Annotated in this window: 53 protein-coding genes (2 of these 53 cut by a window edge); 28 read left to right on the top strand and 25 right to left on the bottom strand. The window is 61.4% G+C overall.

Annotated features, from left to right (window positions below; translation table 11 throughout):
• Positions 1–1,150, bottom strand: partial view of an aminotransferase-like domain-containing protein gene (locus ACIGHL_RS12385; protein ID WP_128120722.1) — the 5' portion only. The gene continues 191 nt to the left of window position 1, outside the view; the window shows 1,150 of its 1,341 coding nt (coding positions 1–1,150); the start codon lies at positions 1,148–1,150; its stop codon lies off the left edge, out of view.
• 79 nt (positions 1,151–1,229) lie between these two features.
• Between ACIGHL_RS12385 and ACIGHL_RS12380 the strand changes: the two genes are divergently transcribed.
• Positions 1,230–2,249: a threonine dehydratase gene (locus tag ACIGHL_RS12380; RefSeq protein ID WP_128120721.1), complete on the top strand. Its 1,020-nt coding sequence runs from the start codon at positions 1,230–1,232 to the stop codon at positions 2,247–2,249.
• Between the two features lie 157 nt (positions 2,250–2,406).
• On the opposite strand, the gene ACIGHL_RS12375 is transcribed toward ACIGHL_RS12380, so the two are convergent.
• The 3 genes from ACIGHL_RS12375 to ACIGHL_RS12365 all read right to left on the bottom strand — a co-directional run bounded on the left by ACIGHL_RS12375 (position 2,407) and on the right by ACIGHL_RS12365 (position 7,215).
• The gene (locus ACIGHL_RS12375; protein WP_181690013.1) at positions 2,407–2,934 is read right to left on the bottom strand and encodes a hypothetical protein; all 528 of its coding nucleotides are present in this window, start codon (positions 2,932–2,934) and stop codon (positions 2,407–2,409) included.
• Positions 2,935–3,386: 452 nt separating this feature from the next.
• On the bottom strand, positions 3,387–5,036 hold the full coding sequence (locus ACIGHL_RS12370) for an acyl-CoA dehydrogenase family protein (RefSeq protein ID WP_128120720.1): 1,650 nt from the start codon (positions 5,034–5,036) through the stop codon (positions 3,387–3,389).
• Between the two features lie 238 nt (positions 5,037–5,274).
• On the bottom strand, positions 5,275–7,215 hold the full coding sequence (locus ACIGHL_RS12365) for a sensor histidine kinase (RefSeq protein ID WP_128120719.1): 1,941 nt from the start codon (positions 7,213–7,215) through the stop codon (positions 5,275–5,277).
• Positions 7,216–7,481: 266 nt separating this feature from the next.
• On the opposite strand from ACIGHL_RS12365, the gene ACIGHL_RS12360 reads away from it, so the two are divergent.
• The 10 genes from ACIGHL_RS12360 to lnt all read left to right on the top strand — a co-directional run bounded on the left by ACIGHL_RS12360 (position 7,482) and on the right by lnt (position 17,157).
• Entirely contained in the window at positions 7,482–8,276 is a 795-nt protein-coding gene (locus tag ACIGHL_RS12360) for a hydroxymethylpyrimidine/phosphomethylpyrimidine kinase (protein WP_045424087.1), read from the top strand.
• A 13-nt stretch (positions 8,277–8,289) separates the two neighbouring features.
• On the top strand, positions 8,290–8,928 hold the full coding sequence (thiE, locus tag ACIGHL_RS12355; RefSeq protein ID WP_128120718.1) for a thiamine phosphate synthase: 639 nt from the start codon (positions 8,290–8,292) through the stop codon (positions 8,926–8,928).
• Positions 8,929–8,989: 61 nt separating this feature from the next.
• Positions 8,990–10,273 carry a glutamate-1-semialdehyde 2,1-aminomutase gene (gene hemL, locus ACIGHL_RS12350; protein ID WP_128120717.1) on the top strand — a complete coding sequence of 428 codons (1,284 nt, stop codon included), beginning with the start codon at positions 8,990–8,992 and terminating at the stop codon, positions 10,271–10,273.
• A complete protein-coding gene (locus tag ACIGHL_RS12345) occupies positions 10,270–10,908 on the top strand; it encodes a hypothetical protein (RefSeq protein WP_128120716.1) in 639 nt (212 codons plus the stop codon). Before hemL ends, ACIGHL_RS12345 begins: the two co-directional genes overlap by 4 nt.
• A gap of 123 nt (positions 10,909–11,031) precedes the next feature.
• Entirely contained in the window at positions 11,032–11,556 is a 525-nt protein-coding gene (locus ACIGHL_RS12340; RefSeq protein ID WP_128120715.1) for a tetratricopeptide repeat protein, read from the top strand.
• Between the two features lie 165 nt (positions 11,557–11,721).
• Positions 11,722–13,062, top strand: coding sequence for a tRNA (N6-isopentenyl adenosine(37)-C2)-methylthiotransferase MiaB (miaB, locus tag ACIGHL_RS12335; protein ID WP_128120714.1), 1,341 nt, complete (start codon positions 11,722–11,724; stop codon positions 13,060–13,062).
• A 130-nt stretch (positions 13,063–13,192) separates the two neighbouring features.
• Positions 13,193–14,200 carry a PhoH family protein gene (locus ACIGHL_RS12330; RefSeq protein WP_128120713.1) on the top strand — a complete coding sequence of 336 codons (1,008 nt, stop codon included), beginning with the start codon at positions 13,193–13,195 and terminating at the stop codon, positions 14,198–14,200.
• The gene (gene ybeY, locus ACIGHL_RS12325; protein WP_181690012.1) at positions 14,187–14,660 is read left to right on the top strand and encodes an rRNA maturation RNase YbeY; all 474 of its coding nucleotides are present in this window, start codon (positions 14,187–14,189) and stop codon (positions 14,658–14,660) included. Before ACIGHL_RS12330 ends, ybeY begins: the two co-directional genes overlap by 14 nt.
• A 39-nt stretch (positions 14,661–14,699) precedes the next feature.
• Complete coding sequence (locus ACIGHL_RS12320; RefSeq protein WP_045424070.1) at positions 14,700–15,548, top strand: CorC family transporter; 849 nt, start codon at positions 14,700–14,702, stop codon at positions 15,546–15,548.
• A gap of 97 nt (positions 15,549–15,645) precedes the next feature.
• Positions 15,646–17,157 carry an apolipoprotein N-acyltransferase gene (gene lnt, locus ACIGHL_RS12315; protein WP_128120711.1) on the top strand — a complete coding sequence of 504 codons (1,512 nt, stop codon included), beginning with the start codon at positions 15,646–15,648 and terminating at the stop codon, positions 17,155–17,157.
• A 33-nt stretch (positions 17,158–17,190) separates the two neighbouring features.
• Here lnt and ACIGHL_RS12310 read toward each other — a convergent pair whose 3' ends face one another.
• Positions 17,191–17,964, bottom strand: coding sequence for a YdcF family protein (locus ACIGHL_RS12310; RefSeq protein ID WP_128120710.1), 774 nt, complete (start codon positions 17,962–17,964; stop codon positions 17,191–17,193).
• Between the two features lie 72 nt (positions 17,965–18,036).
• Positions 18,037–18,489: a hypothetical protein gene (locus ACIGHL_RS12305; protein ID WP_181690011.1), complete on the bottom strand. Its 453-nt coding sequence runs from the start codon at positions 18,487–18,489 to the stop codon at positions 18,037–18,039.
• A gap of 255 nt (positions 18,490–18,744) precedes the next feature.
• On the opposite strand from ACIGHL_RS12305, the gene leuS reads away from it, so the two are divergent.
• From leuS to lipA, 6 genes are all read left to right on the top strand, one after another.
• Positions 18,745–21,351, top strand: coding sequence for a leucine--tRNA ligase (gene leuS / locus ACIGHL_RS12300; protein ID WP_128120709.1), 2,607 nt, complete (start codon positions 18,745–18,747; stop codon positions 21,349–21,351).
• A 42-nt stretch (positions 21,352–21,393) separates the two neighbouring features.
• On the top strand, positions 21,394–21,999 hold the full coding sequence (locus tag ACIGHL_RS12295; protein WP_128120708.1) for an LPS-assembly lipoprotein LptE: 606 nt from the start codon (positions 21,394–21,396) through the stop codon (positions 21,997–21,999).
• 40 nt (positions 22,000–22,039) lie between these two features.
• Positions 22,040–23,068, top strand: a complete 1,029-nt coding sequence (holA, locus tag ACIGHL_RS12290) for a DNA polymerase III subunit delta (RefSeq protein ID WP_128120707.1) — start codon at positions 22,040–22,042, stop codon at positions 23,066–23,068.
• Positions 23,069–23,221: 153 nt separating this feature from the next.
• On the top strand, positions 23,222–23,380 hold the full coding sequence (arfA, locus tag ACIGHL_RS12285) for an alternative ribosome rescue factor ArfA (protein ID WP_128120706.1): 159 nt from the start codon (positions 23,222–23,224) through the stop codon (positions 23,378–23,380).
• 60 nt (positions 23,381–23,440) lie between these two features.
• Positions 23,441–24,742, top strand: a complete 1,302-nt coding sequence (locus ACIGHL_RS12280; protein WP_128120705.1) for a lytic murein transglycosylase — start codon at positions 23,441–23,443, stop codon at positions 24,740–24,742.
• A 276-nt stretch (positions 24,743–25,018) separates the two neighbouring features.
• On the top strand, positions 25,019–26,071 hold the full coding sequence (gene lipA / locus ACIGHL_RS12275) for a lipoyl synthase (protein ID WP_045424055.1): 1,053 nt from the start codon (positions 25,019–25,021) through the stop codon (positions 26,069–26,071).
• Between the two features lie 92 nt (positions 26,072–26,163).
• On the opposite strand, the gene lipB is transcribed toward lipA, so the two are convergent.
• The 11 genes from lipB to ACIGHL_RS12220 all read right to left on the bottom strand — a co-directional run bounded on the left by lipB (position 26,164) and on the right by ACIGHL_RS12220 (position 36,291).
• Positions 26,164–26,820, bottom strand: coding sequence for a lipoyl(octanoyl) transferase LipB (gene lipB / locus ACIGHL_RS12270; RefSeq protein ID WP_128120704.1), 657 nt, complete (start codon positions 26,818–26,820; stop codon positions 26,164–26,166).
• 61 nt (positions 26,821–26,881) lie between these two features.
• Complete coding sequence (locus ACIGHL_RS12265) at positions 26,882–27,166, bottom strand: DUF493 domain-containing protein (RefSeq protein WP_045424051.1); 285 nt, start codon at positions 27,164–27,166, stop codon at positions 26,882–26,884.
• Positions 27,167–27,226: 60 nt separating this feature from the next.
• The gene (locus ACIGHL_RS12260; protein ID WP_128120703.1) at positions 27,227–28,384 is read right to left on the bottom strand and encodes a D-alanyl-D-alanine carboxypeptidase family protein; all 1,158 of its coding nucleotides are present in this window, start codon (positions 28,382–28,384) and stop codon (positions 27,227–27,229) included.
• A gap of 74 nt (positions 28,385–28,458) precedes the next feature.
• A complete protein-coding gene (locus ACIGHL_RS12255) occupies positions 28,459–29,442 on the bottom strand; it encodes a septal ring lytic transglycosylase RlpA family protein (RefSeq protein ID WP_128120702.1) in 984 nt (327 codons plus the stop codon).
• Positions 29,439–30,323: a lytic murein transglycosylase B gene (mltB, locus tag ACIGHL_RS12250; protein WP_241509170.1), complete on the bottom strand. Its 885-nt coding sequence runs from the start codon at positions 30,321–30,323 to the stop codon at positions 29,439–29,441. The genes ACIGHL_RS12255 and mltB overlap by 4 nt, the downstream gene beginning before the upstream one ends.
• A gap of 146 nt (positions 30,324–30,469) precedes the next feature.
• Positions 30,470–31,573, bottom strand: coding sequence for a rod shape-determining protein RodA (gene rodA, locus ACIGHL_RS12245; RefSeq protein WP_216707260.1), 1,104 nt, complete (start codon positions 31,571–31,573; stop codon positions 30,470–30,472).
• Positions 31,574–31,611: 38 nt separating this feature from the next.
• A complete protein-coding gene (gene mrdA, locus ACIGHL_RS12240) occupies positions 31,612–33,501 on the bottom strand; it encodes a penicillin-binding protein 2 (protein ID WP_216707139.1) in 1,890 nt (629 codons plus the stop codon).
• Between the two features lie 16 nt (positions 33,502–33,517).
• Positions 33,518–33,985, bottom strand: coding sequence for a 23S rRNA (pseudouridine(1915)-N(3))-methyltransferase RlmH (gene rlmH / locus ACIGHL_RS12235; RefSeq protein WP_216707138.1), 468 nt, complete (start codon positions 33,983–33,985; stop codon positions 33,518–33,520).
• A 7-nt stretch (positions 33,986–33,992) separates the two neighbouring features.
• Complete coding sequence (gene rsfS / locus ACIGHL_RS12230) at positions 33,993–34,352, bottom strand: ribosome silencing factor (protein WP_045424039.1); 360 nt, start codon at positions 34,350–34,352, stop codon at positions 33,993–33,995.
• Positions 34,353–34,366: 14 nt separating this feature from the next.
• Complete coding sequence (gene nadD / locus ACIGHL_RS12225; protein ID WP_216707137.1) at positions 34,367–35,026, bottom strand: nicotinate-nucleotide adenylyltransferase; 660 nt, start codon at positions 35,024–35,026, stop codon at positions 34,367–34,369.
• The gene (locus ACIGHL_RS12220) at positions 35,026–36,291 is read right to left on the bottom strand and encodes a glutamate-5-semialdehyde dehydrogenase (RefSeq protein ID WP_216707259.1); all 1,266 of its coding nucleotides are present in this window, start codon (positions 36,289–36,291) and stop codon (positions 35,026–35,028) included. Before ACIGHL_RS12220 ends, nadD begins: the two co-directional genes overlap by 1 nt.
• Positions 36,292–36,550: 259 nt before the next feature.
• Here ACIGHL_RS12220 and ACIGHL_RS12215 point away from each other — a divergent pair, with 259 nt between their 5' ends.
• Positions 36,551–37,870, top strand: coding sequence for a bifunctional DedA family/phosphatase PAP2 family protein (locus tag ACIGHL_RS12215; protein ID WP_216707136.1), 1,320 nt, complete (start codon positions 36,551–36,553; stop codon positions 37,868–37,870).
• Positions 37,871–37,900: 30 nt separating this feature from the next.
• On the opposite strand, the gene ACIGHL_RS12210 is transcribed toward ACIGHL_RS12215, so the two are convergent.
• The 3 genes from ACIGHL_RS12210 to ACIGHL_RS12200 are packed head-to-tail and all read right to left on the bottom strand — an operon-like array spanning position 37,901 to position 39,579.
• A complete protein-coding gene (locus ACIGHL_RS12210; RefSeq protein ID WP_216707135.1) occupies positions 37,901–38,491 on the bottom strand; it encodes an LON peptidase substrate-binding domain-containing protein in 591 nt (196 codons plus the stop codon).
• Between the two features lie 9 nt (positions 38,492–38,500).
• Positions 38,501–39,211, bottom strand: coding sequence for an LrgB family protein (locus tag ACIGHL_RS12205; protein ID WP_177327055.1), 711 nt, complete (start codon positions 39,209–39,211; stop codon positions 38,501–38,503).
• A 5-nt stretch (positions 39,212–39,216) separates the two neighbouring features.
• Positions 39,217–39,579 (bottom strand): CidA/LrgA family protein, encoded by a 363-nt coding sequence (locus ACIGHL_RS12200; RefSeq protein ID WP_046161765.1) that lies wholly within the window; start codon positions 39,577–39,579, stop codon positions 39,217–39,219.
• A 181-nt stretch (positions 39,580–39,760) separates the two neighbouring features.
• Here ACIGHL_RS12200 and ACIGHL_RS12195 point away from each other — a divergent pair, with 181 nt between their 5' ends.
• From ACIGHL_RS12195 to ACIGHL_RS12185, 3 genes are all read left to right on the top strand, one after another.
• Positions 39,761–40,216, top strand: a complete 456-nt coding sequence (locus ACIGHL_RS12195) for a MaoC family dehydratase (RefSeq protein WP_045424027.1) — start codon at positions 39,761–39,763, stop codon at positions 40,214–40,216.
• A gap of 71 nt (positions 40,217–40,287) precedes the next feature.
• Positions 40,288–41,967 (top strand): C13 family peptidase, encoded by a 1,680-nt coding sequence (locus ACIGHL_RS12190; protein ID WP_446697607.1) that lies wholly within the window; start codon positions 40,288–40,290, stop codon positions 41,965–41,967.
• A gap of 20 nt (positions 41,968–41,987) precedes the next feature.
• Positions 41,988–42,629 carry an oxidoreductase gene (locus ACIGHL_RS12185; protein WP_216707132.1) on the top strand — a complete coding sequence of 214 codons (642 nt, stop codon included), beginning with the start codon at positions 41,988–41,990 and terminating at the stop codon, positions 42,627–42,629.
• Between the two features lie 76 nt (positions 42,630–42,705).
• On the opposite strand, the gene orn is transcribed toward ACIGHL_RS12185, so the two are convergent.
• Complete coding sequence (gene orn / locus ACIGHL_RS12180) at positions 42,706–43,248, bottom strand: oligoribonuclease (RefSeq protein WP_127840206.1); 543 nt, start codon at positions 43,246–43,248, stop codon at positions 42,706–42,708.
• A 55-nt stretch (positions 43,249–43,303) separates the two neighbouring features.
• Positions 43,304–44,086 carry a class I SAM-dependent methyltransferase gene (locus tag ACIGHL_RS12175; RefSeq protein WP_446697606.1) on the bottom strand — a complete coding sequence of 261 codons (783 nt, stop codon included), beginning with the start codon at positions 44,084–44,086 and terminating at the stop codon, positions 43,304–43,306.
• Between the two features lie 126 nt (positions 44,087–44,212).
• Between ACIGHL_RS12175 and rsgA the strand changes: the two genes are divergently transcribed.
• Positions 44,213–45,244, top strand: a complete 1,032-nt coding sequence (rsgA, locus tag ACIGHL_RS12170; protein WP_216707130.1) for a small ribosomal subunit biogenesis GTPase RsgA — start codon at positions 44,213–44,215, stop codon at positions 45,242–45,244.
• Between the two features lie 35 nt (positions 45,245–45,279).
• Here the strand turns inward: rsgA and motB are convergent, their stop codons facing one another.
• Together motB and motA are read right to left on the bottom strand one after the other, a co-directional pair.
• Entirely contained in the window at positions 45,280–46,290 is a 1,011-nt protein-coding gene (gene motB, locus ACIGHL_RS12165; RefSeq protein ID WP_216707129.1) for a flagellar motor protein MotB, read from the bottom strand.
• Positions 46,291–46,298: 8 nt separating this feature from the next.
• Positions 46,299–47,150 (bottom strand): flagellar motor stator protein MotA, encoded by an 852-nt coding sequence (motA, locus tag ACIGHL_RS12160; RefSeq protein WP_216707128.1) that lies wholly within the window; start codon positions 47,148–47,150, stop codon positions 46,299–46,301.
• A 170-nt stretch (positions 47,151–47,320) separates the two neighbouring features.
• On the opposite strand from motA, the gene ACIGHL_RS12155 reads away from it, so the two are divergent.
• The 6 genes from ACIGHL_RS12155 to ACIGHL_RS12130 all read left to right on the top strand — a co-directional run bounded on the left by ACIGHL_RS12155 (position 47,321) and on the right by ACIGHL_RS12130 (position 55,936).
• The gene (locus ACIGHL_RS12155; protein ID WP_216707127.1) at positions 47,321–48,835 is read left to right on the top strand and encodes an HDOD domain-containing protein; all 1,515 of its coding nucleotides are present in this window, start codon (positions 47,321–47,323) and stop codon (positions 48,833–48,835) included.
• A gap of 43 nt (positions 48,836–48,878) precedes the next feature.
• Positions 48,879–49,694 (top strand): rhodanese-like domain-containing protein, encoded by an 816-nt coding sequence (locus tag ACIGHL_RS12150; protein WP_216707126.1) that lies wholly within the window; start codon positions 48,879–48,881, stop codon positions 49,692–49,694.
• 11 nt (positions 49,695–49,705) lie between these two features.
• Positions 49,706–50,608, top strand: a complete 903-nt coding sequence (asd, locus tag ACIGHL_RS12145) for an archaetidylserine decarboxylase (protein ID WP_216707125.1) — start codon at positions 49,706–49,708, stop codon at positions 50,606–50,608.
• Positions 50,609–50,760: 152 nt separating this feature from the next.
• Positions 50,761–52,581: a cyclic-di-GMP receptor FimW-related protein gene (locus ACIGHL_RS12140; protein ID WP_216707124.1), complete on the top strand. Its 1,821-nt coding sequence runs from the start codon at positions 50,761–50,763 to the stop codon at positions 52,579–52,581.
• Between the two features lie 61 nt (positions 52,582–52,642).
• On the top strand, positions 52,643–54,709 hold the full coding sequence (locus tag ACIGHL_RS12135; protein ID WP_216707123.1) for a GGDEF/EAL domain-containing response regulator: 2,067 nt from the start codon (positions 52,643–52,645) through the stop codon (positions 54,707–54,709).
• Between the two features lie 153 nt (positions 54,710–54,862).
• Positions 54,863–55,936, top strand: coding sequence for an NAD(P)-dependent alcohol dehydrogenase (locus ACIGHL_RS12130; RefSeq protein ID WP_216707122.1), 1,074 nt, complete (start codon positions 54,863–54,865; stop codon positions 55,934–55,936).
• 49 nt (positions 55,937–55,985) lie between these two features.
• Here the strand turns inward: ACIGHL_RS12130 and serB are convergent, their stop codons facing one another.
• Positions 55,986–56,583, bottom strand: partial view of a phosphoserine phosphatase SerB gene (serB, locus tag ACIGHL_RS12125; protein ID WP_019340011.1) — the 3' end only. The gene runs 617 nt beyond the window's last position; 598 of the gene's 1,215 nt are visible here — the last part of the coding sequence; its start codon lies beyond the right edge, outside the window; it ends in the stop codon at positions 55,986–55,988.

Genomic DNA, 56,583 nt, shown 5'->3' with positions numbered 1-56,583 from the left:
ATTCCAGCCACAGATGCGGTGAGGCATTTGACGAGGCAGACCCAAGCAGTTTCTGCGCCAGCCGCCAACGCCGGGTCATCTGCTCACGTTGCCAGGCCAGCCGGCGCGCCGCGGTGCCGTCTTCAAGCCATTCGCAGCCGATCTGCAGGCATAGCGTCGACAAGGCCCAACTGGTCGCCTGCCGCTCCGGATCGATACGCGACAACCACTCGTCCGGTCCGGCAATAAAGCCCAGGCGCAACCCAGGCGCGACCGTCTTCGACAGACTGCTGATCAGCAGGGTCCGTTCAGGCAACGTCGCGGCCAAAGGTGGCTCGTCGCCAAGTGCGCCGTAGATATCGTCTTCGATGATCAGCAAGCCTCGCCGTCGCGCTACGGCAGCGACAGCCTCGCGGCGCTGCGTATCCATGCTGACGGCGGTCGGGTTCTGCATGCAGGGCGTCAGGACGGCCACGCGGGCCGAGGTAGCGCGGGCCAGGCGGTCGAGATCGTCCGGCAGAATACCGAACGCGTCCATTGCGACCCCGTGCAGCGGTAGTCGTAACTGACGCCCGGCGGCCTTGATACCGGGGGACGTCAGGGCTTCGACCAGCACCGGCTCGCCTGGCTCGCACAATCCGATCAGCGCAGCGAACACGCCCTGCTGCGCCCCGGCACAAAGCATCACCTGCTGCGGCGGAATTTCAAGCGCCCGACTACGCAGCCAGCCGCTCACCGCCAGCTGGCCACGCTGCAGACTGCGCGCTGAGGGATAACCTTGCAGGCCCGCCAGCTCACCCGTCGCGCACAGGGCCGCCATGCTGCGCTGCATGTCGTCATCGTCGGGGTCGAGAACCGGCAGGTTGGTCGAGAGGTCGACCAGTTCCGGATAGGCCTCCGGGGTCTTCAGCCGGAACAGGCTGGCCTCGCGGCTGCTGGCGAGCACGTAAGTTCCACGCCCTACCTCGCCACCGACGAGATGCCGACGCGCCGCTTCGCGGTAGGCCTGCATTGCCGTGCTGGGATTGAGGCCGAGCGCCCAGGCCAGCCGCCGCTGCGGCGGCAGTCGATCCCCCGACCGCAGCTCGCCACGTGCAATGGCCGATGCAATGGCATCGACCAGCGCCAGGTAGCGCGGTTGGTCATCAGATTCGAGTTTGGGTAACCACATTGTTTGCCATGCAATATAAATATTTACCCATACAATGCCCGCCACCTAGGATCGACGTCAAACCGCCAAGGAGCCGTCGATGTTCGATCTACACCAACTGCGTCAGGCAGCCGAACTGATTCACCAGAGCGTACCGCCAACCCCGCAATACACATGGCCACTGCTGGCCGAACGGCTTGGCTGCCAAGTCTGGGCCAAGCATGAGAATCACACGCCGGCCGGCGCTTTCAAGGTGCGCGGCGGTGTGCTCTATATCAATGAGCTGATCAAGCGTGAACCGCGCTTGCCGGGGCTCGTCACCGCAACCCGTGGCAATCACGGCATCAGCCTGGCGATGGCCGCACGCAACGCGGGTTTACGCTTGCAGATTCTGGTCCCTGAAGGCAACTCGGCGGAGAAGAACGCCGCCATGCGTGCATGCGGCGCTGAGGTCGTCGAGTACGGTCGCGACTTCGATACCGCCCGCCAGCGCGCCGCGGAGCTGGCTGAGGCCAACGGCTGGCATTTTGTCCCCTCACTGCATCCGGACCTGATCAAAGGCGTCGCCACCTATGCGCTGGAATTCCTCGAAGCGGTGCCGGACCTGCGGCGGGTTTATGTGCCCATCGGGCTCGGCTCAGGCATCTGCGGGATGATCCGAACCCGCGACCTGCTGGGCCTGAACATGCAGATCATCGGCGTGGTGTCCAGCGCTGCCGATGCCTATGCACAGAGCTTCGAGCAAGGCCGCATCGTCTGTACGGAAACAGCCAACACCTTTGCCGATGGGATGGCATGCCGCATGCCATCTCCCGACGCTCTGGAGATCATTCGCAAAGGCGCAGCGCGCATCGTGCGCGTCGATGACGCTGAAATCCGCCATGCCATCGTCGCCTTCCACGAAGACACCCATAACCTCGCCGAAGGCGCCGGCGCTGCCGCGCTGGCAGCCGCGATGCAGGAGCGCGAGCGCAACCGTGGCGAGCGCATTGGAGTGGTGCTCAGTGGTGCCAACATCGACCGCGAGGTGTTGGCAAGTATATTTGGAGCGGCGCTTGTTCGTCCGCGGCGCCGCCTGGTCGGCGACCGGCGCTCGCCTGCAAAGGGACAAACGCCTTAATGTCTGAAAACCCTAAAACAGGACTGAGCACCCCTGCGGGCATGCAGGAAGATGTCCTCAAGCACACACTGAACATCCCGATCGCGGTTCATCCCCGCTGGGCGGGGAATACATTGCTGTTTAAACCTAACGAGTCCGCATCAGCTCAAGCCAAATGTTACTGCTGTCGCATGATGATGTCGTAGCGCCGCTGGTATTCCTCGTACGAAAGCGACTTGTCGGCTGCGAGCTCGTCGAGAAGCTGCTTTTTACTGCTTGTTTCGGCGACAGAAGCACTCGCCAGTTGCGGCTGCTTTTGGGCGAGTCCGGCAGTGGTCGCCTTTGGTAACTTATACATCGCGCCGGTCGCCGGATCGACGGCCAGCATTCCGATTAACCCGCCGAACAAGATGTTTCCCCAGTACCAGCCGTCGAGTTCGCTGTTAATCACAGACGAAGCGTCCTCGTAACCGTCCTTGCGATAGCGGACTGTGTACCTTTCACCGTCGAAATAACCAGCGCCCGCATTAAGGACGACTTGCCCTGGTGTCACGCCGGAACTGACGATTAATCCGCTTTCGCTGGATATCTCGTAGCTAGCACCTGCAGGAGCGGACGTCACCGAGACAGGATAGATTGAGTCGCTAACAATGCTCGCGCAGCCCGTTACAGAAACGATGGCTGCAGCCAAGATTAATTTTCTCATTATCACTTCCACGTTGTGTTTTCGACGGCGAAATATAGCAGAACGCCATCACGGAAACCCAGCGTTGGCCCAAGCTGGTAGCTGGGTGGTTCTACCTGGCCGGTTTGATGCTATGCATCGCCTGCCCACGCTGAATTCGCCATATATAAGGCGCACGGCATTTGCCGCATGCAACTGCTGGAGTGCGGACACGCAGCGTAGGGCATGCTGGGCACAAGAGCAGCCGAGGGTCGCGGCGAGGTGCAATCCATAGTCAATGGCAGCGCCAATGCGGTTTGCGTTACCCCTTTTCGCTCCTCAGCCATGAGCCCACCAACGGCCGCTTGGACGGCCGGAAGCTCATAAGTGACAGCAACGCAGAACAATCTCAAGCACAAGGTCCGACGGATAGCCGCAACAGTTTGCTCGGCCGCCATTATTGATTCGCCCGTCTCGTCTCGCGCCGTTGCTGCCTACTCGATGAACGGCGCACTGCGCGCCAGCAGCGCACTGATGTCGAGGCCGCGCGGCAGCGTGCCGAAGGCCCGGCCGTTGCCCGCCAGGCGGCTGGCGATGAACGCGTCCGAGACTTTATCGTTACCCGCTTCAAGCAGCAGCTTGGCCTGCAGCGCGACGGCTACGTCTTCGGTGAGCTGACGCGCGCGGTACTGGATGTCGCCTTTATCGGCGAATGCCGTTTGCAGCCCTTTGATGTGATGTTGCAGACACACATCGCCATGACCGTCGCCCAGCTCGGCGAACAGTACTTCCAGCACACCAGGCTCCTTGGACAGCGCACGCAGGACATCCAGGCACTGCACATTGCCTGAGCCTTCCCAGATGGAGTTCACCGGCGCTTCGCGATAGAGGCGCGGCATGATCGTCTCCTCAACGTAGCCGGCGCCGCCGAGGCATTCGCTGGCTTCGGCGACCATTTCCGGGGCGCGTTTGCAGATCCAGTATTTGCCGATCGCCGTGACCAGCCGGGCGAACTTCTCCTCCTGCTCGTCGAACGGATTGTCCAGCGCGCGCCCCATGCGCATGGTCAGCGCCAGTGCAGCCTCGCTCTCCAGCGCCAGGTCGGCCAGCACGTTCTGCATCAGCGGTTGTTCAATCAAGGCACGACCGCCCACCTGCCGATGCGTGCAATGGTGCATGGCCTGGGTCAGCGCTTGGCGCATCAATGAGCTGGAGCCGATCATGCAATCAAAACGGGTCGAGGAGACCATCTCGATGATGGTGGGCACACCGCGCCCCTCCTCACCGATCATCCAGGCCAGCGCGCCGCGGTATTCGACCTCGCTGGATGCATTCGACCAGTTGCCCAGTTTGTTTTTCAGCCGCTGGACATAGAACTGGTTACGGCTGCCATCGGGCCTATGCCGCGGCAGAAGGAAGCACGACAAGCCTTGTTCGGTCTGCGCCAGGGTCAGGAAGGCATCACACATAGGCGCCGAACAGAACCACTTGTGCCCGACCAGCTCGTACTGCTGGCCTGGACCGCGCGCCCCTACGGCATGTGCACGAGTGGTGTTGGCCCGCACATCGGTGCCGCCCTGTTTTTCGGTCATGGCCATGCCGATGGTGACGCCGCTTTTCTGCTCCATCGGCAGGTTGCGTGGGTCGTATTCCCGGCTGAGGATCTTTGGCAGCCAGACGTCGGCAATCCCAGGCTGCTGTCGCAGGGCGGGAACGCTGGCGTAGGTCATGGTCAACGGGCAGCTGCTGCCGGCCTCGGCCTGATTGTGCAAATACATCAAACCGGCACGCGCCACCTGGGCGCCGGATTGTGGATCGGTCCAGGGCAGTGACGGGATGCCATGAGCAATTGCGGCACTCATCAGCTGGTGATAAGCCGGATGAAACTCCACCAGATCGATGCGGTGTCCGTAGCGGTCATGGCTCTTGAATACCGGCTTGTTCTCGTTGGCCAGAAACCCGGCAGCCATCAGGGGCCCACCGGCCAACGCGCCGTAAGCATCCAGCCGCGACTCGGCCCAGCCGCCCCGGTATCGCCGCACCCAGTCCTGCAGCGGCAGGTCGAGACGGTACAGGTTGGCACCGTCCAATGGCGGGACCTGATTCAGCACCTCGTGGGTTTCGGCGTATTGCAGCAGGCTCATATCGGGTCTCCTCGGCAGATGCGGCAAGGGGCCCGACGGCATGCAACTAGGGATTAGGAATAGTTACCGCTGTCACTGCGATGAATCGCCGGGCCGAGCGGGCACCGGCTGGTGGGCACCCACCAAAGAAGTGAAGCACGCAGGTACGCCGGGCAAAAGTGAGGTTTCGGCCAAAGTCTGCGCGTTGCAATGGCGAAACAGGCCGCAGCCTTAGGCGCGGGCGCTCAGCGTTGCACGTTCAGGTCAGCTCTACCGGTAGTAATACCTGGAAGCGGCTGCCGCGACCCGGCTCGGATTGGCAGGACACCGTTCCGCCCTGCAACTCAACCAGCTGCTTGCACAGAGACAGGCCGATTCCTAGCCCACCGTACTGGCGGGTCATGCTGCCATCGAGCTGGCGGAAGTATTGAAACAGCGAGTCATCGACCGGCGCATCGAACCCCACGCCCGTATCGATCACCGTCACATCGAGCGAGTAACCAGGCGCTGACTCGTATCCTTTGACCGAAAGTGTGATGCCGCCGCGCAGGGTGAACTTGATGGCGTTGTCGAGCAGGTAGCCAAGGCTCTGTTTCAATTTGCCGGGGTCACCAACCAGTATTTCCGGCAGCTGGCCATCGAGCTCGAGATCGAAGCTCAACCCGCGCGTTGCGGCCCGCGCGCCGTATTCCGCATAAAGCTCATCGACCAACATCCGCAAGCTGAACGGCGCGTTGCTCACCCGCAACTTGCCCGCCTGCAGTTCGGTCAAGGCGAGGATGTCATTGACCAGCTGCATCATGTCCCGCGCCGATCTGGTTGCGATGCGCTGGTATTGCTCAAGCTCGCCGCTCAGCTCTAGGGTGCGCATGAGGTCGAGGCTGCCGATCACGCCGTGCATCGGAGTTCGTAATTCGTGGGTGACGTTGGCCAGGAACTGATCCTTGAGACGGTTGCTCTCGGCCAGTTCGCGGTTCATGGCTTCGAGTTTACGCCCGGTCTCCATGAGCACTTGGGCGCGCTCTTCCTTCATCATGTTGATCCGGTCGGCCAAGGCCAACGACAACAGCGCCACCTCGAGCGCCGAGCCGATCTGGCCGGCATACATGGTGATGAACGTGTGCGGCAGGTACCCCAGCACCATCAGCGTGTTGATCTGTCCCCCGATGAGAAAGGCCGACCAGGCGATCAAGAAATAACGCGCAACACGCATCCCTCGATGCCAGGCCACAATGGCGGCGACAAAAATAATCAGAATGAACCAGAGTGCAAGGAAGGTCGCCATCCGCAGCGCCAGCGCGTAACTGGAGGTCAGCGATACGATCATCGTCACCGCCCCCAGCCCCATCAGCAGCATCAGGGTACGGTCGATCCAGGGGCTGTGCTCGCTGGTATGCAAAAAGCTGCGCGCGAACTGACAGCCGAACAGACCCGCCGCACCAATGAGAAATGGCGTCGATGCATTGGCCCACCACGGCCAGTTCGGCCAGAGATACTGAACGCCAAGGCCGTTCACCGATACCTGATATAGGCCGAACGAGGCGATGTAGAGGATGTAATAGAGGTAGCTGCGATCACGGACGCTGAGGTAGATGAACAGGTTGTAGAACAGCATCACCAGCAACACGCCGTAGATGATCGCCAGCACATAGATGTGCCCGGATTGTTCTTCCAGGTAGGCCACTGGCGACCATAGGGTGAGCGGGATCTGAATCGAACCCTGACTCTCCAACCGCAGGTAGATTCGCTGTGGCTGGTTAGGCGCTAGCTGCAGGTCGAACAGATGATTGCGTTGCCTGATCTGGCGCTCATGGAACGGCAACGCGTCGCCGCTCTGTTGCGCAAGGCGATAACCACCGCGACCATCAGGCAGATAGAGGTCGAGATGGTCGAGCGGCGGATACGCCAGCTCCAGCCACCAGCGGCTGTGTTCAGCTGGCGCCTCGGCACGGTAGTTCAGATCGATACGCAGCCAGAACGCCGAGCGTGAGTAACCGGCATTGAGCACATCTTCATCGCTCTCGACGAAGCGCCCCGCGCCATCGAGCTCGACCACCTCAGCGATGGTGGCTTCGCGGCTGGGGTCCTCCAGCACCGCCATGACCTGACCGAGGGGAAGACGCTGGGTATTGCTGTTGAGCTCGACGGCACCCGACATCGCTGGCAGCAGGGCGAGCAGTAAAAGAAGAATATGGTGCATGGGGAGGCAATCCGTCGAGCTGCGCCAGAAGAACCCCCGTTCTCCCGAATACACACAGCCAAAGCTAAGTGCTGGCACTTTAACATGGTTCTGGCGCCACAGAATCGACGCCATGCGCCCACCGGACGGACGTACGCGGCAGCAACCGCGAGCCCGTGCCGGCGCGAGCTGCCCGGGAGGATTGGTGATAAGCTCGCACGCCATGAAAATCCGGCAGCGCCTAGCCTCGGCCGGACCCACCACACCATGACTCGGGGAACCCATCGATGTCCGGCCATTGCTCCCGCCCTGTCGTTCTTTGCCTTTCCGGCCACGACCCGAGTGGCGGTGCTGGGCTACAAGCCGACATCGAAGCGCTTATCGCCCAGGGCTGTCACGCCGCCCCGGCGGTCACTGCACTGACCGTTCAGGACACCGTCAACGTCACCGACTTTCGCGTGCTCGATCGCGAATGGGTGCTGGCTCAGGCTGACGCCGTCATAGCCGACTTGCCAGTGGCCGCGGTCAAACTGGGCATGCTCGGCTCGGTTGAGATGGTCGAGACCGTATTGGAAATCATGCAGAAGCTGCCTGGCATCCCACTGGTTTGTGATCCGGTGCTGCGCGCCGGCGGCGGCGGCGCGCTGGGCAAGGACGAAGTCGGCTACGCCATGCGCGAACGGCTGTTCCCGGTGTCTACTATTGCCACCCCGAACCTGCCTGAAGCACGGATTCTTGCCGAGCTTCCGGAAGGCAGCGCCGATGAATGTGCGGAAAAGCTGTTGCCCTTCATCCGTCACCTGCTGATCACCGGCGGCCATGGCGACGAGACCGAAGTCCACAACCGACTCTACTCACGTGATGGCAGCCGCTACGATTTCAGCTGTCAGCGCCTGCCCGGCAGCTATCACGGGTCCGGCTGCACCCTGGCCAGTGCGTTGTCTGGGAGGCTGGCGCTGGGCGAGGACCTGGCCAGCGCGGTGAAATCCGCCCTCGATTACACCTGGCGCACCCTGCGTGACGCCGAAGCACCAGGCCGTGGCCAATATATTCCACGACGCCTGCCGCTGGATCTGGCCTGACCGGAGCGCTGCCATGAAAGACACCAAACTGCGCGGGCTCTACGCGATCACCGACAGCAAGCTCTTGGCCGACGGGCGGCTGCTGCCCTATGCCGAGGCGGCGCTCAAAGGCGGTGCTCGGCTGCTGCAATACCGCGATAAGTCCGAGGATGACAGACGGCGTCTGCGCGAGGCCGAGGCCTTGCGCGAACTTTGCGATCGTCACGGCGCCCAGTTGATCATCAACGATGATGCCGAGCTTGCCGCCCGCCTGGGCGTCGGCCTGCATCTCGGCCAGGAAGACGGATCGCTCTCAGCGGCTCGTGCCCTGCTCGGCCGCAAGGCCATCATCGGAGCGACCTGTCATGCGCGCCTGGATCTGGCTGAGCAGGCCATCCGTGAGGGCGCCAGCTATATCGCGTTCGGCCGGTTCTTCGACTCCAACACCAAGCCCGGCGCGCCCTCGGCAACGCCTGAACTGCTGGCAGAGGCTCGGCAGCGGTTCAGCCTGCCGATCACCGCGATTGGCGGCGTGACGCTGGATAATGCGCCAGGCCTGATCGCCAAGGGCGCCAGTCTGATCGCCGTCGTCCACGCCTTGTTCGCTGCCGAGTCAGCGAACGAGGTCGAACGCCGCGCGCAGGCCTTCAGCGAACTCTTCGCTATTAATTGAACACGGCACGGCTCCAGTCGCCGTGCTCCTCAAACCTATTCCTGTATCGAGAGAGGTCACTATGTCCCGTTCCGAAACCCTCTTCGCAAGTGCTCAGAATCGAATTCCAGGCGGCGTGAACTCACCGGTACGCGCCTTCCGCAGCGTTGGCGGCACGCCGTTGTTCTTCAAGCACGCCGAAGGCGCCTATGTCACCGACGAAGACGACAAGCGCTACGTGGATTACGTCGGTTCCTGGGGCCCGATGATTCTGGGGCACGGCCATCCTGACGTACTCGACGCGGTCCGCAATCAGCTGCAACACGGATTGTCCTACGGTGCACCGACCGCCATGGAAACCGAAATGGCCGAGCTGGTCTGCAGTCTTGTGCCATCCATGGAAATGATGCGCATGGTCAGCTCCGGCACCGAGGCGACCATGAGTGCGATCCGTCTAGCCCGTGGCTACACCGGACGCGACAGCATCATCAAGTTCGAAGGCTGCTACCACGGCCACTCCGACAGCCTGCTGGTGAAGGCAGGCTCAGGTGCCCTGACCCAAGGGGTTCCCAGTTCTGCGGGCGTACCGGCAGCATTTGCCAAGCACACCCTGACGCTGCCCTTCAACGACCTGGCCGCTGTCGAGCAGATGCTCGCGGAAGTGGGCAGCGAAGTGGCCTGCATCATCGTCGAGCCGGTCGCAGGCAACATGAACTGCGTACCGCCAGCGCCCGGTTATCTACAGGGGCTGCGCGAGCAGTGCGACAAGCACGGCGTGGTGCTTATCTTCGATGAAGTGATGACCGGCTTCCGCGTCGCCCTCGGCGGCGCTCAGGCTCATTACGGCGTCACCCCGGACCTGACCACCTTCGGCAAGATCATTGGCGGCGGCATGCCGGTCGGCTGTTTTGGCGGCAAGCGCGCCATCATGGAGCGCATCGCCCCGTTGGGCCCGGTTTATCAGGCCGGTACTTTGTCAGGCAACCCGTTGGCGATGGCGGCCGGCTTGACGACGCTGAAGCTGATCAGCCGCCCCGGTTTTCATGAAGAGCTCACCGCTTACACCACGCGCATGCTGCAGGGCCTGAAAGAGCGGGCTGAAGCAGCCGGCATCCCGTTCGTCACCACCCAGGTGGGCGGCATGTTCGGTCTGTATTTCAGCGAAGCGGACAACATCGTCACGTTCGAAGACGTAATGTCCAGCGACGCCGAGCGCTTCAAACGCTTCTTCCACTTGATGCTTGAGGGCGGCGTATATCTGGCGCCCAGCGCGTTCGAAGCCGGCTTCACCTCCGTCGCTCATGGCGACAAGGAGCTGCAGATCACCTTCGATGCCGCCGAGCACGCTTTCGCTCAGCTGAAATGAACCTGATCCCCGAGCTACTACAAGCCGTGCTGCTGACCCTGACGGGGTTGGCGAGCGCTATCTGGATCGGCAGCGCCCGCCGCGGCTACGGTGAGCCGGATCAACCGGCTCTGTTCTCGGCACTGCTTGCGTTCAGTCTGGCGGCCGGGACAGGTGCATGCGCGGCGGCACGCCTAGCACTAGGTGCTGATACGCTCGAAGCGGAACGCTGGCTGCTGCAGGCAACCTTGCTGCTTGGCTTGCCGCTCGTCGGTGTGGTCGCGTTGACTCTGTCGCGCAAATGGATATGGAGCCGTCCCACCTGGGGCCGTGTAGTGATTGGGTTATGCGCGTTTTTTGAACTGGCAAGGCAGCTGGGCTGGAGCGCGCCGTATGCGCTTTCGCTGGGTTTGTTGAGCGCTCTGCTGGTGGTTTATGCAGGCTTGCTGCAATGGCCTGCACGCCTGCAGGCCGCGGCGGGGTTGGCTGGCGGCGTTTTGCTCATGGCTCTGCTCCCATGGGGTGGGCTGCTGGTCAGCTCCAACCCGCTGCTGGCCTATCAGCAGCTGTGGCTGGCACTGGCTATTCCGATCATCGCCTGGCTATTGCTCCATCTACCCGGGAATATGCGAGAAGAAAGCCCTGCGCCGACATAAAAAGCCGCAAGCCTGCCGTTAAAGCCTTTGTAAGCAGGCCACCGCTTATCCATAATGTGACAGTCGGCTCGTTTCACGCCGAACCTTTCAGTCACCGCCCTGATCTTCGAGGCGCCTTGATTCATGACTTGCACCGGTCGCAGCCTCACGCTTGGCTGCCTGCTGCTACTCACTCCCCTGCTGGGCATCGCGGGCGGCAACTCGCTGCTGATCCCTGCCACTTCCCGCTGCGCGCTCAACACCGTCCCGGAAGCGATGAACGAAGCGCTACGCGCCTGCGAACAGGCCGCCAATGGCGGTGACCTGCAGGCGGCCTATGAGCTCGGTGACTATTACTACAACGGCCGGCGCGTTCCACGTGACCTGGCCAAAGCGCTTCACTGGTTCGAGCAGGCCTCACTGAAGGGACACGCATTGGCCCAGCATCGGCTCGGCGTGATGTTCTTTCGCGGCGAAGGGGTGCCCGCCAACAACGTCCAGGCTTACGTTGTGTTGAAGATGTCGGCGGTCAATGGCGAAGAAGAGGCGCTGGATACTGCCGATCGTGTCTCGGCGCAGATGGGGCGTGAGGAGCACGAAATCGCGACTCAGGTCCTCGGGCAGATCTTTCGCGACTATCTGATGGACCTGCAGACGGCAGGCGAATAGCAAGCTGCTAGCGAATGCGAGTTCCGACTGGCCTCAATGTCACCAAACCCGCCTGTTTTCCCTTGCGACTCATGGCTTGAGGCGGGCCTTTGCGCTTGCGCTTTTATCGCCCACGCCCTGGTCGTATAATCGCCGGTCATTTTTTGCACAACGCCGGCCCGTAACATGACCCGCAAGCTCTATATCGAAACCCACGGTTGCCAGATGAACGAGTACGACAGCTCGCGCATGGTTGACCTGCTGGGTGAGCAGCAACTTCTCGAGATCACTTCAAACCCGGCGGAAGCCGATGTGATCCTGCTCAACACCTGCTCGATTCGTGAAAAGGCCCAGGAGAAGGTGTTCTCGCAACTGGGCCGCTGGCGGGAGCTCAAGCTTGAAAACCCGCAGCTGGTGATCGGTGTCGGCGGCTGCGTTGCCAGCCAGGAAGGCGCGGCGATCCGTGACCGGGCGCCCTATGTCGATGTGGTCTTCGGTCCGCAGACGCTGCACCGCCTACCCGAAATGATCGATGCAGCGCGCACGACGAAGAAACCGCAGGTCGACATTTCGTTTCCCGAGATCGAAAAATTTGACCGCTTGCCCGAGCCGCGCGTCGACGGCCCGACCGCGTTCGTCTCGGTCATGGAAGGCTGCAGCAAATACTGCACGTTCTGCGTGGTGCCTTACACCCGTGGCGAGGAAGTCAGCCGTCCGTTCGACGATGTGCTTGCCGAAGTCATTCACCTGGCCGAAAACGGCGTTCGGGAGGTCACATTGCTCGGACAGAATGTCAACGGCTACCGCGGCGCTACCCATGACGGCCGCACTGCCGATCTGGCCGAACTGATCCGCGTGGTCGCGGCAGTCGATGGCATCGACCGCATCCGCTACACCACCAGCCACCCACTGGAATTCTCCGATGCGCTGATCCAGGCTCACGCCGAAGTACCAGAGCTGGTGAAGTATCTGCATCTGCCGGTTCAGTCGGGTTCGGATCGGGTGCTGGCCGGGATGAAGCGCAACCACACCGCGCTCGAATACAAGTCACGCATCCGCAAGCTCAAGGCCGCCGTACCGGACATCCTGATCAGCTCTGACTTCATCGTTGGCTTCCCAGGCGAAACCGAGAAGGACTTCGAGCAGACCATGAAGCTGATCGAGGACGTTGGTTTCGACTTCTCCTACTCCTTTGTCTACAGCTCGCGGCCGGGCACGCCAGCAGCGGATCTGGTGGACGAAACCCCAGATGACGTGAAGAAGCAGCGCCTGGCGATTCTGCAACAGCGGATCAACCAGCAGGGCTTCGAGAACAGCCGACGGATGGCGGGCACGCAGCAGCGCATTCTCGTCACGGACTACTCTAAGAAAGACCCAGGCATGCTACAGGGTCGTACCGAGCACAACCGGATCGTCAATTTCCGTTGCGACAATCCGCGGTTAATCGGACAGTTTGTCGACGTGCACATCGACGAAGCGCTGCCGCACTCGTTGCGCGGCACACTGCTGGAGCAGGTCGTTAGCTGAGCACCGCGTTACTGCGGCCGATCGCCGAATGAGCTGCAGCCGCAGTAACGCAACGGCTCGCCACTGCTTTTTTCTTCACGCAGCGCTATTCTCCTCCCATCTTTTTGCAAAGCAGGTCAACTAAAAGCCCTTGAACGCCCCCACAGAACCTCATCGTTTTACCCTCGAACCCTTTGAAGCCAATCGCTTTGCCAATCTCTGCGGTCAGTTCGACGAGCATCTGCGCCTCATCGAACAACGCCTGGATCTGGAAATCCGCAACCGTGGCAACCAATTCGAGTTGGTCGGCCCGAGTGATGTGGCCCAAGCTGCAGAGCATCTCCTGCGACGCCTGTATCGCGAGACCAAGAGCATTGAGCTCTCGCCAGACACGGTTCATTTGTTCCTGCAGGAATCGGCAATGGAAGAGTTGAACAACTCGTCTACGACGCCGAACATTTCGTTGCGCACCCGCAAAGGCAATATCCGTCCACGCGGCGTCAATCAGCAGCGCTACGTGCAGTCGATCCTCGACAACGACATCAACTTCGGTATCGGCCCAGCCGGCACGGGCAAGACCTATCTGGCGGTCGCCTGCGCTGTCGATGCACTGGAGCGCGAGCAGATTCGCCGCATCCTGCTGGTACGTCCGGCAGTCGAGGCCGGTGAAAAGCTTGGCTTCCTGCCCGGCGATCTGGCCCAGAAGATCGACCCTTACTTGCGCCCCTTGTATGACGCGCTCTACGAGATGCTCGGTTTCGAGCAGGTCGCTAGGCTGATCGAGAAACAGGTCATCGAGATCGCGCCGCTGGCTTACATGCGTGGACGCACGCTGAACAACAGTTTCATCATCCTCGATGAGAGTCAGAACACCACCCTCGAGCAGATGAAGATGTTTCTGACCCGCATCGGCTTCGGCTCGACAGCGGTGATCACCGGCGACATTACGCAGGTGGACCTGCCTCGTGGCACCAAGAGCGGTCTGGCCCACGTGATCGAAGTCCTGAAGGACGTCAATGGCATCAGCTTCACGCACTTCAAACCCAAGGACGTGGTACGCCATCCGCTAGTACAGCGAATTGTCGAGGCCTACGAGGCATTCGAGGGCGATCAGGCACAAAACGGTAATCGTACGCTTCAGGAACATGGACGTGATTGAGCTCGACCTGCAATGCGAAAGCCAGGGAGCCATCCCGTCCGAGGCGGACCTGCGTCGCTGGTGTGAGTTGGGGCTGCGCCAGCGCACGGCCGACTCCGAGCTGACCATCCGCATGGTGGACGAACCTGAAGGCCGCGAGCTGAACCGGACATGGCGACAGAAGGATTACGCCACCAATGTGCTTTCCTTTCCGGCCGAAGTGCCCGACGGACCGGGCGGCGTTCCGATGCTGGATATTCCGCTGCTGGGCGATCTGGTGATCTGCGTACCGGTGCTTGAGCGGGAGGCGGTAGAACAAGGCAAGACACTGCAGGCGCACTGGGCGCATCTGGTCATCCATGGCTGTCTACACCTGCTCGGCTACGATCATATCGATGACGACGAAGCCGAGGAAATGGAGAGCATCGAGCGTCAACTGTTGGCGGAACTGGGTCACGCCGACCCTTACGCCGACGAATAGCCCGCTACGGGCAACTGCAAGGACCACTGAGTCAAAGATATGAGCGAAGACCGATCGAGCAACGGGCAGAAGTCCTGGTTTGGGAAAATCAGCCAGGCTTTTGCCCATGAGCCGAAGAATCGTGAGGAGCTGCTGGAAGTATTGCGCGGCGCTCACCAGAACAAACTACTCGACAACGAAGCCCTGGCGATTGTCGAAGGCGCCATCCAGGTCGCCGATCTGCAGGTGCGCGACATCATGGTGCCGCGCTCGCAGGTAATGAGCATCAGGGCCGACCAGTCGCCGAAGGAGTTTCTCCCCGCGATCATTTCCGCAGCGCACTCGCGCTATCCGGTAGTGGGCGACAGCCTCGACGAAGTTATCGGCGTGCTGCTGGCCAAGGACTTGCTACCGCTGATCCTGCAAAACGATCAGCAGAATTTCGATATCAAGGACCTGCTGCGCCCCGCCACCTTCGTGCCCGAATCCAAACGCCTCAACGTGCTGCTGCGCGAGTTCCGCGCCAATCACAGTCATATGGCGATCGTCATCGACGAATACGGCGGTGTCGCCGGACTGGTGACCATCGAAGACGTACTCGAACAGATTGTTGGTGATATCGAGGACGAGCACGACATCGAAGAAGACAGCTACATCCGGCCACTGCCTAGCGGCGACTTTCTGGTCAAGGCGCTGACACCGATCGATAGCTTCAACGAGTTCTTCCAGAGCGAATTTCCGGATGAGGAATTCGATACTGTCGCTGGCCTGGTGATGAGCACCTTCGGTCACCTGCCCAAGCGTAACGAGGTGACTGAGATAAATGGCTTCCGCTTCCGCGTGCTGAACGCCGACAGTCGCCGCGTGCATATGCTACGCCTGACCCGTACCGAAGCTGAAAGCCGCTAGCGTTCTGCGGGCGCTGTTGCACTGGCTTAGATAGATCCTTTTAGCATTCACCCGCCGTGCACCCTCCATGCTCGCGGCGGTTACTTAAGGAACATCCATGCGCTGGATTACCCGCCCCGGCTGGCTGGGCAACCTGTTGGCGCTCGCCGCCGGCGCCCTGACAACGCTGTCGCTTGCCCCTTTCGATATCTGGCCGCTGGCCTTGGTGTCGATGGGTGTAATTTATCTGGGCCTGCGCGAGCTGACGCCGAAACAGGCGGCCGGCCGCGGCTGGTGCTACGGCTTCGGCCTGTTCGCCTCGGGCGTCAGCTGGGTTTACGTCAGCATTCACGACTTTGGCTCGGCTCCACCTGTCTTGGCCGGTGCGCTGACCTTGGGCTTCGTCGCCGGGCTGGCGCTGTTCTTCCTGTTGCTTGGCTGGGCCTGGGCCCGTTGGCTGCGACAACCGACGGCGCCCCTGCTCAACGCTCTGCTGTTCGCCGCGCTCTGGCTCGCCCTGGACGCACTGCGCGGCTGGGTACTGACGGGTTTCCCCTGGCTTTATGCCGGTTATAGCCAACTAGAAGGGCCATTGGCGGGGCTTGCGCCACTCGGTGGCGTCTGGTTGCTGACCTTTGCGCTCGCATTGACCGCATCACTGCTGGTCGAGCTACCCCAGCTTCTGCGTCACAAGGCATCGCTGACCGGAGCATCGCTGCTCGTAGTGGCCCTCTGGGGCGGCGCACTGGGCTTAGGCGACCACACCTGGACAACCGCAAAAGCCGAACCGATCACCGTCGCCGCGATGCAGGGCAACGTCGCGCAAAGCATCAAATGGGACCCGAAAAAGCTTGAGATGCAGCTCCTGCTCTATCGCGACATGACCTTCCGCAGCCAACCTGTCGATCTCATCGTCTGGCCCGAAACCGCAGTGCCGATACTCAAGGAGCATGCCGAAGGCTACCTGACGATGATGGGCCGCTTCGCCCAGGACCGGCAGTCAGCCTTGATAACCGGCGTTCCGGTACGCCAGCCCAATGCCGACGGCGAGCTGCGCTACTACAACGGCCTGACCACGGCGGGCGACGCGCAAGGTACCTACCTGAAACAGAAACTGGTGCCCTTCGGTGAGTATGTGCCGCTGCAGGACATGCTGCGTGGCCTGATCGCCTTCTTCGACCTGCCCATGTCGGACTTCGCGCGCGGCACGTCGGAGCAATCGCTGCTACAGGCCAAGGGCTACCGGATCGCACCGTTCATCTGCTACGAGGTCGTCTACCCGGAGTTTGCCGCCAGCCTTGCAGCGCAGAGCGACATCTTGCTCACCGTTAGCAACGACGCCTGGTTCGGCCACTCGATAGGCCCGCTGCAACATCTGCAGATGGCGCAGATGCGAGCCCTTGAAGCCGGTCGCTGGATGATTCGCGCCACCAACAACGGCGTCACGGTGCTGATCGACCCGCACGGTTGCATCGTCGAGCAAATCCCGGCGTTCAAGGAAGCGGTGCTATACGGTGAAGTCACGCCCATGCAGGGATTGACGCCCTATCTGCAATGGCGCTCCTGGCCGCTGATCGTCGTCTGTGTGTTGTTGCTCGGCTGGGGCCTGGTGCGCCGTCGGCGGGGCTGATGCACAGCGCAGCCACCACCGGCCAACGCAGCGCTATTCAGAGTCGCCGTCATAAAGCAACGGATAGACCAGCATGCCGACCGCTTCGTTGAGCAGCATGCCGGTTTGCCAGACGGCCTTCGCCTCGGGCAGCCAGCCACCAAAGGGTCGCCCGTTGGGGACACCCACGAATCCTACCGGGGCAGCGATCACCTCTAGTCCCACCTCCTCGAAACACCAGCGGGACCGCGGCATGTGCGATGCCGAAGTCACCAGCACGATACGCCCGATGCCCGCCGCCTTGAGCACTTCCGCACTGTAGCGCGCGTTCTCCCAGGTGGTCCGACTGCGCTCTTCGAGCCATTGCGTCGGTGTGTTGAAATCGCGCTCCAGCGCCTCGGCAGCCAGTAGCGCTTCACTCGGCGGCTCGCCATAGTGCAGCCCACCACTTGCCAGGATCGGCAGCCCCGATGCCTTTGCCAATCGCGAGGCGTAACGCAGCCGCTCGAGCGCAATATGGCTGGGCTGATCGGAACCCCAGCCAGGATCGGCCTGTTCACGACCTGCGCCCAACACGACAATCGCCTGGGCACGCCGGCCGAGGTCGCTCCACTCCGAGCGATCCAGCGCCACTTCGCTTTCAATTGCCCGCGCTGCCCATTCGACTGTCACCGGCAGACTCATCAGCCACAGCCCGCCGAATCCCAGCACGAAACAGAACGCTGCCAGCCGTGGCGAGCGCCGCCGCAGCCACCAGGCCGCGAGCAACAGCAACAACAGCCCGCCGGGCGGTAGCAGCAATTGTTTAAAGAAATAGCGTATCGGCATGTGCAGCTCCGGTTGATCGGTCGCCACAACTTTACCTTCCGGGGCGCCCGTTTGTCGGCAGCATGGACGCCTTCAATGCTTCGGGTAGGTATGCAACCGTTGCCTGGCACGCAGCAACTGCGAACCACACGCCGAACAGGCCACCGGACCGGCCCCCTCTGGCCAATGCACGCTGGCGCCGCAGAGCGCGCAGGTCATGGCCTGCTGAAGCGCGGGTGGACTCTGCTTGCAGCGCTTGCCGGAGTGATGCCGCAGCACATTACGCAACGCGGGCCGGGCCGCCTGGCGGTCCAGCTGCGCCTGCTCCTCGGCAGCCGCGTGCCAACCGGACAGCCATTGGGAGTCCTGCTGGAGATAGGCACGGATCAAATCGAACTCGGCAGGCGTCAAACCACCAACCTCCAATTCGGTAGTAGTCCCAGTGTCATCACCCGCCGTTCGTTCGGCTTCTTCCAGAGCCAGTGTCAGCCGCTGCAGCACGCGTCCGTACAGGGTTCCCTCATCCGCCTGGCGCTCTCTACCCATGATTCACCTCGTGTTCATCCCGCCCCCAGTACAAGCGTAGTTCAGACTCGAACATCCACCTCGCACTCGACAAACGGGGCCGAACAATGCTGGCAAATCGGGTTTCCCTCGGTTGCAAAGGGTCATGTATGCTACGGCGCTTCCATGCGTTCGTATCAACCCGTTGCGCCGCCGTTTGCGTCAGGCTTAGAGCCGGCGGTGCGGCAGCCCGAGTTGCGATGCGAGCAGCCAGCCTCTTTTCCAACGCCAGTAGCCATGCACGAACAGTATCAGCCCCGCGAGATCGAAGCCGCCGCGCAATCCCACTGGGACGCGCAGAAATCCTTTGAAGTGAGCGAACAGCCAGGCAAGGACACCTTCTATTGCCTGTCGATGTTCCCCTACCCCAGCGGCAAGCTGCACATGGGGCACGTGCGCAACTACACCATCGGCGACGTGATTGCACGCTACCAGCGTATGCAGGGCAAGAACGTGCTGCAGCCCATGGGCTGGGACGCGTTCGGTATGCCAGCAGAAAACGCAGCGATGAAAAACAAGGTCGCGCCGGCCAAGTGGACCTACGAAAACATCGACTACATGCGCACCCAGCTGAAGAGCCTGGGCCTGGCAGTCGACTGGACGCGCGAAGTCACCACCTGCAAACCCGATTACTACCGTTGGGAACAATGGCTGTTTACCCGCCTGTATGAAAAAGGCGTGATCTACCGCAAGAATGGCACCGTCAACTGGGACCCGGTCGACCAGACCGTGCTGGCCAACGAGCAGGTCATCGATGGCCGCGGCTGGCGTTCCGGCGCGCTGATCGAGAAGCGCGAAATCCCCATGTACTACTTCAAGATCACCGCGTACGCGGATGAGCTGCTGGAAAGCCTGGACGAGCTGGACGGCTGGCCCGAGCAGGTCAAGACCATGCAGCGCAACTGGATCGGCAAGTCGCGCGGCATGGAGATCAGCTTCCCTTACGACGTCGCCAGCATCGGCAGCGAAGGCGTGATGAAGGTCTTCACCACCCGCCCCGATACGCTGATGGGTGCAACTTACGTGGCCGTTGCCGCGGAACATCCGCTTGCCACCCTTGCCGCACAGAACAATCCCGAATTGCAGGCGTTCATCGACGAGTGCAAGCGTGGCGGTGTGGCTGAAGCCGATATCGCCACTCAGGAAAAGAAAGGCCTAGCCACTTCCCTGCGTGTGCAGCACCCACTGACAGGCGAGCTGCTGCCGGTCTGGGTCGCTAACTATGTATTGATGAATTACGGCGAAGGCGCGGTGATGGCCGTACCGGCCCACGACGAGCGCGACTTTGCCTTTGCCACCAAATACGACCTGCCGATTAAGCCGGTGGTGCGCACCAGTGCCGGCGACGAAACACCCGCGCCCTGGAACGATGCCTATGGCGAACATGGGGAGCTGATCAACTCTGGCGATTTCGACGGGCTGGACTTCGACGGCGCCTTTGATGCCATGGAAGCCGCGCTGCAGCGCAAAGGCCTGGGCCAAGCCCGCACCCAGTTCCGCCTGCGCGACTGGGGCATCAGCCGCCAGCGTTACTGGGGCTGCCCGATTCCGATCATCCATTGCGAAACCTGCGGGGATGTCCCGGTGCCGGAAGACCAGTTGCCGGTCGTACTGCCCGAAGACGTCGTCCCTGACGGCGCCGGTTCGCCGTTGGCCCGTATGCCGGAATTCTACGACTGCAGCTGCCCCAAATGCGGCGCCGCAGCCAAACGTGAAACCGACACCATGGACACCTTTGTCGAGTCGTCCTGGTACTTCGCCCGCTACGCCTCACCTCACTATGATCAGGGCATGGTCGACCCAGCCGCAGCCAACCATTGGCTGCCGGTAGACCAGTACATCGGCGGCATCGAGCACGCGATCCTGCATCTGCTCTATGCGCGCTTCTTCCACAAGCTGATGCGTGACGAGGGACTGGTCAGCTCCAACGAGCCGTTCAAGAACCTCCTCACGCAGGGCATGGTCATCGCGGACACCTATTACCGCACCCTGGAAAACGGTGGCAAGGACTGGTTCAACCCGGCCGACGTCATCGTCGAGCGCGACGCCAAGGCCAAGGTCATTGGTGCGAAGCTCGCCAGCGATGGCCTGCCGGTGGAGATCGGCGGCACTGAGAAGATGTCTAAATCGAAGAACAACGGTGTCGACCCGCAAGCCATGATCGACAGCTATGGCGCCGATACCTGCCGCCTGTTCATGATGTTTGCCTCGCCGCCGGACATGAGCCTGGAATGGTCCGATTCCGGCGTCGAGGGTGCGAGCCGCTTCCTGCGCCGTGTCTGGCGACTGGCACATGCCCACGTCAGCGCGGGTGCCGTTGTGAAACTGGATATATCCGCCCTCAGCGATGAGCAGAAGGCTGTACGCCGTGCGATCCACCTTGCGATCAAGCAGGCCAGCCAGGATGTTGGGCAGCATCACAAATTCAACACCGCGATCGCCCAGGTGATGACGTTGATGAACGTGCTGGAGAAAGCAGCCGCTGCAACAGAGCAGGACCGCGCGCTGCTGCAGGAAGGCCTGGAAACCGTCGCACTGCTGCTGGCCCCTATCACACCCCACATCTGCCACGAACTCTGGCAACAGCTGGGCAACAGCGGCTCGATCATTGATGCACAGTGGCCGGCCGTCGACGAGTCTGCTCTGGTTCAGGACAGCCTGACGCTGGTGGTGCAAGTCAACGGCAAGCTACGCGGACAAATCGAAGTGCCCGCCAGCGCCACACGTGAAGAAGTCGAAGCCACTGCCCGCGCGAACGAGAACGTAGTGCGTTTCACCGAGGGCTTGACGATTCGCAAGGTCATCGTGGTGCCGGGCAAGCTGGTTAACATCGTCGCTAACTGATTCGCCTTGGCGCGTGCGCCAAGGCTGGCAAGGGGATACAACATGATCAAACGCAATCTGGTGGTGGTCGGCCTGGCCCTGCTGTTGAGCGCCTGCGGCTTTCAGCTTCGCGGGACAGGCGATACCAGTTTCGCGCTCGATGAAATTAATCTGCAAGCGCGCAACAGCTATGGCGAAACCGTGCAGCAACTTGAAGAACTGCTCAAGGACAGCGGCGTCAGGGTTTATCCCGGCGCTCGCTATACTCTGGACCTGGTACGCGAGCAGACCCGCCAGCGCACCGCCAGTTACACCACCGCTGCACGCACTGCCGAATACGAGCTGACCCAGACCCTCGACTATGAGATCCGTGGCCCGCAGAACACGGTGCTTCTGGAAGACCAAGTCGAAGTATCCAAGGTCTATGTTCATGACAGCAGCAACCTGATCAGTTCGGATCAGGAAGCCAGCCAGCTGCGCCGGGAAATGCGCCGCGAGCTTCTGCAGCAACTGAGCATGCGCCTACGCAACATCACGCCTGCGCAGCTCGACCAACTGCAGCAGACAGCAGAAGCGAAGAAGCGTGCTGAAGCCGAGGCGATCGAGGCTCAGATGCGCGAACAGTCTGCGCGACCTTTGCAGTCGCCCATCGAACTGCCGCTCCAGTGACGACCTGGGAGCCCGCCAGCGCAGGCTCCCGGCCCTTGCGATGAAGCTACCTCCCGCCCAGCTCGCCAAGCACTTGCAAGGCTCTCTTGCGCCGATTTATGTGGTCAGTGGCGACGAGCACTTGCTCTGCCAGGAAGCCTGCGACGCGATACGTGCGGCTTGCCGTCAACAGGATTTCAGCGAACGCCAGGTTCTAAATGTCGAGACCGGTTTCGACTGGGGCCTACTGATCGAAGCCGGTGCCAGCCTTTCCCTGTTTGCGGAAAAACGCCTCTTGGAGCTGCGAATTCCCAACGGCAAGCCTGGCGACAAAGGTGCCGCGGCGCTGATCGACTACCTTGCGCGTCCCGCAGAAGACACCGTGCTGCTAATCAGCCTGCCCAAGCTAGACGGCAATACTCAGAAGACCAAATGGGCCAAGGCGCTGATCGACGGCAAACAGGCGCAGTTCCTGCAGATCTGGCCGGTGGACGCGCAACAGCTGCCGCAGTGGATTCGCCAGCGCCTGGCGCAAGCCGGTCTTGCTGCAGACCAGGAAGCCGTGGAGCTGATCGCGGCACGTGTCGAAGGCAACCTGCTGGCCGCCGCGCAGGAAATCGAAAAACTCAAACTGCTCGCTGAAGCGGGCCAGGTAACCACCGAAACCGTCCAGGCCGCGGTTGCCGATAGCGCACGCTACGACGTCTTCGGGCTGATTGATGCCGCGCTGCTGGGGCAGCCCGAACACATCCTGCAGATGCTTGCAGGCCTGCGTGGCGAGGGGGTCGAAGCGCCGGTCATTCTCTGGGCCGTCGCGCGGGAAGTCCGCCAGTTGGCCAACATCGCCCAGCAGTACAGTCAAGGCGTACCGCTTGACCGGGCATTCAGCCAGGCCCGCCCGCCAGTATGGGACAAGCGCAAGCCGCTGGTCAGCAAAGCCTTGCAGCGACACGATGCAGCGGGTTGGCAGCGGCTCCTGATGGATGCGCAGCGCATCGATGAGCAAATCAAAGGGCAGGCCGAAGGTGACCCATGGGTCGGTTTGACGGATTTGTGCCTTCAGCTGAGCGGACGGCAGATCAGGTTGTAGAACGCAGCAAACAGTGTGGATGTCGCCCTCAGATGCGGTCAGGCTCTCTGATTTGCGCTAAACGCCAGGTGTTGCCTGCCCTCCAGGGCTGGACATTTTTTATACAGTCCCTATGATGCCCCGGCTGATCCATAGCAACCGAGAGGGTAATCGATGAGCAAGCAACAAAAGCGGCCAAACAAGGCCAAGAGTCTAGTGGCTCAACCCCTGTTCCGCAGTCGCCAGGAACAGTCGAAAAAAGGCAAAGGCAGCTACCGCCGTGAAGCCTCCCAGTCCACCAACTGGGAGGCTTCGGTCCTTCTGGCGGCTTGAAAAGCCAAGTCACTCAAAGCGTGATAATGTCATCTGCCGATGACCTGCCGAGAGTGGTGCATGCTTTACACCTTCGTTCCCGTCCTGCTGCTGCGTACCCTGATTGCCGGATCAGCCCTGAGCATCATGGTCGCCTGCGCCGCCGAACCGGTCGCACCGAGCGCGCAAGCCTCCGCTAGCCTGCCCCCCCCTAGCACCGTCGAACTCACCGTCTTGCCATCCGAAGCCGAGCCTGAACAGCTGAGCTTCGCAGAATGGCGCAACAGGTTTCGTAGCCAAGCCCTTAACGCGGGCATTTCGGCGCAGGTATTCGACCGCGCCTTTGCAGGCGTCACGCCTGATCCAAGCATCATCATCGCTGATCGCAGCCAGCCGGAATTCACCCGCCCGGTCTGGCAGTACCTGGACGGCGCCCTATCGAAACAGCGTGTCGATCGCGGCAGACGTCTGCTCGAGCAGCACCAAGCGACGCTGAATGATATAGAAGCGCGTTACGCTGTTGATCGTAATACGCTGGTCGCGATCTGGGGCCTTGAAAGCAGCTACGGACAGATCATGGGCGACAAGGGCGTGATCCGTTCGCTCGCCACACTGGCACACGAGGGTCGACGCCCTGGATTTGCCAAAAGTCAGCTGTTGGCGGCCTTGGAAATCCTCCAGCACGGCGATGTGAGTGCCGAACAGCTGCGGGGATCCTGGGCCGGCGCCATGGGACAGACCCAGTTCATCCCGACCACCTATAACACCCACGCGGTGGATTTCGACGGCGATGGCCGCCGGGATATCTGGAGCAGTACCGCCGACGCCCTGGCATCAGCTGCACATTATCTGCAAGCCTCTGGCTGGAAAGCCGGGCAACCGTGGGGTTTCGAAGTCACCTTGCCGGATGGATTCGACTACGCACAGGCTGACAATGCTATCCGCAAGCCAGTATCCGAATGGCGTCAACTGGGACTGACCGGACTGCCGGCAGGTACCAGCATGGATGCCGCAAGCGCGACGTTGTTGCTTCCCGCCGGGTACCGAGGCCCAGCATTTCTGGTCCTGGATAATTTCCGCGCCATACTGCGCTACAACAATTCATCGTCCTATGCGCTGGCGATCGGACTGCTGTCCGAGCGCTTCGATGGCGCCGGCAGGGTCCGTGCAAGCTGGCCACAAGGGGAACAGCCGTTGAGCCGCTCAGAGCGGCTCGAACTGCAGGAACGCCTTTCAAACCGAGGCTTCGATCCAGGCACTGCAGACGGCATCATCGGTGCCAACACCCGCAGCGCTATCCGAGGCTTCCAGCAACAGCTGGGCTGGCCCGCCGACGGGCATCCGACGCAGGAATTGCTGGGACGGCTGCGCGCAGAGCCTTAGCGAGCATGGCCGAACTCATCGGCCATGCACTGCCCCAAGCCGCCCGGCTCCGCAGCCGGGTGACTCGCACTCGTTGGCAAGCAAAGCGCGGTAACGCAGGTAAACGCGAATAGAACACTCGTGCACGACCAGATCGCCACTGCGGCTCCCCGCCGCGGCGCTGTCGATCCGTGCATGCCTCGTCACGCGGACTGACCGGTCAGCGCCTGTGATAAACTGCGCGGCGGCCACAAGCCGTCTCGTCCCACGGAGCCTCTAGCGGAGCCCAGATTGCCGATGTCCGATATCTCCCAGCCCAAAACCGTTGCCAGCGGCGATAAATTCCGCACCACTCAGGGCATCACCGCGATCAAGGACGGGCAGAAACGCCGCGCCTCAAGCGAACCCCAGGTATTCGAACCCAAACCCAAGTGGCTGCGGGTCAAGGCGCCCAGCGGCAGCCGCTTCGAAGCGGTCAAGCGCAACGTGGGCGAGCACCGCCTGAGCACCGTATGCCAGGAATCGCACTGCCCGAACATGGGCGAATGCTGGTCCAACGGCACCGCCACCATCATGCTGATGGGCTCGGTGTGCACCCGCGCGTGCCGCTTCTGCGCGGTGGATACCGGCAACCCCAACGGCTGGCTGGATCAGGAGGAGCCACAGAACACCGCCAAATCGGTGGAGCTCATGGCGCTGCGCTATATCGTGCTGACTTCGGTGGACCGTGACGATCTTGACGACGGCGGTGCCGCGCACTACGCCGCCTGTGTGCGCGCCATCAAGGAGCGCACCCCGCAGGTGGTCGTGGAGGCCCTGACTCCGGACTTCGACGGCGACCTGCAAGCCATCGAACGCGTGGCGGACTCTGGCCTGGAAGTTTTCGCGCAGAACGTCGAGACGGTCAAACGCCTGACCCATGAAGTGCGCGACCCTCGCGCCGGCTACGAGAAGACCCTGCGCGTGCTGGAGCATGCCAAGCGCCATCGCCCGGAGATGCTGACCAAAACCAGCCTGATGCTGGGCTTGGGCGAAAGCGACGAGGAAGTGCTGCAGACGATGGATGACCTGCGCGCCATCGGCGTCGACATCCTCACCCTCGGCCAGTATCTGCAGCCGACCCGCAACCACCTGCCGGTCAAGCGCTGGGTCAGCCCCGAAGAATTCAACCGTTTCCGCGATATCGGTCTGGAAAAGGGCTTTATGGAAGTCGCCGCCGGCCCGCTGGTGCGCTCCAGCTACCGAGCCGACCGGGTGTTCGAAAAAAACAACCTGGGCTTGGCCGCTCCGGTGCCGGTACCGGGCCAGCCGTTCGACAGCAGCCTAATACCGACCCTGAATCTGAACTGATCGTGCCGAATACCGCCTACCCCTCTGCGTTGACTGGGTAGGCGTTTTATATCCGTCATGCCCGCTGACCTATAGGATAAGCCCCGGCTTAGCTAGCTTATTGCCGAGCCTGTGAGGGTCTGCTGCTGCGCGTAGCCGAGGTGCTTGACCAGCTGTTCACCCAGGCGGGCACCAACCTCGGCAAAGGCTACCGGCCCCTCAACCAGATCGGCTAATTGGGTCATGGCCATGCCGGCGTAGCCGCAAGGATTGATCCGCCCGAAGGGTTCCAGGTCCATGTCCACATTGAGCGCCAGGCCATGGAACGAGCGTCCGTTACGAATGCGCAGGCCGAGGGACGCGATCTTCGCGCCCTCGACGTACACGCCAGGCGCGTCCGGTTTGGCCAAGGCCTGCACATCGTAGCTGGCAAGCAAATCGATCAGGCTCTGTTCGATGCGGCTGACGAGTTCGCGCACACCAAAACCTAACCGACGGACGTCCAGCATCAGGTAGCACACCAGTTGCCCGGGGCCGTGATAGGTCACCTGCCCACCCCGATCAGCCTGTATCACAGGGATATCGCCGGGCAACAGCAGGTGCTCGGCCTTGCCGGCCTGCCCCTGGGTGAACACCCGCGGATGCTGCAGCAGCCAGATCTCGTCAACAGTGTCCGGCTGCCGTTCGTTGGTAAAGCGCTGCATGGCTTGCCAGGCGACGGGATAGTCCACCAGACCGAGCTCACGCACCCCCAGCAGCGAGATACTCATGACTAAGCACTTGCGCCTGGAGGACTTACAACCATACGTGCATTGGTGGGATGCCGGCCCATTACAACACCATGTGCACGCGCCCGGTGGCGCGCAGATCGACATGGATCGCTTGCAATTGCTCGACGCTCGTCGCCGTAATCAGTACCTGCACGGATAGAAAACGTCCGTTACGACTGTCGCGGCTTACCAGCGTGGTTTCATCAAAATTCGGCGCATGCCGACGGATCACTTCTACCACCGTCTCGCTGAAGCCTTCGCCCGCATCGCCGATCACCTTGATCGGATAGCGCTCGCAGGGGAACTCAATCTTGGGTGCTTGTGTTTCGCTTTTGCTTTCGGTCATGGCAACAGACTCATGATCCGCAAGCGCGCCCGGCGAATAGCGAGGGCGCGCTCCAGAGGTTCAGTTGAAGAGGTTGAAGAAGAACAGCTGAATGCTATCCCACAAACGGCTGAACAACCCACCTTCCTCTACCGCCTGCAAAGCAATCAGGTCAGTACTTTGCAGCACCTCGCCATCGAGACTTACCTCGACCTTGCCGATTACATCACCCTGCTGGATTGGCGCGGTGAGTTCGGGATTAAAGGTAAGGCCGGCCTGGAGTTTGTCCATCTGCCCACGCGGCAGCGTCATGGTCAGGTCGTTCGCCAGCCCAGCACTGACCTGGTCCTGCTGCCCTTTCCAGACACGGGACGTCGCCAGCTCAACACCCTTCTGATAGAAGGTCCGGGTCTCGAAGAAGCGGAAGCCATAGGTCAGCAGTTTCTGCGTCTCGGCGGCACGTGCCTGCTCGCTGTTGGTGCCGAAGACAGCGGTGATCAGCCGCATGTCATCCCGAACTGCAGAGGCGACCAGGCAGTAGCCAGCCTCTTCGGTATGGCCGGTCTTCAAACCGTCTACGGTCTTGTCGCGCCATAGCAGAAGGTTACGGTTGGGCTGTTTGATATTGTTCCAGAAGAATTCCTTCTGCGCGTAGATGTCGTAATGCTCCGGATCCTCATAGATGATCGCACGTGCCAGTTTGGCCATGTCAGCAGCAGAAGAATAGTGTTCTGGATGAGGCAGCCCTGTGGCGTTCATGAAGTGGGTGTTGGTCATGCCCAAACGCTGAGCCGTGCTGTTCATGAGGTCGGCAAAGGCCTCTTCGCTGCCGGCGATATGCTCAGCCATAGCGACGCTGGCGTCGTTGCCTGACTGAATAATGATGCCGTGCAGCAGATCGTCTACCGAAACCTGCGTATTGACCTGGATGAACATCCGCGAGCCACCGGTGCGCCAGGCTTTTTCGCTAATAGTCACCATGTCGCTTTCGGAAATCTGCCCCTTCTTGATTTCCAATGTGGCGATATAAGCCGTCATCAGTTTTGTCAGACTGGCGGGCGGCAGGCGCTCGTCACCGGCATTCTCGACTAGCACCTTGCCGCTGGCGGCATCCATCAAAACGTAGGACTTGGCCGCCAGCTGTGGCGGTGAAGGGATGATCGGCTCGGCCCAGGCGGTGGGCGCTACGGCCAGCACGGTGAGAAGGAACAGCCGGTGCACGAAGGTGGTGATAGTCATTGCGCTCTCAAAAAGGTGGTGTGGCAAAAACGGTTACAGGTCAGCGTCGCTTATCCATCAGCGATGAAGAACCTTCAATCGCCGCGTACTCTGCGCGGGTTTCCCAAATTGGCGAGACGGACGCTCTGTTCGAGCTGTGTGGCTTCATCGGGGGAGTCGATTGGCCCTAGGCGCACCCGGTGCAGAATCTGCTCTTGGTGCACAACCGAACTCACGAAAACCGGCGCTTCGGTCAGACTGCTGAGCTTGTCGCGTAGCAACTGAGCGGCATCAGGGTTGGCAAACGCACCGACCTGGAGATAGACACCGGTCCCGCTTGCAGCGCGCTTGTCGCCGGTCTCAACCTCCACCGGCACGGTGGCGCCAGCATGCTGTGTGGGTGGCGGCGTGTATTGTTCGACAGGTTGCGCCAGCGCAGCAGCCGAGGGTTTGGCGACTTTTTGCGGCTGGGCCAGGACCATCGGCGCCGGCCTGCCTCGCTCGGCCCACCATCGCTCGGGGTCGATACCTTCGACCTTGACCCGTGCGGTCCCGTTTTCTGCATAACCCAGCTTCTTCGCCGCCGCGAACGACAGGTCGATGATCCGATCCGAGTAAAACGGACCGCGGTCATTGACCCGCAGCACCACTGTCTTGCCGTTGTCGAGGTTGGTTACCCGAACATAGCTGGGCAGCGGCAGCGTTTTGTGCGCCGCGCTCATGCCGTACAGATCGTATTTTTCGCCGTTGGCGGTCGGCTGACCATGAAACTTGGTGCCGTACCAGGATGCCGTTCCGGTCGCCCGATAGTTGCGCCCGTCACCGATGGGGTAATAGGTTTTGCCCAGCACGGTATAGGGATTGGCCTTGAACGGGCCGTTGTGCGGCGTGGGTGTTGCGTCCGGGATACGGGACACGTCGACATCCCACCAAGGCGCGCCGTCCTTGTGCGGCCGCGAGTAGTCACCTGGCCCACTGATACCTGCACTTTTGGTGGGGGCCGGCGACGGTGTCGGCGCCGACGAGCATCCGACAACCAGCACAGCGACAGTCGCTACCGCCAGCAAACGAGAGGTCATTGCGCACCCCGCGCCTGGAGCAACTGCTCGGAAAGCTGATGGACTGCCATCGCGTACATCACGCTGCGGTTATAACGGGTAATGACATAGAAGTTGGGCAAGCCGACCCAGTACTCGTCGCCGTCGGTCCCGTCGAGACGAAAGGCGGTTACCACAGTGTCGTTGGCCATCTCCGTTTCGGTCGACCATTGCCAACCCAGCTCGCGCAATTCAGCGGCCTTCAGGACCGGTTCAAGCCCCTCGGTCAGACCTTCGCTATGCTGCTCGCCACTTACTGTGGCCCGCGCCACCACCGGTGCACCAGCTGTCCAACCGTGCTGTTTGAAATAATTGGCTGCGCTGCCGATGGCGTCGACAGGATTCTTCCAGATATCGATACGTCCGTCCGCATCGAAATCCACGGCATAGGCGCGGAAGCTGCTCGGCATGAATTGCGGCAGCCCCATGGCACCGGCGTAAGAACCGGTCAGTGTCAAAGGGTCGACTTGCTCTTCACGGGCCAGCAACAGGAATTCCTTGAGCTGCTGACGGAAGAATGGCTGGCGCGGTGGATAATCGAAGCCCAGGGTCGACAAGGCATCTATGACGCGATAGTTACCTGTGTTGCGGCCATAAAAGGTTTCGACACCGATGATGGCGACGATGACCTGTGCCGGCACACCAAATTCCTGTTCGGCGCGCGCCAGCGCCGCCTCGTTCTCGCGCCAGAAATCCACTCCCTGAGCGACCCGTGAATCGGTCATGAAGATCGGCCGATATTCTTTCCACGCCTTGACGCGTTCTGCCGGCCGCGAGATAGCATCGAGAATCACCTGCTTGCGCTCTGCCTGCGCCAGCACTTCGATCACCTGCTCACTGGCGAACCCATAGTCCTGCGTCATTTCGCGCACAAAATCGGCGACCTTTTCGCCTTGATAATCTGCCGCAAAAACCGCCGGAGCATGTCCGAACGCTGCAAAAAGACCCGCTCCGCAGAGCGCTCGCGTCAACCAGCCACGTCGTAATCGATCCAAGAAATTCACTCTAGTCAAACCTGTGCGATCCATTTGCGATGGGTGTGGATCGACATCAAAACCCCGAACCCTGATAGCAGGGTTACCAATGAAGTGCCACCAAAACTGATGAAGGGCAACGGCACCCCTACCACCGGCAACAGACCGCTGACCATGCCGATGTTGATGAATACGTAGACGAAAAAAGTCATCGTCAGCGCACCGGCCAGCAACTTGCCAAACAGGGTCTGCGCCTGAACGGTAATGACCAGCCCGCGCATAATCAGCAACAAATAAAGCAGCAGCAGCAGGCAGACGCCCACCAGGCCGAACTCTTCAGCCAGAACCGCAATGATAAAGTCCGTATGGCTTTCGGGCAAAAAATCCAGATGGGACTGGGTGCCCAGCAACCAACCCTTGCCAAACACCCCGCCTGAACCTATCGCCGCCTTCGACTGGATGATGTTCCAGCCGGTTCCCAGCGGGTCGCTTTCTGGGTCGAGGAATGTATGCACGCGCTGTTTCTGGTAGTTGTGCAGAACGAAATACCACATAGCCACGGCGATCGGCACCAGCGCCGCAATTGCGCTCAGAATCCAGCGCCAGCGCAGCCCGGCGATGAACAGCACGAAAGCACCGGAGACCAGCACCAGCAAGGAAGTGCCCAGATCCGGTTGTTTGAGGATCAGCACGAAGGGCGTGAGGATCAGGCCAAGGCTGACCATGGTGTGCTTGATGCCTGGCGGCAATGCGCGCGCAGATAAATACCAGGCGATGGTCATCGGCATGATGATTTTCATGAACTCGGACGGCTGGAAGCGAATCACCCCTGGGATATTGATCCAGCGGGTCGCACCCATCGCGGTGTATCCGACGAACTCCACCGCGACCAGCAGCGCTACAACCGCCAAGTAGCCAGCCGGGACCCAGCGCGCCATGAATCTGGGCTCCAGCTGGGCGATGACCAGCATGGCGCCCAGGCCGAAGCCATAGGAAGTCGCCTGCTTGATCAGCAGATCCACGTTCTTGCCGCCGGCCGAATAAAGAACGAACAAGCTGCCGGCCGCCAGCGTCAGCAGAAGCAAGAGCAGCACCCCATCGATATGCATGCGCTGTAACAGCGTCGCCCGACGACGCATCACATCGGTGGTCGAAAGCGTGCGGTCGAATGTTCCGCTCATGGCTTGGGCCCCTGTGCCGTCATGGCCGGCGCATACTCGGCCTTTAGCTCGCCCGCCTCGTTCAACAACCAGGCGTCCATGATCTGCTTGGCCACCGGAGCGGCGACGCCAGACCCGGACTCACCGTTCTCGACCATCACAGCCACTGCTATCTGTGGGTCATGCACCGGGGCGAAAGCGACGAACAAGGCGTGGTCACGATGGCGTTCGGCAAGTTTGCCGCTGTCATACTTCTCGCCCTGCTTGATGGCGACGACCTGCGCCGTACCGCTTTTGCCGGCGATGAGATATGCGGCGGTATCGCCTACTTTCTTTGCCGTGCCGCGGGCGCCGTGCAGCACCTTCACCATGCCGTTGATGGAGGCATCCCAGTAACTTGGATCGCGGAGCTGAATATCAGGCATCGGTTCCGGATCGACAGGCATTTCACCTTCGATGCTTTTCGCCAGGTGCGGTCTGATCCACTTGCCATGGGTCGCCATCAGCGCGGTCGCCTGGGCCAGCTGCAACGGAGTGGTTTGCATGTAGCCCTGACCGATGCCGAGGATAACGGTCTCGCCCGGGTACCAGGCCTGCCGGTAACGCCCACGCTTCCAGTCTCGCGACGGCATCAGGCCAGCGGTTTCCTCGAACATATCCAACGCAACGCGCTGGCCGAGGCCAAAGCGACTCATGTAGTCATGCATACGGTCGATGCCCATCTTGTGGGCAAGGTCGTAAAAATAGGTGTCGTTCGACCGCATGATGGCCGTTTCCAGATCCACCCAGCCGTCGCCGCCGCGATTCCAGTTCCGATACTTATGCTTCACATTGGGCAGTTGAAAGAAGCCGGGGTCGAACACGCGGCTGTTCTCGGTTACCACACCGGTATCCAGCCCAGCCACCGCCATCATCGGCTTGATGGTTGAACCTGGTGGGTACAGCCCGCGCAAGACCCGGTTGAACAGCGGCTGATCGATCGAGTCACGCAACTCGCCGTAAGCCTTGAAGCTGATGCCGGTCACGAACAGGTTGGGATCGAAGCTGGGCTGGCTGACCATTGCCAGCACCTCGCCGGTCGAGGGCTGCAAGGCGACGATGGCGCCGCGACGTCCCGCCAACGCGGCTTCGGCCGCCTCCTGCAGTTCAAGATCGAGCGTCAGGGTGATGTCCTTGCCCGGAATAGGATCGGTGCGCTTGAGTACCCGCAGCACCCGACCCCGAGCGTTGGTTTCGACTTCCTCGTAACCCACCTGACCGTGCAGGACATCTTCATAGAAGCGCTCGATGCCGGTCTTGCCGATATGGTGGGTGCCGCTGTAGTTGACCGGATCAAGCTGCTTGACCTCCGCCTCGTTGATCCGACCGACGTAGCCGACCGAGTGCGCGAAATGCTTGCCCTGTGGGTAGTGTCGAACCAGTTGCGCCGCCACCTCCACGCCGGGCAGACGGAACTGATCCACCGCGATGCGGGCGATCTGCTCTTCCGACAACTCGTACATGATCGGCACCGGCTCGAATGGCCTCCGCCCCTGAAGCACGCGCTTTTCGAAGAGCGCGCGCTCTTCGCTGGAGAGCTCCAGCACCTCGACCACCGTGTCGAGTGTCTTGCGCCAATCTTCAGCTCGCTCGCGAGTCACCGTAAGACTGAAGCTCGGCCGGTTGTCGGCGATGAGTTTGCCAGTCCGGTCGAAAATCAGCCCGCGATTCGGTGGAATCGGCTGGACGTGAACACGGTTGCTTTCGGATAGCGTCGAGTGATGCTCGTACTGCACGACCTGCAGGTAGTAAAGCCGCGCAATCAAGGCGCCGATCAGGAGCAGCACCAAAACCCCGCCCACAATCACCCGCTGACGCACCAGGCGGGCGTCCTTTTCGTGGTCTTGGAGAGGGATCGACTTGGACATCTTGGGTTTGGCTGTACTACTTGTGGTAAGGGTGACCCGACAGCAACGTCCAGGCGCGATAGATCTGCTCGCCGATAAGAATGCGCACCAGCGGATGTGGCAAGGTCAACGGCGACAGCGACCAGCGTTGCTCACTCCGCGCGCAAACTTCGGGCGCCAGGCCCTCCGGTCCGCCAACCATCAGGTTGACATTGCGCGCATCGAGCCGCCATCGCTCCAGCTCGCCAGCCAGTTGCTCGGTGCTCCATGGCCGCCCCGTCACTTCAAGCGTGACGATGCGCTCGCCGGGTTGCACCTTCGCCAGCATGGCCTCGCCCTCCTGACGAATCAACCGCGCCACGTCGGCATTCTTGCCACGGGTGTTAAGCGATATTTCATGAAGCTCCAAAGGCAGCTCAGATGGCAGGCGCTTGGCATATTCTTGCCAACCGTCCTCCACCCAGCGCGGCATCTTCGAACCCACCGCAATCAGCTTGATCCGCACGGATCGACTATTCCTGCTCGCCCGCGTGCTGCGCACGGCTCTGCTCGGCGCCCTGCCAGAGGCGCTCGAGATCGTAGAACTGGCGAGTTGGCACCTGCATCACATGCACCACCACATCCCCGAGGTCGAGCAGAGCCCATTCGCCGCCGTCCAGGCCTTCGCTACCAAGCGGGCGTACGCCCTGCTCCTTGACCTTCTCGAGCACGTTCTCGGCGAGCGATTTCACGTGACGGCTGGACGTGCCGCTAGCGATAACCATGAAGTCGGTGACGCTGGTCTTGCCACGGACATCGATAGTCGTGATATCGGTGCCTTTCAGATCTTCCAGGGCACTAACGGCCAGCTGAGCCAAAGAATCATTTTGCATAGTGTGAAACAACCTCAGTTCGACGCCCGGTACAGTCCGTGCGCGTTGATATAAGCCAGCACGGCGTCCGGTACGAGAAAGCGTACAGACCGGCCGCTGGCCAGAAATTGACGAATACGTGTTGCCGACACCCCTAGCGGGGCCTGCCAGACGAAAGCAATTTGCCCACCGCTGCCGGTAAGCGTCAGCGGATCGTTCACGCTGCGTGCCGCCAGCAGGTCCCGCAGTGCTTCCGGCGACTCGCTGTCGGCATCCGGCCGCTGCATGACCAGAATATGGCAATGATCGAGCAGCTGATCCCAGCGATGCCAACTGGGAAGCCCGCAGAAGGCGTCCCAACCCATGATCAGAAAGACCTGATCGTCATCATCCAGCTCGGCACGCAAAGACTCCAGCGTGTCGACGGTGTAAGACGGCTTGTCACGCTCCAACTCGCGTGCATCGACCGAAAGCGGAGCCAAGTCCTGCACCGCCAGCCGAACCATGCTCAAGCGATCCTGCGCAGTGCTGTATGGCGTTTCACGGTGCGGCGGTCGGTAGTTGGGGACCAGGCGAACCTCGTCAAGCCCGACCATCTCCGCCACTTCCAGAGCGCCGCGTAAATGCCCGATATGCACCGGGTCAAAGGTGCCACCGAGAAGGCCGATGCGCCGAGGGGTGCCAATTGCCCTCATCAAGTACGCACGTGGCCGTCGCCGAATACCAGGTACTTCTCGCTGGTCAGTCCTTCCAGGCCGACCGGACCACGGGCGTGCAGTTTATCGGTGGAAATGCCGATCTCAGCGCCCAACCCGTACTCGAAGCCATCGGCAAAACGAGTGGAGGCGTTGATCATTACCGACGCCGAATCGACCTCAGTAATGAAGCGCCGCGCATCGGTGAAGTTTTCCGTGACGATCGCGTCAGTGTGCTGCGAACCGTAGCGATTGATGTGCTGGATGGCTTCATCCAGGGAATCGACAATGCGGATTGACAGGATCGGCGCGTTGTATTCGGTGGACCAATCCTCTTCGCTCGCAGCTAACACATCGCTACCGAGCAATTCACAGGTCCTCGGGCAACCACGCAACTCGACGCCCTTCTCCCGATAGATCGCTGCCAGCGGCGGCAACACACGAGCGGCGATGGATGCATGAACCAACAGCGTTTCCATGGTGTTGCACGGCGCATAGCGCTGGGTCTTGGCGTTGTCGGCGATGCGGACAGCCTTGTCGAGGTCGGCCGCCTGATCGATGAACACGTGGCAGATTCCGTCCAGATGCTTGATCACCGGCACCTTGGCATCGCGACTGATGCGCTCGATCAGCCCCTTACCGCCGCGCGGCACGATCACATCCACGTATTCCGGCATGGTGATCAATGCCCCAACGGCGGCTCGGTCGGTGGTCTCGACAACCTGCACCGCAGCAGCTGGCAGCTGGGCCTCGGCCAGGCCCAGTTGAATGCAGCGAGCAATGGCCTGGTTCGAATGGATCGCTTCCGAGCCGCCGCGCAAAATAGTGGCGTTGCCCGACTTGAGACACAGACTGGCGGCATCGATGGTCACGTTGGGCCGTGACTCGTAGATGATCCCAACCACGCCCAGCGGCACGCGCATCTTGCCAACCTGAATGCCAGAAGGCAGGTAGCGCATGTCGCGTATCTCACCGATGGGGTCAGGCAGGTTCGCGACCTGGCGCAGCCCCTCGATCATGTCGTCGATGCGCGCCGGCGTAAGCGCCAGCCGATCGAGCATGGCCTCATCCAGACCATTGGCACGCCCAGCCTCGAGGTCCTCACGATTAGCACGAACCAGCTCCTCACGCGCGGCGTCAAGCGCGGCGGCGGCGGCTTGCAAGGCCCGGTTCTTCTGCGCTGTGGTGGCACGCGCTAGCACCCGCGACGCCTCGCGCGCGGCGCGACCGAGGCGGGTCATGTAGTCGAGTACGGACTCGGTCATGGTCTGGCTGGCCTGACTGAAGGGAAAGCGGCTGATTATAGCCACCCACGCGCCTCACGCACAGCGGCGCCGGGCGAATGGCAGAAAAGCATCCGACTGCAGTCACGCCACCGAATGTGCCCCTGACCACTCAAGCGCGTCGAAATCCGCCGTTTGATCAGTCACCGCTCCAGGCAATTCCCAGCGTTATCATGACCAGACGCTTGAAACCCGGGCGCCAGGTGCCGGGTCGAAGCGTTTCGGACCAAGGAAAACAACCATGCCGGAATGGCTTACCGCACTCTCTAATTGGCTCACTGAGCACCCACAATGGCTTGGCCTTAGCCTGTTTTTAGTCGCCTGCCTCGAATGCCTCGCCATTATTGGCTTGCTGATGCCCGGCACCGTACTGGTGTTTGCCATCGCGGTCGTCGCCGGCAGTGGCGTGCTGAGCCTCGGCGAGACACTGCTCCTCGGCTATGCCGGCGGTCTACTTGGCGACCTGCTCTCATACGGGCTGGGACGCCGCTACCATCAGAATATTCGCAGTCTCCGTGGCCTGCGCGACCACCCAGAATGGCTGACACGCGCCGAGTTGTACTTCGAGCGCTACGGCATTGCCAGTCTGCTTGTAGGACGCTTCATTGGTCCGCTGCGACCCATGTTGCCGGTGACCGCGGGCATGCTCGACATGCCGTTCGGACGCTTTCTCCTGGTCAGCCTAGTCGCCGCGGCTGGGTGGTCGATGGCCTATCTGCTGCCGGGCTGGGCGGCGGGTGCAGCCGTGCGACTGCCCTTGCCAGAGGGTTTCTGGAGCGAGGCGGGCGTTGTAACCGCCGCTCTGCTTCTGCTCGTCGGCGGCGTGGTGCATGGCAGTCTGCATCAGATGCGCTGGGTGACCCCGCTTGCCGCCGGCCTCAGCGCAGCCGTTCTGATTGGACTGTTCATTGGTTGGCCCTATTTGGTGGAACTCGACGAAGGGCTGATGACGGTCATTCAGGGCGAGCGCAGCCCGATCTTCGACCGTTTCATGGTCGTGGTCACACGAGCCGGCGACTTCCAAACCCAGCTGTGGGCCGCCGTGTTGCTGAGTCTGTTGTTGATCGCCACGAAACAGTGGCGCGCTGCGGTGTTCAGCATTCTCACGCTGCTGGGCACCGCGTTGGCCAACGGCGCACTTAAAACGACCTTCGGCCGCATCCGCCCGGAAATTCTGCTGGAGCCCCTGCACAGTTTCAGCTTCCCCAGCGGTCACAGCTCGGCAGCATTCGCCTTTTTTCTCACCCTTGGTGTTCTCGCTGGCAGGGGCCAGCCACCGCGCCTGCGCCTGGCCTGGGTGCTATTGGGCGTCTTGCCGGCCACCGCAATTGCACTGTCGCGTGTCTATCTCGGCGTTCACTGGCCAACCGATGTGATCGCTGGCGCGGTGTTGGCAGCCAGCATTTGCGCCGCGAGCCTGACCCTTGTGCAATGGCGCGCACCGATGCCGGCACTGTCGCCGAAAATATGGTGGCTGATCCTGCCGGCCACCCTGGGACTGATTGGCGCCTTTGCGATCTGGGCATTGCCAGGTGCCATGCTGCTGTATCGCTACCAGTAGTGCCGCCAACCCCATTCAGAAACCGTACATTTATTCGACCGCCTCGCCCTGCAGCTGCTCCAGCCAGCGCTGAATTCGCTGCAATTGCAGCGCTGGATCGTCAAGCTGCAACAGTTCGATTTTCTGCTCCGGCTGAAAGGGCAGCAGGTAGGCCAGCTGATGTGCCAGTGAGCGCTGGCCCTGCGCGGCACTGCCCATCCCTAAGGCCTCAACCAGCGGATGCTGACCGAGCGCCTCCAGCAGAATAGCCAGATCAAGATGCTCATCGTTCAGCGGCAGGTCGTCCCCCTCCTCGCGCCAGTTGATCTCGGCAACGGTCAACTGATCACGCTGCACCTCGGCCGACAACACATCGAAGCGACGGCCGCCCTCGACTCGTATGCCCAGCAGGCCATTAGGGCGCTGTTGCCAATCGCGAATCAACGCCTCACAGCCGGTCAGGGCATATTCGCTCGGCGCCACGCCCACCTCACTGCCTTCGATGAGACGCACCACACCGAATCCATGTCCGGCCTTCATGCAGCTGCTGACCATATCCAGATAGCGCGCCTCGAAGAGCTGCAGATCAAGGGTGCACCCAGGAAACAAAACGGTATCGAGCGGAAACAACGGTAGCTTCATTCAAACTCCTCACGACAGCATCAGCACGGCCAAAGGCAGCAGCACTGCGGTCATCACGCCCATCAGGCTCATGGCCAGTGCTGCAAACGCGCCGCACTCGTCGCCTTCCTGCAACGCCTGGGCAGTCCCCACCGCATGCGCAGTCAGACCCAGCGCCATGCCTCGGGCGGCAGGATGCTGAACGCCAAACCTGCGCAACAGTTCCGGGCCGATGATCGCACCGATGATACCCGTGATCATCACGAAGACAGCTGCCAGCGCCACCACACCGCCGATCTGCTCGGCCACCAGCATGGCGATAGGCGAGGTAACCGACTTGGGCGCCAGAGTCATCAGGATCATCTGGTCGGCACCAAAGGCCCAGGCCAGCGTCATGCCCAGCGCCGTAGCGCCAGTGCCGGCCAGTAGCAGGGTGAGCATGATAGGCCCGAACAGTTCGCGGATCCTCCGCAGATTCAGGTACAGCGGCACGGCGAGTGCCACGGTGGTTGGCCCGAGGAGCACGGTCAGCATCTGGGCGCTGTCGCGGTACTCCTCATAGCTCAGACCGCAGAGCACAAGCGTACCGACCACCACCACCATCGACACCAGCACTGGCTGCAGAAATACCCAGCGGGTTTTTTCGTAGGCCGCATAGGCCAGCTGAAAAGCCGCCAAGGTGATCGCCACGCCAAACAAGGGGTGATGAATGACCGCATCCCAAGCCGCCTGCCACTGCATCGCGATCATGCGCGACCTGCCTTGCGCTGCTGACGGCGAATCAGCGTTTGCATCAGCCAGCCGGTAAACACCAACGACACCACCAGCGAGAGCACCAGTACGCCGACGATGGCCCAGAAATCCTCGAGAATCGCCCCGGTGTAGGCCATCACACCCACAGCGGGCGGCACCAGCAACAGGGGCAGATAACGCAACAGACTACTCGCCGCGACCTGCAGCGATTCACTCGCTTGCCCGCGAGCCAGCAGCGCTACGAACAGCAACAGCAAGCCGATGATTGGCCCCGGAAGCATTGGCAGAACCATTACGTTGAGCGCAGTGCCAAGCAGTTGGAACAGCAGCAGCCAGGTTAGTCCGCGTAGCAGCATGGAAGCCTCCAGAGCAAAGGAGCGCAATTATAAGCATCTCGCCACAACGACACTCGTAACAGCTCCCTATCAGCCTATGGCGCGCCATTCGCACGAACCATGCTTGGTTGATTCGCCCTCGGCTGCGTGCTGATCTAGCGTTGCGTCACATCCGCACAAAACAACAAACACCGGAGGATATATGCCGCAAGTACCCGTAGCAGAACTCAAGGACTACATTGGCAAAGAGCTAGGCCACTCCGAATGGTTCACCGTCGATCAGCAGCGAGTCGACCAGTTCGCCGATTGCACTGGTGATCACCAGTTCATCCACATCGACCCGGAGAAAGCTGCGCAAACCCCGTTCGGTGGCACCATCGCCCACGGCTTCCTGTCGCTTTCGCTATTGCCGATGTTGATGGACGAACTGATGATTCGTCCTGAAGGAACCAAGATGGGCGTCAACTACGGGCTCGATAGCCTGCGTTTCATCCAGCCAGTCAGGGTCGGCTCGCGTGTTCGCGTTGCAGCGACGCTACTCGACGCCTACGAGAAGAATCCAGGACAGTGGCTGCTCAAGTCGCGCGCCGTGATGGAAATCGAGGGCGTGGAAAAGCCCGCCTACATTGCTGAGACCCTGGCGCTCTGCTTTGTCTGACCAGACGGGCGCCGTTGCCGCACCCCGCTGAGTTTGCGGCATACTGCGGCGTCGCCCCTCTGGATAGCCGCATGCGCCAACTCGCTCCACTTCTGTTCGCGTGTTTTTTGACCGCCTGCGGTGATGGCGAACCGTTGTTGCCTGCCGACGCCGTGCTGCCTGATGGTGGTCGTTACCGGGGCGAGGTCATCGATGGCCTGCTGCAGGGCGAAGGGCGTATCGACTACCCCAACGGCAGCCATTACCTCGGATCGTTCAAGGATGGACAGTGGCACGGTCAAGGCGTCTGGCAAGGCGCTAATGGAGACCGTTACGAAGGCTCCTTCAAACAAGGTCTGTTCAATGGCCAGGGCCGCTTCAGCTACGCCACCGGTGGAGTCTACGAAGGGCATTTCGAGCAGGGAAGCCTCAACGGCACGGGCCGCTACAGCGAACCCGGCCTGAGCTACGAAGGTGGGTTCAAGGACGGCCTCTATCACGGCACCGGGAAATTGCAGGAGGCAGAGGACATCAGCTATGAAGGCGCGTTTGCCAGTGGCCAGCCCAATGGCGAGGGCACCCGCAGCGACGGCAGTGGAGTATTCAGCGGCACCTTCACCGACGGCCGACTCAGCGGTGATGGCCTCTACCGTAGCAACGGCGGCGAGCATTACCTGGGCCAGTTTCAGGACGACCTTTTCCATGGCCAGGGGCGCTACGAAGATGCTGCCGGAAATGTCTGGAAAGGCACGTTCAAACACGGCGAACTAAGCGGCAACGGCGAATATGTCGGCATCGATGGTACGCACTACAGCGGACAGTTCACACGCTGGCAGTACAACGGCGAAGGTGATCTGCGCCAGCCGGACGGCGCTCAGTATGTCGGTCGTTTCCAGGCAGGCCAGTTCGATGGGCCGGGAACCTTCATCCTCGCTGACGGCACCAAGCGGAGCGGTACGTGGCGGGCCGGCCGCCTAAGCCAGGATGCTCAAGGCAAGCGCCTCGCCGACCCACTGGAGATAGGCCTGCTGCACCAGGGCCAGCTGTTGGCGGACGCTCTTGACGCAGTGCCACCATCGACCCCGGCGGCAGAGCTCTACAGCCTGACCCTGGCAGGCGATGGACAGCAAAGCGTGTTTCTGCGCGAAGTCGACTACGTGGACGACCTGCTGGCTGAACGTTTTGCCGCCCGCGGTCAGATCAGTTTGGTCAACCACCGCGACCACTTCACCGACCGGCCATTGGCTACTCGCGAAAACCTTTCCCGCGCGATTGCCCGGCTGGCCGAGCGCAGCGGCCCGGAAGACCTGATCTTCATCTACTTGACCAGTCACGGCTCGGCAGACCATCAGTTGGTCCTCGCGCAACCCCGGCTGGCGCTGGAGGACTTGCCAGCCGCGGACCTGTCGGCGCTGATGCAGCCACTTGCCGAACGCAACAAGATCATTGTCATCTCTGCCTGCTATTCCGGCGGGTTCATCGAGCCGCTGAAAAGCCCCAACACGCTCATCATTACCGCAGCTCGTGCCGACCGCGTGTCGTTTGGCTGCTCCGAGGAGAGTGACTTCACCTACTTCGGCCGCGCTCTATTTGCCGAGGCCTTGCAGGAAACTCCGGATATTGTGCAGGCATTCACGCTGGCACAGGCGAGGGTTGCCGAACGGGAACAAGCCGACCACTATCAAGCTTCGGAGCCGCAGATATGGGCGCCCGAGCAGGTTGTCGAACGCTGGCGAGTGCTGAGCAGACAGCAACCAGCGCCATCTGACTGATCGTCACAGGAAGCCAAACCATGTATCTGACGCCACAGCGTATTTTGCTTGCCGGCGCCACCGGGCTAACCGGCGAGCACCTGCTCGACCGGCTGCTCAACGAACCCACAGTAGAGTGCGTGCTCGCCCCAAGCCGCAGGCAATTAGCCACACACCCGCGGCTTGAGAACCCGATTGGCCCGCTGCAGACGCTGCTGCCGGAGCTGTCGGGTGACATCGACACCGCGTTTTGCTGCCTGGGTAGCACACTGAAGGAAGCAGGCAGCCAGGACGCCTTTCGCGCCATCGACCATGATCTGGTTATCGCCTTCGCCAAACGCGCCCGGGAGATGGGCGCGCGACACCTGCTGGTAATCAGCTCGCTGGGGGCCGACCCCGCCAGTTCTATTTTTTACTGCCGTGTCAAAGGCGAGATGGAGCAGGCGCTACGCGCCCAGAACTGGCCGCAACTGACCATCGTGCGACCTTCGCAGCTGCTCGGGCCACGCATGCAGGTCCGCCCAGTCGAACGGCTGACCGCCCCGCTCTCCTATCTGTTGCCCGGCAAATACCGGGGTATCTCGGCCTGCACTTTGGCGCGTGCGCTCTGGCGCCTGGCGCTGGAGGAAAGCGAAGGTACGCGGGTGGTTGAGTCAGACGAACTGCGAAGACTGGGCCGGTAACCGTTTCAAGCTGCGCTAATGCCGCGCGCAGCTTGTAAATCACGCATTTTTCTGGCTTTGCCATGCTGCGGCGTGATCAGTGCTTGATGAAGTGCTCGCGGTAATGGCGCAGCTCGGCAATCGACTCGCGGATGTCGTCCAGCGCCAGGTGCGTACCACCTTTTTTGAAACCAGCCAGTACCTCAGGCGCCCAGCGCGCGGCCAATTCCTTGAGCGTCGAAACGTCCAGGTTGCGGTAGTGAAAGTAGGCTTCCAGGCGCGGCATGCGCCGGTAAAGGAAACGCCGATCCTGGCAGATGCTGTTACCGCAGATCGGCGACTTGCCCTTAGGCACCCACTGTTCAAGAAACGCCAGCGTCTGCGCCTCGGCGTCCTCGGTAGTGATCTGACTGTCGCGCACCCGCTGAGTCAAGCCGGAGCCGCCATGCTGGCGTGTATTCCACTCGTCCATACCGGCAAGGATCTCATCGCTCTGATGGATGGCGATAACCGGCCCTTCGGCCAGCACGTTGAGCTGGCTGTCGGTAACGATGGTTGCCATTTCGATGATGACGTCGTTGTCAGGATCCAGACCGGTCATTTCCAGATCGATCCAGATGAGATTTTGCGGGTTCTGCATGGTGAACTCCTTGGCTGTGGCGCGCAGTTTAGCCGCTCGCGGAGCGGCCGTCAGGTTACGGAGCCGCCCCGGGCCGCCAGATCAGCAGGCGTGAACGCCGCCAGTCATCGATGGCCAACGTTTCCTGCGCTTCAACGCCAGGCACCTCGAAGCTGTTGCTGATCAACAGCGCATCCGGACTCATTTCGGCCCGAGCCTTCTGCCACAACGCAGGCATAGGAGCAGGCGAGAGAAAGCAATAGACCACATCGTAGCCGGCCAGCGGTTCGCGCCAGAAGCTGCGAAAACGCACCCGGCAGTTGCGCTGGAACAGACAGCGCAACCAGCACAATGCAAAGGTGAGCGGCGCCGTCTCGACACCGACGAAACGTGCGGATGGATAAAGCCGCGCCAACCGCAGGAGGGTGCCACCGAGCCCACTGCCCAGATCAACGAAACTGAACCCATCGGGCAGCGCCTGTAGCCGTTGCGCCAGCTGCTGCTCGGCAACCGAACCAGTGAGATACAAGGGAACCCGCTCGGTCAGGGCGTTCCAGTTCAACATCAGCAAGATTAGAAAGCCGACCAGCAACAACCAGGGTGGCAGCGCATGGTCTTGAAGAAGCACCAGCCCCGGCACGAAGCCAAGATTGATTGGCAGCCACCAGCGCGACAATCCGAGGCGCTGGCCGATCAATGCAGCAACCGCACCTTGCAGACAGGCAGCCCCTAAAAGGCTGAGGTGCCAGCCCAGCAGTCGCGCCAACGCAAGCAGCAACAGCCAGCACAGCAGCAGCGACAGCAGTTGACTGAGCAGCGCCAGCAAGGCGGGATAACGAGTAAGTGAGGAGACAGGCATGAGCGCTCGCCGCCAACCGTAGAGACTGCCTAGTCTACCGGCCAAAAGCCCAGCAAAAACAGGCCCGCAGCCTGCACTCACGGGCATGTTAGACTCGCCCTCTTTTCATACCTGGGCACCCACGCAATGGCCAAACGCCAACTCAACCGCCGGCAAAGCTGGCGCATCGAGAAGATCCAGGAAGAACGCGCCACACGCGCGGCGCGGCGGGAATCGCGCACAGTGGAAGAGCTCGAGGGCGGCGATCTCGGCCCGGAACAGACCGGCCTGGTCATCGCTCACTTCGGCGTGCAGGTTGAAGTTGAGGCTCAGGAAGGCGAGCACGGCGGTCAGGTGTTCCGCTGCCACCTACGTGCAAACCTGCCAGCGCTGGTGACCGGCGATCGGGTGGTCTGGCGTCCAGGCAACCAGGGCATCGGTGTAATCGTTGCGCAACTGCCGCGTCAGTCCGAGCTCTGCCGGCCAGACACTCGCGGTCAGCTCAAGCCAGTGGCCGCCAACGTCGACCTGATCGTCATCGTTTTCGCCCCGTTGCCGGAGCCGCACGCCAATCTCATCGACCGCTACCTGATCGCAGCCGAGCATGCCGGTATCACGCCGCTATTGCTGCTGAACAAGGCAGACCTGATTGATGCCCAGAACGAAGGTACACTCAACGCCCTGCTGGCGGTCTACCGCACCCTGGGCTATCCACTGATGGAGGTGTCCGCGCATGACGGTGCCGGCATGGAGGCGCTGCAAGCGCGCCTCGACGGGCACGTCAGCGTATTCGTCGGCCAGTCCGGGGTGGGCAAATCGTCTCTGGTGAACAGCCTTTTGCCTGGCGTCGACACCCGGGTGGGTGCGCTGTCAGAGATGACCGGCAAGGGGACGCATACCACCACGACCGCGCGGCTGTTTCATTTCCCCGGCGGTGGTGAGCTAATCGACTCCCCGGGCATCCGCGAATTAGGCCTGGGCCACGTAAGCCGCTCTGATGTCGAAGCCGGCTTCATCGAGTTCCAGGACCTGCTGGGTCACTGCCGCTTCCGCGACTGCAAGCATGACCGTGAGCCGGGCTGCGCGTTGCTCAAGGGACTGGAGCAGGGGCAAATCCAGCCACAACGCATGGCCAGTTACCGACATATCATCAGTAGCCTACCGGAAGCCGACTACTGACATTTGCTTGACCAGAAACGGTTGAGCCGCCCGGCTCAGTTACCGCCAGGCTGGTCGAATTGCAGCACGCCGTCCTCGAAGATGTTCAGCCGCTCGCGCAACTCCGGTGCTTGCAGCGGCGCGGAAGGCGCTGCCGAGGGCGCCGACATATCACCTGCGGAAGTGGGCTCTGACGCTGCGTCTTTCCCCGCCGCGTCCGACTGCTCACCCTCGATATCGCGCTGCGCTTTCTTGGTCAACACCAGGATATCGATGCGGCGATTGACGGGATTCAACGGGTTCTCCCGATCAAACAAGGCCGAAGAGGCATAGCCCACCACCCGGGCAATCTGTTCCTCTGGATAGCTACCTGCAACCAAGGCGCGCCGAGCCGCATTGGCCCGCCCTGCCGAAAGCTCCCAGTTACCGAATTCGCCGCGCCCAGAATAGGGCTTGGCATCGGTGTGCCCGCTGACGCTGATCTTGTTCGGTACCGCACGGATGGTATCGGCCATGGCCAGCAGAATATCTTCGAAGTACGGCTGCAGCTGGGCACTGCCTAGGGCAAACATAGGACGGTTGGCCGCATCCATGATCTGAATGCGCAAGCCGTCCTGAGTGATCTCGAACAGGATCTGATCCTTGAAGCGGGTCAGCTCCGGATTTTCGTCAACCTTGTTCTGAAGTTCCTGAAGCAACAGATCGAGACGTTCGCGCTCCAACTGCTCGGCAAAGGTTTCCGCCTGATCGGCGTCCATCTTCGACTCGCTCTGCTGAACAGCCGGGTCGACCGTATCGTTCAAGGTGCGATCCGGCGCAGGCGTTGGGGTACCGCCCAGATCGATCACATGCGGACTGGCGCTTTCAGTGAAGCCAATCGGGTCCTGGAAATAGCCCGAAATAGCACGTTTCTGTTCGGGCGTGGCCGAGGACATCAGCCACATCACCATAAAGAACGCCATCATGGCGGTCGCAAAGTCGGCAAAGGCAATCTTCCAGGCGCCACCATGGTGGCCCGCGGCGACCTTCTTGATCCGCTTGACGATGATTGGTTGGGTATTATCCATGGTCGCGCTTAGCTGCCACGCATGGCTTGTTCAAGCTCGGCAAAGCTTGGGCGGTGCGCCGGCAGAAGTACTTTCCGGCCGAACTCCACCGCCAGCGTCGGCGGCATTCCCGAAGCGGAGGCGACCAACGTCGCCTTGATGCTCTCGTACAGGTTGAGCTCTTCCTTGGCGTCATGCTCGAGCGCCCCGGCCAACGGGCCGAAAAACCCGTAGGAGGCAAGAATTCCGAGGAATGTACCCACCAGCGCCGTAGCCACCTTCTCGCCAATCTCGGCATTGGTCGCGGACGCCAGAATTGACATCGTGATCACGATCCCCAGCACCGCGGCCACGATTCCCATCGCGGGCAAGCCGTCGGCGATTTTCGCCACAGCGTGAGACGGATGCTCAAGTTCTTCCTTGAGGCCGTTGAGTTCCATATCGAACAGCCCTTCCAGCTCATGCGGAGCCATGTTGCCGGACGACATGATGCGCAGGTAATCGCAGACGAACGCGGTCATCCGCTCGTCCTTCAAAATTGCCGGATACTTGCTGAATATAGGACTGGCTGCGGGATCTTCGATGTCGGCCTCGATGGCCATCATGCCCTCACGGCGACTTTTGTTGAGGATCTCGTAGAGCATCCCCAGCACTTCCAGGTAGTACTTGTGAGTAAAGCGGTTGCCAAACATCTGCAGCGACTTCTTGAACACGATTTTGGTGGTGCTGCCGGGGTTCGCCTGCAGGAAGCCGCCAAGTGCGGCACCACCGATGATCATCACCTCGAACGGGTGGATCAGCGCGGCAACCTTGCCGCCGGACAGGATGAAGCCGCCAAGAACACTGGCGATTACCACAATAATGCCGATTATTTTTGCCATAGGTAGGTACGTCTAAAACCCGATCTTAGGGCACCTGAAACAAGCCGTGCGACATCGCACGAGCTCGATTGGGGTCAGGCGGAAGGGCAGATGAAAAGAATTGTTCTGGTTATCGGAACTTTTGCGCCAGACTAAAGGCCATCCCGATGAAATGCTAGTTCGGCGGCGCCATGACTACGACACCATACCCACGCACGCTTGCAGCCTGGCTCAAGGCGTTGGACGCCGTTGTCCTGCCGGCGGCTGCCGAACCCTATGCACGTGTTAAACGCGCACTGGGCGACAGCAGCTTATCTATGCGCGAGATTTCGGACCTTATACAGGAAAGTCCGGTCCTTGCCCTTACCGTGATCCGCGAAGCCAACCGCAGCGCCGGATCGACCAACAAACCGGCCGAGAGCCTTGAGGTTGCGCTCAGTCGCATCGGCCTGAAGCGCGCCGAAGCCCTGTTCGCCAGGGTGCCAGCCGCTCAGCCAAACGATATTCCGGCGCCATTGCGCCAGCTGATGTTGATCAGTAGCCACGCCAGCCAGCAAGCCAACGGGTTGTTTGCTTCACGCTTGGCGCGACTCTGGCAGGAAATCCACTGGAGCAGCCTGTTGTTCCTTTCGCCGGCATGGGCGCTGGTCGCCGCACACCCGGAACTGTTGGAGACCTGGGAGCAGCGCGTACTGGTCAAACGTGAGCCGGCCCGCCAGGTCGAGCATTCGTTGTTGGGCGTCTCGTTGTTGGAGCTCTGCATCGCCACCGCCGAACACTGGGGTCTGCCCGGCTGGATTGCCCAAGGCTACCGGCTCCTCAACGAGCATCGGCGCATGCTGATCAAGGCACTGCACATCGCCCGCGATAACGAACATCCCTTGCACCAGCAACAGATGCTCGACGCCGACCCTACATTGCGTCGCTGGCTCACCTTACCAAGCAACACCATCCTGCTCGCAAACGGTCTGGCGCTTTCGGCGCATCACAGCTGGAGCGGCATCCACAGCCTGCGCTGGCAGCGGCTCGCTGGACTCTACCTGCAGGTGCCTCTCGCCGAACTGCAGCAGATGGCGCATCAGCAAGCGGCGGCCAGCGCCCGCGCGATCGGGCCAACCGATCTCTGGCATCCGGCCCAGGGGCTGCTCTGGCCATGGGAAAGCACATTCCAAGTGGAAAAGGCCGCGAAGTTGCCCGACACCGAAACCTTGGCCCAATGGCGCGAGCATTGCCGCGAGCTGCTCAGCGACCCCTGCCCCTTCGACAATGTGCTGCAACTCACTGCGACCTCCTGCAAAGCGCTGACGTGCTCGGGCATGCAGCGCGTACTGTTGCTGATGGTAGATCGCAAGCAACAGCGCCTGGTCAGTCAGCAGGCCGGCGGACTGCCAAACGAAGCAGCCCGGCTGACGCTCGATCCCGAGCAAAGCCAGGTGTTGCGAAGATTGCTGGAAAAACCGGCGTTATTACGGCTCAAGCCGGACAACCTCGCCCAATTCACAGCGCTGTTGCCCGGCGCATTGAAAGCACTGTTCCCCAGCGAACATGTCCTGTTGCGCTCCGTCGGCCTGGAAGACCGGGTCGTGATGCTGCTGGTGGTCGATCAGAACAACACCGCTTTCAGTGAGACGGGCTTGCAGGCCTTCACCAAGACGGTCCAGTGCATCGAGCGCGCCCTGACGACGTTCAGCAAACGCGTCCGCTGATTTTTTCGCTAGACTGCTCCTTTCTGTCTGTTCGAGGCTTGCCGTGTCCGCCCTTTTCACCCTGCCGCTGGTAATCGAACCGGCCGATCTGGCCGAGCGTTTGAATGCTCCCGAGCTGATTCTGGTCGACTTGACCAGTGCAGCCCGCTACGCCGAGGGCCACCTGCCTGGCGCACGCTTCGTCGACCCCAAGCAGACTCAGCTCGGCCAACCACCGGCGCCGGGGCAACTGCCCGGCAAACCTCAGCTGGAAGCACTGTTTGGTGCGCTAGGGCATCGTGCCGACGCTGTCTATGTGGTGTACGACGACGAAGGGGGCGGCTGGGCCGGCCGATTCATCTGGCTGCTTGATGTCATCGGCCATTCCCATTACCACTACCTGAACGGCGGGTTGCACGCCTGGCTGGCGGAACAGCGCCCTCTGTCGCAAGACAGCCCTGTCGCTGCAGGCGGGCCGGTCCCCCTCCAGCTGGACGAAACCCCTAGCGCGACCCGCGAATATCTCGAAAGCCGGCTCGGCGCCGCCGACCTGGTAATCTGGGATGCGCGCTCGCCGGAAGAGTATCGCGGCGAGAAAGTGCTCGCGGCGCGCGCGGGGCATATCCCCGGCGCAATCAACTTCGAGTGGACCGCAGCCATGGACCCGGCACGCGCCATGCGCATCCGCGAAGACATCGCTGAAAGGCTGGAAGCGCTCGGCATCACCGCCGACAAAGAAATTGTCACCCACTGCCAGACGCATCATCGCTCCGGCTTCACCTATCTGCTGGCCAAGGCATTGGGCTATCCGCGCGTCAAGGGATACCCTGGCTCCTGGGGCGAATGGGGCAACCTACCCGACACCCCGATCCAGCAATGAAAAGGTTATCCATGAAAGATCGCTTGTTTGTACTAAGCCAGTATCTGCTGCCACATCACCTGATTTCGCGCCTCGCCGGCTGTTTCGCCGAGTGCCGCCTACCTTGGGTGAAAAACACGTTCATCAAGGCGTTCATTCGTCATTTTGGCGTGCCGATGCACGAAGCTCAGATCGAAGAGCCGACTGCTTTCGAACATTTCAATGCCTTCTTTACCCGCGCCTTGAAAGACGGCGCTCGCCCACTCGATCCGACACCCGCTGCGGTCCTCAACCCCTGCGATGGCGCCATCAGCCAGCTCGGCAAGATCGAGCAAGGGCGGATCTTTCAAGCCAAGGGTCACAGCTACAGCGTGATGGAACTGCTCGGCGGCGATCACCAACGTGCCGCGCCCTTCATGGGTGGAGACTTCGCCACCGTGTACCTATCGCCCAAAGACTATCATCGGGTGCATATGCCACTGGCCGGCACCCTGCGGGAAATGGTTTACATACCGGGCCGCATCTTTTCGGTGAACACCGTCACCGCTGAAGGCGTCCCGGAGTTGTTCGCTCGCAATGAGCGGGTGGTCTGCCTGTTCGATACCGAACACGGACCAATGGCCATGGTATTAGTCGGCGCAATGATCGTCGCCAGCATCGAGACCGTGTGGGCCGGACTGGTTACGCCGCCCAAGCGTTCGCTCAAGACCTTTCACTACGACGAAGCAGCGCGGGCGCCCATCCGACTGGAGAAAGGGGCGGAAATGGGCCGATTCAAGCTCGGTTCCACTGTGATCCTGCTGTTTGGACCGGACCGGGTCAGCTGGGCTGAACACTTGGGGGCCTTGACGCCGGTCCGCATGGGGGAAGGGCTGGGCCAGGCGAAGTCGGAGGATGACATCGTGGCGCCGCCAACGGTCTCACCTCAGGTCTGACACCGCCAATGGTCGGCGGGCGCTGGCCAATTGCTCCGGGTTCGCTATGATTGCTTGCAACGATTGCATATTGATATCACGGCATGGCGGGCCTCCCAAGTTCACCACCGCCGCTGGTGGTACGGCTGCAGGCATGCCACGGAGTTTATCGCTTGGATAACCAGAGCCAGCCATTACTGTTGCGCGTGTCGACGCCGAATTGCCAGGAGTTATCCTTCTGCGAACCCAGCGTGCGCGGCGTCAGACGCTGGCTTTCCGGCCTGCCTAAGGCAAACCTCGGCGAGACCGCGCGACAGCTGTACCAGGCCATGCGCGAGCTCAATCAGCTTCGCACGACCGCGGCGAACCGATTGCAGCTGCTCGAGCTGCTGCGACCGGAAATTCATTTCGTCTGCCGGGAACTGGAACGCTACTTCATCAACCAGCCTATCGTGCTCGGCGAACGCCCGCGCAAAGTGGCTAGCCTGTGCCAAGCACTGCACAACCATCTCGCCATTGGCTACAAATTGATCTCCGCCGAGCTGGCCCCACAGACTGGACGTGACCGCCTGCAGTTGCTCACCATTGCTCTGCAGCGGGCAATCCGCAGCCTTTGCGCAATGCTCGTGCGCTCTACACAGCTCTACAGCCCGACGCCTGATGGCCTGTGGCTGGAGCTGCATCAGCTGTACGCGATAGCCGTCGCCCAAGGCGTACACCGCACCCTCGTGCAGGACGAATTGTGCTATCAGGTTGCAGGCCTCAGCACGGAACAGAGCTACATCGTTGCGCTGATGCTGGGCAGCGCCCGCTGCAACCAGATGCGGCAGCAAGGTATCGGCCAACTCGCGCAACTGCTCGAACCCTGGAGCGCCTTGGTCCAACTGCAGGTTGGGTTGGGGCCGACCAGCCTGTTCGGCGTGTCTCCACGCATCGATGGTCCACCGCGCTATCGATCGATGTTCCCTGCCAACGAACGCGCCGATCTGCTCGGCATCGACCCGCATGCTCTGGTCAAAGCCATCCAGTCGCACCTGCAGTTGCCAGCCACCGAGAATAAAACGCTCGCCATTCCCGAAGGGTTGAATCCAGATCTATTGCAGCATTTGGCTGCCGCCTGGGGTGACATCTCCGAGCGCAGCTTCCAACGCGCCCCGACACAAGGGTCGATGACCCTGTGCATCGGCATGAGCGCATTGCATTACTACCTGGCAGGCCAGCGCCCGTTCGGCGAGCTGCTGAAACGTCCTGACGCGACTCGATCAGCTGTATTCAAGCTGAACAATGCCGCACCTGACGTCTGGTCCGTGGCGTTCGACGCCCAGGTGGTCGTAGAGGAGGAGCGACTTCCAGAAGAGGACCATATCGAGTTCGTCCGCCCGGTTACCGCACCGTCCAAGGTGATCGAAGAAGACGAGGCCGCACCACCTAAAGCCGATAGCCCGTTTTCAACATTCGAAGTGCAACGGGTCGACCAGAGCCCAGGCGGTTACTGCCTGTCCTGGCCGGGCGAGGTCCCGGCCCAACTCCAGGCTGGCGAGCTGCTCGGCCTGCAGGACGCCACCAGCCAGACCTGGAGCGTCGCAGTGGTACGCTGGGTCCGTCAGGTCCGCGGCAGCGGGCCGCAGATGGGCGTTGAACTCATCGCGCCCCAAGCACAGCCCTGCGGACTTCGCCTGCTGCGCAAAACCGATCAGGGCAGCGAATACCTGCGCGCCCTGCTCCTGCCGGAAATCAGCGTGGTCTCGCGCCCGGCTACGCTGATCGTCCCCCGTTTGCCTTTCCAAGAAGGCCAGAAAGTGCAGATCAACCAGAACGGTGACGAGCACCGCGCGATGCTCTGCCGCCGGCAGGCGGGCACCAGCAGCTATAACCAGTTCGAGTATCAGTTGGTGGGCCTCCCCGCCTCCCCCCAGGAGACGCCGATCACAGCACGGGGCACCCAGGCGACTTCACGGGGTGAAGATTTTGACTCGCTCTGGAACACGCTGTAGATTGCCGATCACCGTTTTTTAGCCTTCACGCCCCTCTACGGCGCGTTCTAAAGCTGCAGCCATGGCCCCGCAAAAGAAAACCATCCGCCTGCTGATCCTTGAGGATTCGCAGAATGAAGCTGAGCGACTGGTCAGCCTGTTTCGTAACGCGGGCCAGGCGACGCGCGTCCATCGCCTGACCTCCAGCGAAGACTTAGCCGATGCACTGCAGCAGACCTGGGATCTTCTGATCAACGCGCCGTCCAGCGCCAACCTCGATCCTAGCGAAGCTATCAGTGCCATTCGCAAGCAAGCCAAGGATATTCCGGTCATCCAGCTTATCGAGGGCAACGACACCGATGCGATTACCGAAGCCCTCACCTTGGGCGCTCAGGGCGCGCTGCCGCAGGGCGAAGACGAGTGGCTGATCCTGGTCGCAAGCAGGGAACTGGCAAACCTCGAGGAGCGTCGTGCTCGCCGCTCCGCCGAACTGGCACTACGTGAAGCCGAAAAGCGCTGCCAGCTGCTGCTGGAGAGTTCGGTGGATGCCATTGCCTATGTCCACGACGGCATGCATATCTACGCCAACCGAGCCTATCTGGAGCTGTTTGGCTACGAGGATGTTGAAGAGCTCGAAGGCATGCCAATGATTGACCTGATCGCTTCCTGTGATCAGGGCGAGTTCAAAGGCTTTCTGAAGAACTATCAAAGCCTGCAGGGCAGCGCCGAACTGGTCTGCGGCGGGATTCGCGCTGACGGCAGCCGCTTCAAGACAAGCATGCACTTTTCGCCTGCCAGCTACGATGGCGAGCCGTGCATCCAGGCTGTCATTCGCGCAGAAAGCGACAATGCCGAACTGGAAAAGCTGCGCGAGATCAGCAGCCAGGATCTGGTGACCGGTCTTTACAACCGCAACCATTTCCTTGAGTCGCTGGACGGCGCGGTCGAGCGCGCAGTAAACGCCGGAAAGAGTTCGAGCCTCGCCTACATCCGCATTGATCGTTTCGCCAGCCTGCAAGCCGAAATCGGCCTGGGCGATTCGGATCGCTTGCTGGCCGAATTGGCGCAGCTGCTTCGCGCGCAGTTTACGGAGCAGGCCGAACTGGCGCGCTTCGGTGACGATGCGTTCGCGGTACTCATGGCAGAGGCCACGCCAAAGCAACTCGAACAGCCCCTGACCGAGTTGCTACGCAAGGTCGAAGGGCATCTTTTCGATGTCGGTGGCCGCACCATTCAGACCAGCCTGAGTATCGGGGTCGCCGCCCTCGACGAACAGACTGCGAAAGCTCGGGACGTGATTGACCGCGCCCACCGCTGCGCCGAAGAGCTGACCGATGGCAACGCCCTGCGAACCTACGATCCGGCCCGCGAACTTGCAGCCGCCGCTAGCCGCGGCAACGTGCTCGCCATGCTGCAACAGGCGCTGGAGAAAAACAGCTTCCGCCTGCTGTTCCAACCGATCATCAGCCTCCGCGGCGATAGCCACGAACACTACGAAGTGCTATTACGCCTGCTCGACCCAGAGGGCACCGAGGTTCCGCCGGGAGAGTTTCTCGATGCCGCTAAAGAGGCAGGACTGGCGACCAAGATTGATCGCTGGGTACTGCTTAACTCGATCAAATTGCTCGCCGAACACCGCAGCAAGGGCCACAGCACGAGGCTGATGGTTCACCTGTCAGGGCCCAGTCTGCAGGACCCATCACTTCTTGGCTGGCTTGGCGTCGCGCTCAAAGCTTCCAAGCTGCCGCCCGATTCGCTGGTTTTCCAACTTGACGAAAACGACGCCGTCGCTTACCTGAGGCAGGCCAAGGCGCTCACCCAGGGGCTTGCCGGGCTCGGCTGCCGCGTCGCCCTGAACCAGTTCGGCTGTGTGCTGAATCCGCTCAATACGCTCAAGCACCTCAACGCCGACTTCGTGAAGATCGATGGCTCCTATACCCAGGACCTGAGCCGCCAGGAGAATCAGGAAGCGCTCAAACAGCTCCTGGCACAGCTCCATGAACAGGCCAAGCAGACCATTGTGCCCTTCGTAGACAGCGCCACCGTGCTGGCGACGCTCTGGCAGGCGGGTGTCGGATATATTCAGGGTCAGTACCTGCAGGGCCCGAGCCAGTCGATGGATTACAACTTCTCCTCCGACGAAGATTGATTCCCAGCAGCGCTGGCTCCATCGGTCGGTCGAATCGCTACGGCGAAAAGCCCGCGTCGACACCCGCGCGCCCCCGGCAGGACATGATCTCTGTCAGCTCCGACCGCCAGGATTGGACTAGAGTGTTCTGACCTAGCCTGCGAGGGATGCGTCATGACCATGATGAGAGCCGCCGCGTTCGTCGAACCCGGCCGAATCGAGCTTGTTGACAAACCTATCCCCGACGTCGGCCCCGACGACGCACTGGTGCGTATCACCACCACGACCATCTGCGGCACCGATGTGCATATTCTCAAGGGCGAGTATCCCGTTGCCGCCGGCCTGACCATCGGCCACGAACCCGTGGGCGTGATAGAGAAGCTAGGCAGCAACGTACAGGGCTACCGGGAAGGCCAGCGCGTCATCGCCGGTGCGATTTGTCCAAACTTCTCCTCCTATGCCAGCCAGGACGGCCTTTCCTCTCAGGACGGCGGCTGTGCCTGCCACGGCTACAAGCCGATGGGCGGCTGGCGATTCGGCAATACCATCGACGGCACCCAGGCCGAGTACGTACTGGTCCCGGACGCTCAGGGCAACCTGGCGCCGGTCCCCGACGGGCTAACCGACGAGCAGGTACTGATGTGCCCCGACATCATGTCCACCGGATTCGCCGGCGCCGAAGCCGCCAAGATCAAAATCGGCGACATAGTGGCCATCTTCGCCCAGGGACCGATCGGTCTCTGCGCCACCGCCGGGGCACGCCTGCGGGGTGCCGGGATGATTATCGCCGTCGACGGTGTCGATGCACGCCTGGACATTGCACGGCAAATGGGTGCTGACGTGACGTTGAACTTCAAACAAACGGATGTAGTCGAGGAAATTCTCCGGCTCACCGGCGGCCGGGGCGTTGATGCCGCCATCGAAGCACTTGGGCAACAGTCCACCTTCGAGAGCGCCTTACGCGTGCTCAAACCTGGTGGCACGTTGTCTAGCCTGGGCGTGTATTCGGCCGACCTCACCATTCCGCTTGGTGCCTTCCATGCCGGTCTCGGCGACCACAAGATCGTGACCTCGCTGTGCCCTGGAGGGAAGGAGCGGATGCGGCGGTTGCTGAACGTGGTGGCCTCGGGACGGGTAGACCTTGCCCCTTTGGTGACCCATCACTACGCCCTCGACGACATCACCAGCGCCTATGAGCTGTTCGCCAATCAGCGCGACGGGGTGCTCAAAGTGGCGATAAAGCCGTAAGGCACGCCTTAGCTGGAAGCTAAAGCCAACCGCTCAGCTTCCAGCCTGCTTATTCCGTTCCTTCACGATCCCGGAAGCCAAGCAGGTAGAGAATCCCGTCCAGCCCCAGTGTCGAGATCGCCTGTTTGGCCGACTGTTTGACCAGTGGTTTGGCTCGAAAGGCGACACCCAACCCCGCCAATCCAAGCATCGGCAGGTCATTGGCGCCGTCGCCAACGGCAATGGTCTGCTCTAGCCTCAAACCTTCCCGCTCAGCCAGCTCGCGGAGAAGATCGGCCTTGCGCTGTGCGTCGACAATGGGCTCCTGAGCGACACCGGTGAGCTTGCCATCGACAATCTCCAGCTCGTTGGCGTAGACGTAATCGATGCCCAGTCTGGCTTGCAGCTGTTTTGCAAAATAGGTGAAGCCACCTGACAGGATGGCTGTCTTGTAGCCGAGGCGTTTTAGCTCGGCGAAAAGCAGCTCAGCGCCTTCAGTGAGCCTGAGCCGGGCGCCCACCTCTGCCAACGCGCGCTCCTCCAGGCCTTCGAGCAATGCCAGGCGCTCCCGGAAGCTCGCGCGAAAGTCCAGCTCGCCGCGCATCGCACGTTCAGTGATCTCCGACACCTGATCGCCAACGCCTGCCACCTTGGCCAACTCGTCGATG

The organism is Pseudomonas sp. NPDC077451 (assembly GCF_044543345.1).
In the GTDB taxonomy this organism is placed as follows: Bacteria; Pseudomonadota; Gammaproteobacteria; order Pseudomonadales; family Pseudomonadaceae; genus Stutzerimonas.
The sequence above is the reverse complement of the archived record's forward strand: the minus strand, read 5'-3'. Positions and strand labels throughout refer to the sequence as shown.

What these genes read in the sequence shown, in the direction of transcription:
- mrdA (WP_216707139.1), bottom strand. Translation starts at nt 33,501, where the DNA reads ATGTCCAAGTCGATCCCTCTCCAAGACCACGAAAAGGACGCCCGCCTG.
- thiE (WP_128120718.1), top strand. Translation starts at nt 8,290, where the DNA reads ATGAAAGACACCAAACTGCGCGGGCTCTACGCGATCACCGACAGCAAG.
- asd (WP_216707125.1), top strand. Translation starts at nt 49,706, where the DNA reads ATGAAAGATCGCTTGTTTGTACTAAGCCAGTATCTGCTGCCACATCAC.
- ACIGHL_RS12175 (WP_446697606.1), bottom strand. Translation starts at nt 44,086, where the DNA reads ATGCCTGTCTCCTCACTTACTCGTTATCCCGCCTTGCTGGCGCTGCTC.
- lipB (WP_128120704.1), bottom strand. Translation starts at nt 26,820, where the DNA reads ATGAGTATCTCGCTGCTGGGGGTGCGTGAGCTCGGTCTGGTGGACTAT.
- ybeY (WP_181690012.1), top strand. Translation starts at nt 14,187, where the DNA reads ATGGACGTGATTGAGCTCGACCTGCAATGCGAAAGCCAGGGAGCCATC.
- ACIGHL_RS12210 (WP_216707135.1), bottom strand. Translation starts at nt 38,491, where the DNA reads ATGAAGCTACCGTTGTTTCCGCTCGATACCGTTTTGTTTCCTGGGTGC.
- ACIGHL_RS12380 (WP_128120721.1), top strand. Translation starts at nt 1,230, where the DNA reads ATGTTCGATCTACACCAACTGCGTCAGGCAGCCGAACTGATTCACCAG.
- miaB (WP_128120714.1), top strand. Translation starts at nt 11,722, where the DNA reads ATGACCCGCAAGCTCTATATCGAAACCCACGGTTGCCAGATGAACGAG.
- holA (WP_128120707.1), top strand. Translation starts at nt 22,040, where the DNA reads ATGAAGCTACCTCCCGCCCAGCTCGCCAAGCACTTGCAAGGCTCTCTT.
- orn (WP_127840206.1), bottom strand. Translation starts at nt 43,248, where the DNA reads ATGCAGAACCCGCAAAATCTCATCTGGATCGATCTGGAAATGACCGGT.
- leuS (WP_128120709.1), top strand. Translation starts at nt 18,745, where the DNA reads ATGCACGAACAGTATCAGCCCCGCGAGATCGAAGCCGCCGCGCAATCC.
- ACIGHL_RS12295 (WP_128120708.1), top strand. Translation starts at nt 21,394, where the DNA reads ATGATCAAACGCAATCTGGTGGTGGTCGGCCTGGCCCTGCTGTTGAGC.
- ACIGHL_RS12305 (WP_181690011.1), bottom strand. Translation starts at nt 18,489, where the DNA reads ATGGGTAGAGAGCGCCAGGCGGATGAGGGAACCCTGTACGGACGCGTG.
- ACIGHL_RS12195 (WP_045424027.1), top strand. Translation starts at nt 39,761, where the DNA reads ATGCCGCAAGTACCCGTAGCAGAACTCAAGGACTACATTGGCAAAGAG.
- ACIGHL_RS12265 (WP_045424051.1), bottom strand. Translation starts at nt 27,166, where the DNA reads ATGACCGAAAGCAAAAGCGAAACACAAGCACCCAAGATTGAGTTCCCC.
- ACIGHL_RS12320 (WP_045424070.1), top strand. Translation starts at nt 14,700, where the DNA reads ATGAGCGAAGACCGATCGAGCAACGGGCAGAAGTCCTGGTTTGGGAAA.
- nadD (WP_216707137.1), bottom strand. Translation starts at nt 35,026, where the DNA reads ATGAGGGCAATTGGCACCCCTCGGCGCATCGGCCTTCTCGGTGGCACC.
- lnt (WP_128120711.1), top strand. Translation starts at nt 15,646, where the DNA reads ATGCGCTGGATTACCCGCCCCGGCTGGCTGGGCAACCTGTTGGCGCTC.
- ACIGHL_RS12190 (WP_446697607.1), top strand. Translation starts at nt 40,288, where the DNA reads ATGCGCCAACTCGCTCCACTTCTGTTCGCGTGTTTTTTGACCGCCTGC.
- ACIGHL_RS12185 (WP_216707132.1), top strand. Translation starts at nt 41,988, where the DNA reads ATGTATCTGACGCCACAGCGTATTTTGCTTGCCGGCGCCACCGGGCTA.
- hemL (WP_128120717.1), top strand. Translation starts at nt 8,990, where the DNA reads ATGTCCCGTTCCGAAACCCTCTTCGCAAGTGCTCAGAATCGAATTCCA.
- ACIGHL_RS12130 (WP_216707122.1), top strand. Translation starts at nt 54,863, where the DNA reads ATGACCATGATGAGAGCCGCCGCGTTCGTCGAACCCGGCCGAATCGAG.
- mltB (WP_241509170.1), bottom strand. Translation starts at nt 30,323, where the DNA reads ATGACGCAGGACTATGGGTTCGCCAGTGAGCAGGTGATCGAAGTGCTG.
- ACIGHL_RS12215 (WP_216707136.1), top strand. Translation starts at nt 36,551, where the DNA reads ATGCCGGAATGGCTTACCGCACTCTCTAATTGGCTCACTGAGCACCCA.
- ACIGHL_RS12205 (WP_177327055.1), bottom strand. Translation starts at nt 39,211, where the DNA reads ATGCAGTGGCAGGCGGCTTGGGATGCGGTCATTCATCACCCCTTGTTT.
- rsgA (WP_216707130.1), top strand. Translation starts at nt 44,213, where the DNA reads ATGGCCAAACGCCAACTCAACCGCCGGCAAAGCTGGCGCATCGAGAAG.
- motB (WP_216707129.1), bottom strand. Translation starts at nt 46,290, where the DNA reads ATGGATAATACCCAACCAATCATCGTCAAGCGGATCAAGAAGGTCGCC.
- ACIGHL_RS12255 (WP_128120702.1), bottom strand. Translation starts at nt 29,442, where the DNA reads ATGACCTCTCGTTTGCTGGCGGTAGCGACTGTCGCTGTGCTGGTTGTC.
- lipA (WP_045424055.1), top strand. Translation starts at nt 25,019, where the DNA reads ATGTCCGATATCTCCCAGCCCAAAACCGTTGCCAGCGGCGATAAATTC.
- ACIGHL_RS12135 (WP_216707123.1), top strand. Translation starts at nt 52,643, where the DNA reads ATGGCCCCGCAAAAGAAAACCATCCGCCTGCTGATCCTTGAGGATTCG.
- motA (WP_216707128.1), bottom strand. Translation starts at nt 47,150, where the DNA reads ATGGCAAAAATAATCGGCATTATTGTGGTAATCGCCAGTGTTCTTGGC.
- ACIGHL_RS12200 (WP_046161765.1), bottom strand. Translation starts at nt 39,579, where the DNA reads ATGCTGCTACGCGGACTAACCTGGCTGCTGCTGTTCCAACTGCTTGGC.
- ACIGHL_RS12260 (WP_128120703.1), bottom strand. Translation starts at nt 28,384, where the DNA reads ATGACTATCACCACCTTCGTGCACCGGCTGTTCCTTCTCACCGTGCTG.
- ACIGHL_RS12365 (WP_128120719.1), bottom strand. Translation starts at nt 7,215, where the DNA reads ATGCACCATATTCTTCTTTTACTGCTCGCCCTGCTGCCAGCGATGTCG.
- ACIGHL_RS12310 (WP_128120710.1), bottom strand. Translation starts at nt 17,964, where the DNA reads ATGCCGATACGCTATTTCTTTAAACAATTGCTGCTACCGCCCGGCGGG.
- ACIGHL_RS12360 (WP_045424087.1), top strand. Translation starts at nt 7,482, where the DNA reads ATGTCCGGCCATTGCTCCCGCCCTGTCGTTCTTTGCCTTTCCGGCCAC.
- ACIGHL_RS12345 (WP_128120716.1), top strand. Translation starts at nt 10,270, where the DNA reads ATGAACCTGATCCCCGAGCTACTACAAGCCGTGCTGCTGACCCTGACG.
- rsfS (WP_045424039.1), bottom strand. Translation starts at nt 34,352, where the DNA reads ATGCAAAATGATTCTTTGGCTCAGCTGGCCGTTAGTGCCCTGGAAGAT.
- rodA (WP_216707260.1), bottom strand. Translation starts at nt 31,573, where the DNA reads ATGCGTCGTCGGGCGACGCTGTTACAGCGCATGCATATCGATGGGGTG.
- ACIGHL_RS12220 (WP_216707259.1), bottom strand. Translation starts at nt 36,291, where the DNA reads ATGACCGAGTCCGTACTCGACTACATGACCCGCCTCGGTCGCGCCGCG.
- ACIGHL_RS12280 (WP_128120705.1), top strand. Translation starts at nt 23,441, where the DNA reads ATGCTTTACACCTTCGTTCCCGTCCTGCTGCTGCGTACCCTGATTGCC.
- arfA (WP_128120706.1), top strand. Translation starts at nt 23,222, where the DNA reads ATGAGCAAGCAACAAAAGCGGCCAAACAAGGCCAAGAGTCTAGTGGCT.
- ACIGHL_RS12370 (WP_128120720.1), bottom strand. Translation starts at nt 5,036, where the DNA reads ATGAGCCTGCTGCAATACGCCGAAACCCACGAGGTGCTGAATCAGGTC.
- ACIGHL_RS12155 (WP_216707127.1), top strand. Translation starts at nt 47,321, where the DNA reads ATGACTACGACACCATACCCACGCACGCTTGCAGCCTGGCTCAAGGCG.
- ACIGHL_RS12340 (WP_128120715.1), top strand. Translation starts at nt 11,032, where the DNA reads ATGACTTGCACCGGTCGCAGCCTCACGCTTGGCTGCCTGCTGCTACTC.
- ACIGHL_RS12375 (WP_181690013.1), bottom strand. Translation starts at nt 2,934, where the DNA reads ATGAGAAAATTAATCTTGGCTGCAGCCATCGTTTCTGTAACGGGCTGC.